The 55,922-nt window shown below is 71.5% G+C and carries 55 protein-coding genes, 1 tRNA gene and 4 pseudogenes (2 of these 60 only partly in view); 26 read left to right on the forward strand and 34 right to left on the reverse strand.

Going from position 1 to position 55,922, the window contains the following annotated elements; all coding sequences use genetic code 11:
• A protein-coding gene (locus OHA72_RS03595; RefSeq protein ID WP_327006429.1) for a hypothetical protein crosses the window boundary here: on the forward strand, window positions 1–5,742 show its 3' portion. The gene continues 1,230 nt to the left of window position 1, outside the view; only the last 5,742 of its 6,972 coding nucleotides appear in the window; the start codon falls outside the window, past its left edge; the stop codon is at window positions 5,740–5,742.
• Here the strand turns inward: OHA72_RS03595 and OHA72_RS03600 are convergent.
• Complete coding sequence (locus tag OHA72_RS03600) at window positions 5,699–5,923, reverse strand: prolyl oligopeptidase family serine peptidase (RefSeq protein WP_327006430.1); 225 nt, start codon at window positions 5,921–5,923, stop codon at window positions 5,699–5,701. The two genes, OHA72_RS03595 and OHA72_RS03600, sit on opposite strands and share 44 nt — an antisense overlap.
• On the opposite strand from OHA72_RS03600, the gene OHA72_RS03605 reads away from it, so the two are divergent.
• The gene (locus tag OHA72_RS03605) at window positions 5,922–6,248 is read left to right on the forward strand and encodes a hypothetical protein (protein ID WP_327006431.1); all 327 of its coding nucleotides are present in this window, start codon (window positions 5,922–5,924) and stop codon (window positions 6,246–6,248) included. The genes OHA72_RS03600 and OHA72_RS03605 overlap by 2 nt on opposite strands.
• On the forward strand, window positions 6,245–6,823 hold the full coding sequence (locus OHA72_RS03610; RefSeq protein WP_327006432.1) for an HD domain-containing protein: 579 nt from the start codon (window positions 6,245–6,247) through the stop codon (window positions 6,821–6,823). The genes OHA72_RS03605 and OHA72_RS03610 overlap by 4 nt, the downstream gene beginning before the upstream one ends.
• Before the next feature lie 205 nt (window positions 6,824–7,028).
• Here the strand turns inward: OHA72_RS03610 and OHA72_RS03615 are convergent, their stop codons facing one another.
• Entirely contained in the window at window positions 7,029–7,700 is a 672-nt protein-coding gene (locus tag OHA72_RS03615; protein ID WP_327006433.1) for a group II intron maturase-specific domain-containing protein, read from the reverse strand.
• Window positions 7,701–7,950: 250 nt separating this feature from the next.
• Between OHA72_RS03615 and OHA72_RS03620 the strand changes: the two genes are divergently transcribed.
• Both OHA72_RS03620 and OHA72_RS64520 read left to right on the forward strand, forming a co-directional pair.
• Window positions 7,951–8,238, forward strand: coding sequence for a DUF6308 family protein (locus tag OHA72_RS03620; RefSeq protein WP_327006434.1), 288 nt, complete (start codon window positions 7,951–7,953; stop codon window positions 8,236–8,238).
• A 327-nt stretch (window positions 8,239–8,565) separates the two neighbouring features.
• Window positions 8,566–9,093: pseudogene (locus OHA72_RS64520) on the forward strand (recombinase family protein); the annotation flags it as partial.
• A gap of 565 nt (window positions 9,094–9,658) precedes the next feature.
• Here the strand turns inward: OHA72_RS64520 and OHA72_RS03630 are convergent.
• The 6 genes from OHA72_RS03630 to OHA72_RS03655 form a co-directional block, all read right to left on the reverse strand.
• Window positions 9,659–9,735 (reverse strand) — tRNA-Ala (locus OHA72_RS03630).
• Between the two features lie 64 nt (window positions 9,736–9,799).
• A complete protein-coding gene (gene sepX, locus OHA72_RS03635; RefSeq protein ID WP_327006436.1) occupies window positions 9,800–10,477 on the reverse strand; it encodes a divisome protein SepX/GlpR in 678 nt (225 codons plus the stop codon).
• A gap of 155 nt (window positions 10,478–10,632) precedes the next feature.
• Window positions 10,633–11,247, reverse strand: coding sequence for a GNAT family N-acetyltransferase (locus OHA72_RS03640; protein WP_327006437.1), 615 nt, complete (start codon window positions 11,245–11,247; stop codon window positions 10,633–10,635).
• The gene (locus OHA72_RS03645) at window positions 11,244–12,539 is read right to left on the reverse strand and encodes a molybdopterin molybdotransferase MoeA (RefSeq protein ID WP_363527577.1); all 1,296 of its coding nucleotides are present in this window, start codon (window positions 12,537–12,539) and stop codon (window positions 11,244–11,246) included. The genes OHA72_RS03640 and OHA72_RS03645 overlap by 4 nt, the downstream gene beginning before the upstream one ends.
• On the reverse strand, window positions 12,536–13,471 hold the full coding sequence (locus OHA72_RS03650; protein ID WP_327006438.1) for a UTP--glucose-1-phosphate uridylyltransferase: 936 nt from the start codon (window positions 13,469–13,471) through the stop codon (window positions 12,536–12,538). The genes OHA72_RS03645 and OHA72_RS03650 overlap by 4 nt, the downstream gene beginning before the upstream one ends.
• Window positions 13,472–13,480: 9 nt before the next feature.
• Window positions 13,481–15,574, reverse strand: coding sequence for a GGDEF domain-containing protein (locus OHA72_RS03655; RefSeq protein WP_327006439.1), 2,094 nt, complete (start codon window positions 15,572–15,574; stop codon window positions 13,481–13,483).
• A 122-nt stretch (window positions 15,575–15,696) separates the two neighbouring features.
• Between OHA72_RS03655 and OHA72_RS03660 the strand changes: the two genes are divergently transcribed.
• Entirely contained in the window at window positions 15,697–16,281 is a 585-nt protein-coding gene (locus tag OHA72_RS03660) for a 5-formyltetrahydrofolate cyclo-ligase (RefSeq protein WP_327011446.1), read from the forward strand.
• A gap of 158 nt (window positions 16,282–16,439) precedes the next feature.
• Here the strand turns inward: OHA72_RS03660 and OHA72_RS03665 are convergent, their stop codons facing one another.
• Both OHA72_RS03665 and OHA72_RS03670 read right to left on the reverse strand, forming a co-directional pair.
• On the reverse strand, window positions 16,440–16,700 hold the full coding sequence (locus OHA72_RS03665; RefSeq protein WP_327011985.1) for a hypothetical protein: 261 nt from the start codon (window positions 16,698–16,700) through the stop codon (window positions 16,440–16,442).
• 478 nt (window positions 16,701–17,178) lie between these two features.
• Window positions 17,179–17,361, reverse strand: a complete 183-nt coding sequence (locus OHA72_RS03670; RefSeq protein ID WP_327011986.1) for a hypothetical protein — start codon at window positions 17,359–17,361, stop codon at window positions 17,179–17,181.
• A gap of 85 nt (window positions 17,362–17,446) precedes the next feature.
• On the opposite strand from OHA72_RS03670, the gene OHA72_RS03675 reads away from it, so the two are divergent.
• Together OHA72_RS03675 and OHA72_RS03680 are read left to right on the forward strand one after the other, a co-directional pair.
• On the forward strand, window positions 17,447–17,611 hold the full coding sequence (locus tag OHA72_RS03675; protein ID WP_327006440.1) for a hypothetical protein: 165 nt from the start codon (window positions 17,447–17,449) through the stop codon (window positions 17,609–17,611).
• Between the two features lie 80 nt (window positions 17,612–17,691).
• A complete protein-coding gene (locus tag OHA72_RS03680; RefSeq protein ID WP_327006441.1) occupies window positions 17,692–17,991 on the forward strand; it encodes a translation initiation factor 2 in 300 nt (99 codons plus the stop codon).
• A gap of 75 nt (window positions 17,992–18,066) precedes the next feature.
• Here OHA72_RS03680 and OHA72_RS03685 read toward each other — a convergent pair whose 3' ends face one another.
• Window positions 18,067–18,540 carry a DUF2231 domain-containing protein gene (locus OHA72_RS03685; protein ID WP_327006442.1) on the reverse strand — a complete coding sequence of 158 codons (474 nt, stop codon included), beginning with the start codon at window positions 18,538–18,540 and terminating at the stop codon, window positions 18,067–18,069.
• A gap of 124 nt (window positions 18,541–18,664) precedes the next feature.
• Here OHA72_RS03685 and OHA72_RS03690 point away from each other — a divergent pair, with 124 nt between their 5' ends.
• The 3 genes from OHA72_RS03690 to OHA72_RS03700 all read left to right on the forward strand — a co-directional run bounded on the left by OHA72_RS03690 (window position 18,665) and on the right by OHA72_RS03700 (window position 22,406).
• The gene (locus OHA72_RS03690) at window positions 18,665–19,156 is read left to right on the forward strand and encodes a Fur family transcriptional regulator (protein ID WP_327006443.1); all 492 of its coding nucleotides are present in this window, start codon (window positions 18,665–18,667) and stop codon (window positions 19,154–19,156) included.
• Window positions 19,157–19,161: 5 nt separating this feature from the next.
• Window positions 19,162–19,986 carry an oxygenase MpaB family protein gene (locus OHA72_RS03695; protein ID WP_327011447.1) on the forward strand — a complete coding sequence of 275 codons (825 nt, stop codon included), beginning with the start codon at window positions 19,162–19,164 and terminating at the stop codon, window positions 19,984–19,986.
• 155 nt (window positions 19,987–20,141) lie between these two features.
• On the forward strand, window positions 20,142–22,406 hold the full coding sequence (locus OHA72_RS03700; RefSeq protein ID WP_327006444.1) for a hypothetical protein: 2,265 nt from the start codon (window positions 20,142–20,144) through the stop codon (window positions 22,404–22,406).
• Here OHA72_RS03700 and OHA72_RS03705 read toward each other — a convergent pair.
• Window positions 22,340–23,242 carry an oxidoreductase gene (locus OHA72_RS03705; RefSeq protein ID WP_327006445.1) on the reverse strand — a complete coding sequence of 301 codons (903 nt, stop codon included), beginning with the start codon at window positions 23,240–23,242 and terminating at the stop codon, window positions 22,340–22,342. The two genes, OHA72_RS03700 and OHA72_RS03705, sit on opposite strands and share 67 nt — an antisense overlap.
• 84 nt (window positions 23,243–23,326) lie before the next feature.
• Here OHA72_RS03705 and OHA72_RS03710 point away from each other — a divergent pair, with 84 nt between their 5' ends.
• Window positions 23,327–23,902: a TetR family transcriptional regulator gene (locus OHA72_RS03710; protein WP_327006446.1), complete on the forward strand. Its 576-nt coding sequence runs from the start codon at window positions 23,327–23,329 to the stop codon at window positions 23,900–23,902.
• A 1,012-nt stretch (window positions 23,903–24,914) separates the two neighbouring features.
• Here OHA72_RS03710 and OHA72_RS03715 read toward each other — a convergent pair.
• On the reverse strand, window positions 24,915–25,757 hold the full coding sequence (locus OHA72_RS03715) for a RecB family exonuclease (protein ID WP_327006447.1): 843 nt from the start codon (window positions 25,755–25,757) through the stop codon (window positions 24,915–24,917).
• Window positions 25,758–25,790: 33 nt separating this feature from the next.
• Entirely contained in the window at window positions 25,791–26,408 is a 618-nt protein-coding gene (locus OHA72_RS03720; RefSeq protein ID WP_327006448.1) for a MarC family protein, read from the reverse strand.
• A 115-nt stretch (window positions 26,409–26,523) separates the two neighbouring features.
• On the opposite strand from OHA72_RS03720, the gene OHA72_RS03725 reads away from it, so the two are divergent.
• A complete protein-coding gene (locus OHA72_RS03725; RefSeq protein WP_327006449.1) occupies window positions 26,524–27,765 on the forward strand; it encodes a glycoside hydrolase family 18 protein in 1,242 nt (413 codons plus the stop codon).
• Between the two features lie 47 nt (window positions 27,766–27,812).
• On the opposite strand, the gene OHA72_RS03730 is transcribed toward OHA72_RS03725, so the two are convergent.
• The 10 genes from OHA72_RS03730 to OHA72_RS03775 all read right to left on the reverse strand — a co-directional run bounded on the left by OHA72_RS03730 (window position 27,813) and on the right by OHA72_RS03775 (window position 35,432).
• Entirely contained in the window at window positions 27,813–28,574 is a 762-nt protein-coding gene (locus OHA72_RS03730) for a TetR/AcrR family transcriptional regulator (protein ID WP_327006450.1), read from the reverse strand.
• Window positions 28,571–29,419, reverse strand: coding sequence for a PHP domain-containing protein (locus tag OHA72_RS03735; protein ID WP_327006451.1), 849 nt, complete (start codon window positions 29,417–29,419; stop codon window positions 28,571–28,573). The genes OHA72_RS03730 and OHA72_RS03735 overlap by 4 nt, the downstream gene beginning before the upstream one ends.
• On the reverse strand, window positions 29,420–30,640 hold the full coding sequence (locus OHA72_RS03740) for a hypothetical protein (protein WP_327006452.1): 1,221 nt from the start codon (window positions 30,638–30,640) through the stop codon (window positions 29,420–29,422). It abuts the gene before it with no gap.
• Window positions 30,641–30,642: 2 nt separating this feature from the next.
• Window positions 30,643–31,344 (reverse strand): SigE family RNA polymerase sigma factor, encoded by a 702-nt coding sequence (locus OHA72_RS03745; RefSeq protein ID WP_327006453.1) that lies wholly within the window; start codon window positions 31,342–31,344, stop codon window positions 30,643–30,645.
• Between the two features lie 105 nt (window positions 31,345–31,449).
• The gene (locus tag OHA72_RS03750) at window positions 31,450–32,280 is read right to left on the reverse strand and encodes a PH domain-containing protein (RefSeq protein ID WP_327006454.1); all 831 of its coding nucleotides are present in this window, start codon (window positions 32,278–32,280) and stop codon (window positions 31,450–31,452) included.
• Window positions 32,281–32,285: 5 nt separating this feature from the next.
• Window positions 32,286–32,477: a hypothetical protein gene (locus OHA72_RS03755; protein WP_327011987.1), complete on the reverse strand. Its 192-nt coding sequence runs from the start codon at window positions 32,475–32,477 to the stop codon at window positions 32,286–32,288.
• A gap of 104 nt (window positions 32,478–32,581) precedes the next feature.
• Window positions 32,582–33,262 (reverse strand): DUF6758 family protein, encoded by a 681-nt coding sequence (locus OHA72_RS03760; RefSeq protein WP_327006455.1) that lies wholly within the window; start codon window positions 33,260–33,262, stop codon window positions 32,582–32,584.
• Between the two features lie 19 nt (window positions 33,263–33,281).
• Window positions 33,282–33,899: a TrmH family RNA methyltransferase gene (locus OHA72_RS03765; RefSeq protein ID WP_327006456.1), complete on the reverse strand. Its 618-nt coding sequence runs from the start codon at window positions 33,897–33,899 to the stop codon at window positions 33,282–33,284.
• Between the two features lie 166 nt (window positions 33,900–34,065).
• Window positions 34,066–35,028, reverse strand: coding sequence for an HTTM domain-containing protein (locus OHA72_RS03770; RefSeq protein WP_327006457.1), 963 nt, complete (start codon window positions 35,026–35,028; stop codon window positions 34,066–34,068).
• On the reverse strand, window positions 35,025–35,432 hold the full coding sequence (locus tag OHA72_RS03775; protein ID WP_327006458.1) for a hypothetical protein: 408 nt from the start codon (window positions 35,430–35,432) through the stop codon (window positions 35,025–35,027). Before OHA72_RS03775 ends, OHA72_RS03770 begins: the two co-directional genes overlap by 4 nt.
• Window positions 35,433–35,751: 319 nt before the next feature.
• On the opposite strand from OHA72_RS03775, the gene OHA72_RS03780 reads away from it, so the two are divergent.
• The gene (locus OHA72_RS03780) at window positions 35,752–36,246 is read left to right on the forward strand and encodes a MaoC family dehydratase (RefSeq protein WP_327006459.1); all 495 of its coding nucleotides are present in this window, start codon (window positions 35,752–35,754) and stop codon (window positions 36,244–36,246) included.
• A 24-nt stretch (window positions 36,247–36,270) separates the two neighbouring features.
• A complete protein-coding gene (locus OHA72_RS03785) occupies window positions 36,271–37,029 on the forward strand; it encodes a DUF695 domain-containing protein (RefSeq protein WP_327006460.1) in 759 nt (252 codons plus the stop codon).
• A gap of 89 nt (window positions 37,030–37,118) precedes the next feature.
• Here the strand turns inward: OHA72_RS03785 and OHA72_RS03790 are convergent, their stop codons facing one another.
• Together OHA72_RS03790 and OHA72_RS03795 are read right to left on the reverse strand one after the other, a co-directional pair.
• Entirely contained in the window at window positions 37,119–37,601 is a 483-nt protein-coding gene (locus tag OHA72_RS03790; protein ID WP_327006461.1) for a hypothetical protein, read from the reverse strand.
• A gap of 246 nt (window positions 37,602–37,847) precedes the next feature.
• Complete coding sequence (locus tag OHA72_RS03795; RefSeq protein WP_327006462.1) at window positions 37,848–38,252, reverse strand: thiol-disulfide oxidoreductase DCC family protein; 405 nt, start codon at window positions 38,250–38,252, stop codon at window positions 37,848–37,850.
• A gap of 123 nt (window positions 38,253–38,375) precedes the next feature.
• On the opposite strand from OHA72_RS03795, the pseudogene trxA reads away from it, so the two are divergent.
• From trxA to OHA72_RS03825, 6 genes and pseudogenes are all read left to right on the forward strand, one after another.
• A pseudogene (trxA, locus tag OHA72_RS03800) lies at window positions 38,376–38,729 on the forward strand (thioredoxin); the annotation flags it as partial.
• Between the two features lie 321 nt (window positions 38,730–39,050).
• A pseudogene (locus OHA72_RS03805) lies at window positions 39,051–40,931 on the forward strand (intein-containing Rv2578c family radical SAM protein); the annotation flags it as partial.
• 492 nt (window positions 40,932–41,423) lie between these two features.
• Complete coding sequence (locus tag OHA72_RS03810) at window positions 41,424–42,134, forward strand: hypothetical protein (RefSeq protein ID WP_327006463.1); 711 nt, start codon at window positions 41,424–41,426, stop codon at window positions 42,132–42,134.
• A gap of 31 nt (window positions 42,135–42,165) precedes the next feature.
• Window positions 42,166–42,681 (forward strand): potassium channel family protein, encoded by a 516-nt coding sequence (locus OHA72_RS03815; RefSeq protein ID WP_327006464.1) that lies wholly within the window; start codon window positions 42,166–42,168, stop codon window positions 42,679–42,681.
• Window positions 42,682–42,690: 9 nt separating this feature from the next.
• Complete coding sequence (locus OHA72_RS03820; protein WP_327006465.1) at window positions 42,691–43,425, forward strand: hypothetical protein; 735 nt, start codon at window positions 42,691–42,693, stop codon at window positions 43,423–43,425.
• A 421-nt stretch (window positions 43,426–43,846) separates the two neighbouring features.
• Entirely contained in the window at window positions 43,847–44,260 is a 414-nt protein-coding gene (locus OHA72_RS03825) for a CoA-binding protein (RefSeq protein ID WP_327006466.1), read from the forward strand.
• Here OHA72_RS03825 and OHA72_RS03830 read toward each other — a convergent pair.
• Window positions 44,238–45,443 carry an acyl-CoA dehydrogenase family protein gene (locus OHA72_RS03830; RefSeq protein ID WP_327006467.1) on the reverse strand — a complete coding sequence of 402 codons (1,206 nt, stop codon included), beginning with the start codon at window positions 45,441–45,443 and terminating at the stop codon, window positions 44,238–44,240. The two genes, OHA72_RS03825 and OHA72_RS03830, sit on opposite strands and share 23 nt — an antisense overlap.
• 131 nt (window positions 45,444–45,574) lie before the next feature.
• Between OHA72_RS03830 and OHA72_RS03835 the strand changes: the two genes are divergently transcribed.
• Entirely contained in the window at window positions 45,575–45,778 is a 204-nt protein-coding gene (locus tag OHA72_RS03835) for a DUF4190 domain-containing protein (RefSeq protein ID WP_327006468.1), read from the forward strand.
• Window positions 45,779–46,058: 280 nt separating this feature from the next.
• On the opposite strand, the gene OHA72_RS03840 is transcribed toward OHA72_RS03835, so the two are convergent.
• Both OHA72_RS03840 and OHA72_RS03845 read right to left on the reverse strand, forming a co-directional pair.
• Window positions 46,059–46,973: an SDR family NAD(P)-dependent oxidoreductase gene (locus tag OHA72_RS03840; protein ID WP_327006469.1), complete on the reverse strand. Its 915-nt coding sequence runs from the start codon at window positions 46,971–46,973 to the stop codon at window positions 46,059–46,061.
• A gap of 52 nt (window positions 46,974–47,025) precedes the next feature.
• Window positions 47,026–47,991 (reverse strand): HpcH/HpaI aldolase/citrate lyase family protein, encoded by a 966-nt coding sequence (locus OHA72_RS03845; RefSeq protein ID WP_442788508.1) that lies wholly within the window; start codon window positions 47,989–47,991, stop codon window positions 47,026–47,028.
• Window positions 47,992–48,045: 54 nt separating this feature from the next.
• Between OHA72_RS03845 and OHA72_RS03850 the strand changes: the two genes are divergently transcribed.
• Window positions 48,046–48,864 (forward strand): SDR family NAD(P)-dependent oxidoreductase, encoded by an 819-nt coding sequence (locus OHA72_RS03850; protein WP_327011449.1) that lies wholly within the window; start codon window positions 48,046–48,048, stop codon window positions 48,862–48,864.
• Between the two features lie 425 nt (window positions 48,865–49,289).
• Here the strand turns inward: OHA72_RS03850 and OHA72_RS03855 are convergent, their stop codons facing one another.
• From OHA72_RS03855 to OHA72_RS03865, 3 genes are all read right to left on the reverse strand, one after another.
• Window positions 49,290–49,781: a hypothetical protein gene (locus OHA72_RS03855; RefSeq protein ID WP_327006471.1), complete on the reverse strand. Its 492-nt coding sequence runs from the start codon at window positions 49,779–49,781 to the stop codon at window positions 49,290–49,292.
• A gap of 405 nt (window positions 49,782–50,186) precedes the next feature.
• A complete protein-coding gene (amrA, locus tag OHA72_RS03860) occupies window positions 50,187–50,759 on the reverse strand; it encodes an AmmeMemoRadiSam system protein A (RefSeq protein ID WP_327006472.1) in 573 nt (190 codons plus the stop codon).
• Window positions 50,756–51,478, reverse strand: coding sequence for an HAD family hydrolase (locus OHA72_RS03865; protein ID WP_327006473.1), 723 nt, complete (start codon window positions 51,476–51,478; stop codon window positions 50,756–50,758). Before OHA72_RS03865 ends, amrA begins: the two co-directional genes overlap by 4 nt.
• Window positions 51,479–51,595: 117 nt before the next feature.
• On the opposite strand from OHA72_RS03865, the pseudogene OHA72_RS03870 reads away from it, so the two are divergent.
• Window positions 51,596–52,501: pseudogene (locus OHA72_RS03870) on the forward strand (DMT family transporter); the annotation flags it as partial.
• Here OHA72_RS03870 and OHA72_RS03875 read toward each other — a convergent pair.
• On the reverse strand, window positions 52,501–53,358 hold the full coding sequence (locus OHA72_RS03875) for a PhzF family phenazine biosynthesis protein (RefSeq protein WP_327006474.1): 858 nt from the start codon (window positions 53,356–53,358) through the stop codon (window positions 52,501–52,503). The pseudogene OHA72_RS03870 and the gene OHA72_RS03875 overlap by 1 nt on opposite strands.
• Before the next feature lie 81 nt (window positions 53,359–53,439).
• Between OHA72_RS03875 and OHA72_RS03880 the strand changes: the two genes are divergently transcribed.
• A complete protein-coding gene (locus tag OHA72_RS03880) occupies window positions 53,440–54,762 on the forward strand; it encodes a magnesium transporter MgtE N-terminal domain-containing protein (RefSeq protein WP_327006475.1) in 1,323 nt (440 codons plus the stop codon).
• Window positions 54,755–55,345 (forward strand): DUF1003 domain-containing protein, encoded by a 591-nt coding sequence (locus tag OHA72_RS03885; RefSeq protein WP_327006476.1) that lies wholly within the window; start codon window positions 54,755–54,757, stop codon window positions 55,343–55,345. The genes OHA72_RS03880 and OHA72_RS03885 overlap by 8 nt, the downstream gene beginning before the upstream one ends.
• Before the next feature lie 7 nt (window positions 55,346–55,352).
• Here OHA72_RS03885 and OHA72_RS03890 read toward each other — a convergent pair whose 3' ends face one another.
• A protein-coding gene (locus OHA72_RS03890) for an O-methyltransferase (RefSeq protein WP_327011450.1) crosses the window boundary here: on the reverse strand, window positions 55,353–55,922 show its 3' portion. It continues 21 nt past the right edge of the window; only the last 570 of its 591 coding nucleotides appear in the window; the start codon falls outside the window, past its right edge; the stop codon is at window positions 55,353–55,355.

The raw sequence follows: 55,922 nt of genomic DNA on the forward strand, positions 1-55,922 counted from the left end.
GACGCGGGGCCGGCACCGACCCTGCCGGAGCTGGCCGGGTTCGCCGGTTTTGACCACGTCCAGGTGCTCGCGGCACTGCCCGGCGCGCTCGTGGACCTGACCGAGGCGATCACCGTCAGCCGGGTGCGGCTGCTCGTGGACCCGGTGGCCCAGAGCCTGGTCCGGGTCGACTGCACGCTGACGCAGAGCCGGGACTGGCCGGTGGTCGACGGGGCGGTCACGGTGACCGGCGGCCGTGTCGACGTCCAGATCGACCGGCGCCCGGACGGCGGCTGGACGACCTCCGGCGTGCTACGCGGCAGCGTCCGACTCGGCGACGGCGACGGCGCGCTGACGTTCGAGGCCGTCATGTCGGTGCCCGTGCGCGACGGTGAGCTGTGGACGCTGGCCCTGGACGAGACCACCCCGCTGCGGCTGCCGTCCATGGCCCAGGCGCTGGCGCTGCTCGGCGGCGGCGACGTGGACCTCCCGGACGGGCTGGCCTCGATGCAGGGCCTGGTCATCACGCGCTTCGCGATCGGCGTGGATCCCACGCAGTACACCATCGGGCATCTCAGTCTTGCCTTCGAGCAGGCCGGCACCAGCTGGGTGGTCATCGAGGACGGGCTGGAGGTCAGCGACCTCTCCGCCGCGTTCGTCGTCGATCCCACGACCACCCCGATGAGTGTCGTGGGCTCCATCACGGGGACGGCGACGCTGAGCGGCCGGCCCGTCGACGTCTCGGCGATCCGTAACGACGTCGACGACGACTGGCAGCTCCTCGTCGCGTTCGCCAAGCCCGTCCACGTCGGGGGTTTCGGCGACCTGGACGCCTGGCTGGCCGGCGACCGGGCGCGGGACGCGCTGCCGCCGACGCTGCCGGCGGCCGGCGGTTTCACCCTCAGCCGGCTGTACCTGACCTTCCGCAACGGCGGTCTCGCCCTGTTCGGCTTCACGATCCACGCGCCCGGCCAGTGGGCGATCGTCCCCGGCCGGCTGGCGCTGGAGGATGCGGAGGTGACCCTGCAGCTGCCGTACCCGGTGGTGGCGGACGGCGTGCTGGGCGTCGCCTCCGGAGTGCTGGCGATCGGCGCGGCCCGCCTGCGGCTCGCCGCCCGCAAGCCGGACGCGGGCCATCCGTGGGTGTTCACCGCCGACCTGGACGAGGACCGGACGTTCGACCTGGCCGACGTGTCCCCGGCCGCGCTGCCGCCGGACGCCCGTCAACTGGGCGTGCCCGCGGCCATCACGCTGCACCGGCTCAACGTCCGCGGCGTCCCCGACACTGGCGCGCTGCACTTCGATGCCCGCGCCGCCACGGACTGGTCGCTGTCGTTCGGCGCCACGCGCTTCGCGCTGACCGCCATCGGCGCCACGGTGGACATCCCCGATCGGGATTCCCCCACCACAGCGACCCTGACCGGCGACATCGACCTCGCCGGCCTGCGCGCCCGCCTGACGATGCAGCTGGGCGCCTCCCAGACCGTGCTGACCGGCACTCTGACCGCACAGGAGGCCGCGGCGGTGTCCATCGGCCGGCTGACCCAGGAGGTCGGCGGGCGCGCCGGCTGGACGGCCGCGGCCCCGCCGGCCATCGCGTCGCTGGGCTTCTCCGGCGCGGCCGCCTACCTGAACCTGTCCACCGCCCGGCTCATGCTCTACGGACGGTTCGGCGAGGGCACCGCGCTGGCCGCGGACGCGTTCCTGTACCTCGCACGGGGCCCGAAGCGGATGGCGTACGCGGTCGCGCTGTCGCTGGGACCCGCCTTCCGGTTCGACACGCTGCTGCCCGCCGCCTGGGGCGTCGACGACCACCTGCGCGTGACCCGCGCCCGGGCCGTGATCTGCGACCTCGCCGATACGACCCTGGGCGAGCTCGCCCGGGAGGCCGGCGAGCTGCTGGCCGACGCCGACCCGGCCTTCCCCGCACCGCTGGCCGGCCTCGACGCCGAGTCGATGACGCTCGGCACCGGCTTCTCGCTCGTCGCGAGCGTCGACCTCACCCGGGCGACGCTGTTCTCCCGGCTGGCGCAGATCGGCACCGCCGGCGCCCCGGCGACGCTGACCGTCGCCGCGCTCGTCGACCGCGCCGAACCGGACCGGACGGTCTTCACCGCCGACCTGCCCGACATCACGATCGCCGGGACCGTCCGCCTCACCCACGACGACGCGCATCCGGGTATCCACCTGAGCTACCGGCCCGCGCGGGCCGACCGGTTCGCCCTGCACGGCCGCGTCGAGTTGCTGGCGCTCTTCGGCCGCACCTACCGCTTCGACGTGGAGCTCACCGTCGATGACGCCGGGCTGACGACGTCCGTCCAGCAGCGCGGCACCCAGGATCTCGACGAGCCGTTCGGGCTGCCGGGCCTTCGCCTCACCGGTGTGGGGCTCGACGTCGCCTACCGGTGGGCGCCGCCGGCGACCTCGTCGATCGGCCTGCGGGGCCGCGTGCTGCTCGGGCCGGCCCCGCACTCCGGCGAGGCCGACAACCGGCTCGACTGCGCCGCCGAGCTGGCCCTGCACGACGGCGCCCCCGTCCTGCTCGACATCGCCCTGGCCCGGGACTGGTCGCTGGGTGCGTTTCTCGCCCAGTGCCTCACCGGGTCCGCGGCGGCGTGGCCGGGCGACTTCGTCGAGATCCGGCTGCGGGCCGGGACCCGGCTCTACTACTACGACGAGGCCCCCGACCCGGGCCGCCGCTACGCGCCGGGGCACCACGACGGCTTCCACCTCGACGCGCGGCTGACCCTGACGCTCTTCACCGAGATCGACCTGCACGCCGTGGTGTCCGTGCTGCGCGATCCGGCGACCCGGCGGTTCAACCGGATCAGCGGCTCGGCCGTCCTGGACCATCCCCTCGACGCCGGTTTCCTGTCCCTGGCCGGCTCGGCGAAGCCGGCCGGCAGCGCCACCTACACCGGCGGCCCGGCGCTCAGCGTCGAGACCGGCCCGGCGGCCGCGATCCGGCTGGCCACCGGGGTCAACTTCCTCGGCGAGGCGTTCGGCGTCGTGGACGTCGCCGTCACCAGTGGCGCGCACGGCAGCCGGAGCTTCCACGGCCGGTTGCGGGCCGCCAAGAGCCTCGCCCCGTTCGGGGTGCTGGACTGCGGGTTCCGGTACACCGTGCGGCCCGGCCCGGCCGGGGGGACGTTCGCGATCGAGCAGTGGCCGGCGTTCGACTGGGCCGGGCCCCTCATCGACTTCATCACCGCGATCAAGGACATGGCCACCAGCACGACGTGCGGCGTGCTGACCAAGCTGGTGGCGAACACGCCCTTCACCACCACGCTCACCCTCAACCCGGTGGTCGGCCTGGTCGATGACCACCTGCGGTTCACGCTGCAGGGCCGGTACGCGCTGACCCTGACCAAGTCCGGGGTCGAGTTCCTCGGCGCGGACTTCCCCACCTTCGACGTCGACATCCCCGTCGCCACCCGCTGGGACGACCTGCCCTCGACGCTGGCGGCGGGCATCGGCCGGGCCTCGTCACAGTTCGCCGCCGCGATGATGCGCAACCCGGTGAAGATCGCGATCTTCCTCGCCGTGGTCGTCGGCCCGGACGCCCTGGAGGTCGTGAAGGTCCTGCTGTGCAACGAGCTGGTCGACGCCATCGCGGTGACCTGCGTCGAGGTGGCGCTCACCGTGCTGACCACGCTGCTGGCCGGCAGCGGGGTCCTCGCCGCCGCGGCGATCGCGATCCTGCTCGCCGCGGTGACCGCCGCCGCGGGCGGGAGCAAGCCGGACGAGGGCGACGGCCCGCCGCCCGGCACGCCCATGCTGCACGCGACCGCGTTCACCGACGGCGCGGTCACGGCGGTGTGGTCGGCCGCCGACCGCAGCGCCAGCTACACCCTCGGCGTCTTCGGGGCCGGGCGGCTGCTCCACAGCGCCGAGGTGGGACTACTGCTGTCCGGGCGCGTCCCCGTCGACGCCGACGCGCTCGCGGCCGGGCACTACGAGGTCAGGGTCCAGGCCACCCGGAACAAGCTGCACGGCGGCTGGTCGGCGCCGCTGACCCTGACCAAACCGGCCGCGCCGGCGGTGAGCCTGGCCTACGACCACCCCTGGCTGACCGCCGCCGCGACGGCCGTCGCCGACGTCGACACCTACACGTTCCGGTTTACCGATCCGCACGGCGCCCGGATCGGCGCCGACGAGCAGGTCCGCTCGGCGTACCCGAACACCTGCGCCACCCGGGCCCCGGTGCCCGCACCGGTCGACGGCGCCTACACCGCGACGGTCCGCGTCACGCACGCCGGGCAGTTCCCCGGCGCGTGGAGCGCCCCCGCGACCCACGTCATGAGCAACCCGCCGGCGCCCCGGATCACCTCGGTCACGCAGGAGGACGGGGCGTTCGACATCGGCTGGCTCGGCGACGGCAGGTTCGACGTGCGGATCGGCGCCCCGGACGGCGCCCTCGCGACCGCGGCCACGGCGGGCCACCGAATCACCCTGACGCCGGGCGGGAGGATCCCCAGCGGCACCACCTGTGACGTCCAGGTCCGGTCCCTGACCGCGCACGGCGTCAGCGCCTGGGCCACCACGCCGTTCCGGTACGTCCACGTGCCCGCGCCATCGGCCGCCGGCCTGGCCGAGCACGCGGGCTCGCTCGCCGCGACGTGGTCACCCGTCCACGTGCCGGGCGAGCCCGGGCCCACCTACACCGTCGAGCTGCTGGAAAGCACGACGCCGGACCCGGTCGGCCGCACCGACGGCAGCACCGCCGCCGCCACCACGATCGGCCGGGCCGACGGCCGGGCGCCGATCCAGCGGACCGAGTACGCCGTCATGGTCCAGGCGCGGATCGGCGGCAACCGCAGCGCCTGGACGGGATCCCCGGGACTGCTCGTGATCACCCTGGGGACGGTGTCCAACCCGCACGTCATGATCGACGGCAACGCGATCACGGTGGGCTGGTCGGGCGCCGCGCACGTCCAGTGGGACGGCGAGCGCCTCAACCTCGTCTGGGCCAACGGCGTCCTCCCGCCCGGCACCCTGCAGCCGCTGCGGTATGAGCTGGTGCTCGACTGCGACGGTCACGAGGTCGCCCGGATCGAGAAGGCCTCCACCACCTTCCTGACCATCGAGCGCGCCGACGGCCGGGGACCGCTGCCCGGCGAACGCTACTCGGCCCGGGTCCGGCTGGTGGCGCCCCGCCACTTCGGCGCGTGGGTGGAGGCGCCCGCGTTCACGGTCCCGGACCAGGTCCACGGCGTGGCCGCCAAGCCGGACCCGCTCACCGTGACGTGGGCGCCGTCCACGGCCGACGGCGTCGCCTACCAGGTCCGGACCGACATCGTCACCGCTGGCTCGGCCCCGCGCCCGGCCGGCTGGCAGCCCGTGACGACCACGGCGCAGCACAGCCCCGCCAACATCGACACGACCGGCTGGCCGAGCGGCCTGTTCACCGTCCAGGTCCGGGCGGTCGCCCACCACGGCACGGTGACCGGGCCGTGGTCGGTGCCGGTGGCCGTGCTGCTGATCCAGCGGCCGGCGATGGTCTCGGCGACCGTCGAGGCCGGCGTCTTCAGCGCGAGTTGGATCGCCAGTGCCGGCGCCCAGGGCTACCTGCTGGAGCTCCTGGACGGCGACCGCGTCGTCGCGTCGGCCGCCGGCACGGGGCGGCCCCCGGCGACCCGGAACACCATCGAACACCCCGACGACGGGGCGGCCTACCGGATGCGGGTGGCGGCCCGGGTGGGCATGCACGCCTCGCTCTTCAGCGATCCGGTGCCCGTCGAACGCCGGCGTCCCGGGTGGTGACGCGCCAGAGGTACTCCAGGGTGAGCGCCCACAGGACGGCGGCCTGCTCGTTGTCCGCGGCGGCGCCGTGGCCGCCCTCGGTGTTCTCGTAGTAGGAGACGTCGTGGCCCTGCTCGCGCAGCAGGGCCACCATCTTGCGGGCGTGCCCGGGGTGGACGCGGTCGTCGCGGGTCGAAGTCATGAACAGCACCGGCGGGTACGCCCGGCCGGCCTCGACGTTGTGGTACGGCGAATTGTCATGGCGTGGCGGACGGCTCCTGCGTCACCTGGTCGAGCGACTGGAGGCGGACCATCCGTTCGTCGACCTGAACGTACACAGCCTGTGGGCGCTGCTGACCGCTCGACAGCGCTTGGCGCACGACGAGCCTCACCTCGGCACCGACCTGCTGCGGCGTGCAGTCGATGTGCTCGACGCCGACGCGGTATCCCCGCAATCTCGCCGCGAGCTAACGTCCATCCTCTACGGACTCCGAATGAGTGGGGTCCGGGAGCCAGGGACGGGATGATGACCGAAACCGACGCAGCTGGCGCGATGCGCTTCATCGTCGAGGTCGGCATGCTCAAACGCGCCAAGCGCACCGGCTGGTGGATCGCCGGGATCAGCGAACCCGAGTCCATCGCCGATCACTCATTCCGGACAGCGATCACCGGGACCGTGCTCGCGGCGATGGAAGGCGTCGACGCCGCCCGCGTTGCCCTCATGTGCGTCCTGCACGACACGCAGGAGACGAGGGTCGGAGACATCTCGCGCATCGGCAAGCGGTACGTTAAGACCGCTGACAACCCGAGCGTCACCGCCGACCAGGTCGCGGCCTGCCCGTCACCGGTCGCGGACACGATCACCTCCGCGGTGGCGGAGTACGAGGCCGGCACCACCGCCGAGGCGATCGTGGCACGCGACGCCGACAAGCTGGAATGCCTGGTGCAGGCCGTCGAGTACCAACGCCAGGGCGTCACCACTGTCCAGTCATGGATCGACAACTGCCGGGCCGCCCTGAAGACGGACTCCGCCCACCGCCTCGCCGACGCCGCGATCGCCGGCGACCCCGTGGCCTGGCTGACCGCCGGGCAGAACGACTGAGACCGCCAAAAGCATGCCGTCAGGACAGCTTACTCAGTGTGACGATCACCGTCGGGTGGCAGTACCCGACCGGCGGCAGGTCCGTAAACCAAGAGCTTCGGCCGAAGATGAAGGAGAATTAGCCAGGTAGCCCCGACGCATTGCTGCGCCGGGGCCCCTTCAGGACCGTGCATGCGCGTTCCCACGCACACGGCCCAAGCAAGCCCTAACGGCTGTGCAGGTGTTCAGAGGTTCCGTTCCTCCTGGTGGCGCCGGTGTTGCTGCGGCGTTGGCAGGCGGAGTGCACGAGACGGATACGAGCGTCGTCGGGCTTGTCCGGGTTCGGTGTGGCGGCCAGGTTGTGTCTGGAGATTGCCTTTCGGATCCCGGTGAGCCACTGCTCCCACTCGCGGGGGCAGTTGGGTTCACGATCGGCGTAGAGCAAGGTGTCCCCGCACAGCGGGCAGCGACCACCCTGGGTCCGGATTGGACGCAGGGTGGTGCGGTCCAGCGGGGGTGGGGCCTTGCGGCGCCGATCGGCCCAGTATTGGGCCAGGGCGGGGTCATCCGGGGATGCCCGGCCTGGGACCAACTGGTGCCGGACGATCTTCGTCCAGGCGAATCGCGGTAGGTGGGCGCCGCTGGCGCGGTCGCCGAATACCCACCGGTCAGCTCTGGCGGGGTTGAAGCGGCCGAAGTACCGGCGGGTGATCCAGGTCTTCGGCTTGTTCGCGTGGCTGTATTTCGCCCACTTGTAGGTGAGTCTCCACATGTGACTGTCCAAAGTGGCGAAGATCCTCTTGGACACCACACCCCGGTAGTAGGCTGCCCATCCCCGGACGATCGGGACGATCGTTGCCAGAACCGCGGGAGCGTTCGAGCCACGCAGGATGCGCATCTCGGTGGACAGTCTGCTACGAATCCGTTTGACGGCGGTCTTGCTGGGTTTGATCAGCAGTTTCTTTTGGTAACGGCGGACATTGAATCCCAGGAAGTCGAACCCGCTGTCCAGCTACGTCTTCGACATCAGTCGAACCTCCACGACCAGCTCACTCACAACGTGCGACCTCGTGTCGCAACCTGCATATCAAGCAGATCCGTGCATCCATGACGACGGTCCGCGCACCCGGGGCCGGTAGCATGCGGCGATGACAGAAAAGCTGATCGACATTGCTGACCGTGAAGGCGTGGACCATCTCGAGGCGTATTTCGCTCCGAGTGCGTACACCGGACAGTGGTTCGAGACTTTCGCAGGTGGCGGCGACCGGGCCGAGACGCGGGATCGGATAACTGCGGAGGACCTGTACGCGGTGCAGGCACTCAAAGTGCAGGTTCCGTTCGCCGTGGGCAGAGAAATACTCGAGGGACAACGCCGCGTCGCCCGGGAAGGTCGACACACGGCTGGCGTACGGCAAGGCAGATCAATCGCCAGATGACGCAGTGGACACATTCGTGTGGTTGGCCACCTTGCCGGATGATGGGCCGACAGGCCAGCTCTTCCACAATCGGAAGACGATCCCCTGGTAAGCCCAGCAGACTGCGCCTTCTCCATCATGCCGCCTGGGTGAGACGTGCGCTTCGGCTACCGGCGCCTCCGAGCGGTACGGTCGGTCACGAGGCCATGCCGGGTGACGCGTTCACCACCACGGTCCACGCGCAGTTCTCCGCTCTCATTATCGATCCAATAGGTCTGACCGGAGCCGACGAAGGTCGGCTTTTGCAGGTAGAGCCACTCCATCATCATCGACCGCGTGAAGAGCGGCATGACCGCCAAGGCCAGCAAAGGCAAATGGGCCGGCGGCAGCCGACCCTACGGATACCGCATCCACCCCGACACCTCGCACCTCGTCCCAGACCCCGACGAAGCACCGATCCTGCGGGACATCTTCCGGCTCTACACCCACGACCGCCTCGGCACCCGCGCCATCGCCACCGAACTCAACAGCCGGGGCATCACCAACCGCACCGGACGCGCCTGGTCCGGTCAGACGATCAACCGGCTCCTGGACAACCCCGCATACACCGGCGACATCGCGTTCAACGACACCTACGTCCCCGACGCCCACGAAGCCATCGTCGACCGCGATACCTTCCATCGCGCCCAGCAGATCGCCGCAGGCCGCAACGACACCCACCACCGGCGGGGCGTGTCCAACAGCGACTACTACCTCACCGGCCTGATCACCTGCCCGGAGTGCGGCAACCGGTACGTCGGCACCTCCGCCACCGGACGCACCAGGCGCTACCGCTACTACACCTGCTTCACCAAAGCCCGTTACGGCAAGACCGCCAACTGCACCGCACCCAGGCTCCCCGCCGACGAAGTCGACGACCTCGTCCTCAACGCGCTGTACGACTTCTACGCCACCGCCGAGCCGGTCCTCACCGCCATGATCGACCGCGCTTGCGCCCAACAGGCCGCCACCGACACCAACCAACAGGCCGAACACACCACCGTGGCCCACCAGATCGCCACCACCGAGGCCGCCATCGCCCGGTATCACACCGCCTTCGAACAGGGCACGATGGACGACGCCACGGCCGGGCCACGCATCCGCGACCTGCGAAAACGCCTCGCCCACCTCCAGACACGGCTCGCTCAGCTCGAAGCCGAACTCAACGCGAATCCCGCCTCGCCGCCGCCCGCCACCATCACCGGCATCCGCGACTGCCTCGCAACGATCATGACCAGCGGCACCACCCTCGAACGCAAAGCCGCCATCGAAACCCTCGTCGCCGAAGTCCAACTCACCCACCAGGGAGTCATCCCCGTATTCAAGATTCCAACCCCAGACACGACGATGCCCCCGCCCGAAACGGACGAGGGCACTGACGAAATTCGCACAATGGTGCGACTGGTGGAGTTGAGGGGACTCGAACCCCTGACCCCCTCGATGCGAACGAGGTGCGCTACCAGACTGCGCCACAACCCCATCGGCCCGCCGGAGTGGGCCGGGGCCAAGAGTAGCAAATGGTGGAGAGGGGGCGCGAATCAGATCACTGACCTGACGCCCGCGTGTCGTAGGGGCGGCCGCGCAGGGAGCCGAGGGCGCCGAGGCGGGCGGCTTCGCGGCGGGCGCGGTCGCGTTCGGCGAGCTGTGCGGCGACGGCTTCGCGGCGCAGGGCGGCGCGGCGGAGCTGCTCGCGGCGGACCTGGGCCTGGCGGCGGGCGATCCACGCGGCGTAGTGGGCTTCGCGGCGCCGGCGGCGTTGCTCGGTGAGGGCGCGGTTGCGCAGGTGGGCGGTGTAGGCGACGAGGAGGGCGCCGGTGACGGCGAAGCCGACCCAGAAGCCGGTGCTGACGAGGGCGACGCCGCCGAGCTCGACGAGGTTGAGCAGGACGAGGGCGAGCAGGACGCGGCGGCGGCGGTACATGGCGCGGGGCGCGCGCGGCGGGCGGCGGCGCCGGGCGGTCGGCGGGACGACCCGCAGCGGGGGTGCGGACACGGGGCGGTGCACGACGGTGCGGGGTGGGTTGACGGGGCGGCGGCCGGGGATCGTCCGGCGGCGGCGGTCGCGACGCATCCCGGCACGGGTGAGCACCCGTGCGGTTGACAACGCCCGCTCCGCCACCAGCCGCTCTGTGGCGTCGTACCGGCGCACCAACGCGGGCGCCAGGGCTAGGAGCCCAGCAGCGGCAAGGACGGCGAGGAGCACCGAGGTCGGCACCCTCACGCCTCCTGTTCACACCTCGCGCACCGGTCCCCCCGGGCGCGCGAGTCATCCAAGTCTGTGGAAGTTACAACGTGGTAACTCCGTCTCAGAACAGTACGGGTTGCGCAGCGTCACACCACGTCAACACGCAGGAGGAAGCGTGACAGCCGGCGAAACTAGGCCGCGAGGACCTTGTGCCAGCGGGCGAGGAGGCCACCTTCGGCGGACACGTCCTCGGTGGTCATCGCGTAGCCGAGGTGGTCGCGCCAGTCGCCGTCGATGTGCAGGTAGCGGTGGTGGTAGGCCTCCTGGCGGAAGCCGAGCTTCTCCACGACGCGCCGGCTGGCGAGGTTGTCGGGGCGGATGTTGACCTCGATGCGGTGCAGGCCGCCGACGCTGAAGGCATGGTCGACGACCAGCGCGAGCGCGGTCGGGGTGATGCCCTTGCCGGCGTGGCGGGCGTCGACCCAGTATCCGGCGTACCCGGAGCAGAACGCGCGGCGCACGATGTTGCCGAGGGTGAGCTGGCCGACGAGCCGGTCGTCGTAGCAGACCGCGAACGGCATCGCGCTGCCCTGACGGGCGGCGCGGCGCAGGTCGGCGTGCACGGCGCGGAAGGCGGCGGGCGAGTTCAGGTCGTGCCAGGTCCCGTAGGGCGTGGGCTCCCACTTGGACAGCCACTGCTCGTTGGCGCGGCGGACCTCGGCCCAGGCGCGCGCGTCGGCGCGCCGGTAGGGCCGCAGGGTGACAGGGCCGTCGGCCAGGACCGCCGGCCATCCGGGCTGGCTCATCGCCGTCTATCCAACATGATGACGTCCACTGTAGAGCCCGCGGCTGCGCTGATCACCTTCTCGCCGAGGACCATGAGCCCGTTGGCGTCGGCGAGGCCCGACAGCGTGTAGGGACCACCGGCGAGCGGCATCACGGTGTAGCCGCCGCCACGACGTTCGGTGATGTACGCGGGGCGGAACTCCCGCATGCCCGAGGGTGAGCTGACGGTCTCCAGCAGGTGCGCGCGGACGCTGGGCCGGAAGACGGGGTCGGCGCCGGCGAGGAGCTGGATGACGGGCCGGGCGAGGACCTCGAAGCCGATGAGGGCGGCGCCGGGGTCGCCGGGGAGGCAGACGATGGGCACGCCGTTGGCGCCGCCGGAGCCGCCGATGGTGCCGTAGCCGAGCGAGGAGCACGGGTAGACGGACAGGTCGGAGAAGACGACGGAGCGGGACAGGATGCGCCGGACCATGTCGCCCGGGCCGGTGCCGGTCCCGCCGGTGGTGATGATCAGGTCGGCGCGCAGCATCTGGTCGTCGAGCAGGCCGCGCAGGCCTTCGGGGTCGTCGTCGCAGATGCCGACGCGGTACGCGTGTGCGCCGGCCTCCGCGGCGGCCGCGGTGAGCGCGTGGGAGTTGGCGTCGACGACCTGGCCGGGCTGGCTGGCACGGCCGACGTCGACGAGTTCGTCGCCGGTGGCGATGACCACGACGCGCGGGCTGGGGCGCACGACGACGTGCCCGATGCCGCTCGCCGCGAGGACGGACACCAGCGGCGGCGTCACGTACGCACCGGCGCGCGCGAGGACGGCACCGGCCGGCAGCTCGTCGCCTGCGCGGCGGACCCCGTGGCCGCGTTTGGTCGGGTGGTACACCTCGACGGCGGCCATGCCCTGGTCGGTCATGCCGGGCGGCACGACCACATCGGCGGAGACCGGCATGAGGGCGCCGGCCGCGACGGAGAAGCAGGTGCCGGGGGTGAGCCGGACGGGCCGCCAGCTGGAGGCGACGAGGTCGCCGACGACGCTCAGCCGGACCGGGCGGCCCGGCTGAGCGTCGCTGATGTCGTCGAAGCGGGCGGCGTACCCGTCGATCGCGGAGTGGTCGAACGCGGGCACCGGGCCCGGTCCGACCACGTCCTCGGCGAGCACGTTGCCGTGCGCGGCGGTGATCTCAAGGTCCAGCGGGGGCAACGGGCGCAGGCCCCGGAGCACGCCGGCGAGATAGTCGGCGAGTGGGACGCGCGCGTTCGACCCGACGCCCGCATCGCGTGCGGCGTCGTGGTGGGAGCCCGTCGCTGGAACCGCTGTCACCCGCGCAGATCCTTCTCCACGAACTGGGTCAGCCACTGGCTGAACGCCGGGCCGAGGTCGCCGCGCTTGCACGCGAGCTGGACCACGGCCTGCAGGTATCCCAGGGGCATGCCCGTGTCGTACCGGGTGCCGCGATAGACGATCCCGTGCACGGGGGTTCCCTCGGCCAGCAGGAGGGCCATCGCGTCGGTCAGCTGGATCTCGCCGCCGGCACCGGGGCCGATGCGGCGGATCGCGTCGAAGAGGGTGGGTGGCAGCACGTACCGGCCGATGACAGCGAGGTTGCTCGGCGCCTCCTCGGGCTTGGGCTTCTCGACCAGGCCGGTCACCTTGAGCACCTCGCCGGCCTCGGTGGCCAGGTCGGAGGGCTCGACGGAGGCGATGCCGTAACGGTTCGTCTCCTCGGGCTCGACCTCGATGAACGCCAGGACGATGCCGCCGGTCTGTGCCTGCAGGTCGAGCATCGCGGGCAGCAGCGGCTCGGTCTCCTCGACGAACTCGTCGCCGAGCAGGCACGCGAAGGCTTCGTTGCCCACGTGGGACTCGCCGTAGGAGATGGCGTGGCCGAGGCCGAGCGGCTCGCCCTGCCGGCAGGTGTAGATCTCGGCGAGCTCGCTGGGGCGCTTGACGGCGGCGAGCCGCTCGTCGTCGCCCTTCTCCGCGAGGCGCGCCTCAAGGTCGGGGCGGCGGTCGAAGTGGTCGACCATCGAGGTCTTGCCCCTGCCGGTGACCAGCAGGATGTCTCTGATGCCGGCCGCGGCGGCCTCTTCCACGATGTACTGCAGGACGGGCCGGTCGACGACCGGCAGCAGCTCTTTCGGCACGGCTTTGGTCGCCGGGAGGAAGCGGGTGGCCAGGCCCGCCGCCGGGATCACGGCTTTGACAGCCCGCTGGCGCGGCAGCGCGGGCTGGTGAGGAGTCGTGTCAGGCATGTCGCAAGGCTAGCCGCCGCGGCTCTGTCGTGGCGGTTGTGCCGACTTTGGCGCGCCGGGCGTCACCTCCGCACTAGCCTTCACGGACGCTTCCACCCCCACGTCGGGCGCGATCTTGTACGTGTCACGCCCGCCGGCCTTGGCGGCGTACAGGGCGTCGTCAGCGGCTTCCAGCACGGCGGCGCCGGTCGCGCCGTGGATCGGGAAGACCGCGATGCCGATCGAGACGGTCACCGGGATGTGCCGTGGCGCCTGGCCCGGTGTGGAGGAGATCACCAGCACCGGGGTACGCCGGACCGCCGTCCCGAGCCGCTCGGCCAGAACCGCGGCGCCGGTGGCGTCGGTCTCCGGCAGCAGGATCACGAACTCCTCGCCCCCCTGCCGGAACGCGAAGTCGACCTCACGGATCTCGGCGCGCAGCCGTCGGGCGAACTCCGCCAGTACCGCATCCCCCGCGGCGTGACCGTAGGTGTCGTTGACCTCCTTGAACCGGTCGAGGTCCAGGGCGAGCGCGGCCAGGCTGCGACCGAACCGGTTGGCCCGCTCGACCTCGCGCCGCAGCGAATCGCGCAGGTACCGGTAGTTGGACAGGCCGGTCAGCGGGTCGGTGAGCGACAGCCGCTGCGCCTCCTCGTGGACCCGGACGTTGTCGACGGCGACCGCGGCCTGCCCGGCGAACGTGCGCAGCGTGATCAGGTCGGAGTCGTCGAACTCGTCGAACCCGTGCCGGTCGTACAGGGCGAGGACCCCCCGCGCGGCCGGTGGCAGGTCCGACTGCGGCTCCAGCCCCGTGGTGGGCCCGACGCCCGGCGCGGCGATCGGGACGGCGACGTACGTGATGCAGCGCGGCTCGACCGGCGAGAGCATCGGCCCGTCCCGGTCGATGCGCCCGCGCCGCGGCTCGCCGGACGCGGCGACGGCGCCGAGCAGCCCGTCGCCCAGCTGGAGGCGCAGCTCGCCGACGTCGAAGCCGGCGAGACCCTCGGCGACCTGGCCGCGCAGCTCGCCGCTGGCGGGGTCGACCATGAGGACCACGCCGGACTGGGCGCCGGTCGCGGCGGCCGCCGTCTGCAGGATGACCTGGAGGATCCGGTCGAGGTCGTGGGTGCCGGCGAGGGTGTCGCCGAGCACGCCGAGCTGCCCGCGGAGCTGGTCGCGGCTGGCGGTGAGGGCCTGGACGTACCCCTGCATCTCGCGGGTCATGCGGTTGAAGGTCTGCCCGAGCCGGCCGACCTCGTCCTGGCTGCGCACGGGCACCCGGGCGCTGAGGTCGCCATCGGCGACGCGCTCGACCGCGAGGGCCAGTTCGGTCAGCGGGTGGGTGGTGGAGCGGGCCAGCCACCACGCGACGCTGATCGCGACGACCCCGGCGCAGGCGACGACGGCGATGAGCACGGCGTAGAGCCCCTGCGTGTCGGGCTGCGGCACGGACAGCGCCAGGGCCAGAGGCTGTCCGGGCTCCGGGATCAGGTGCCGGACCAGATGGCCGTCGGCGGTGGTGCCGGTCTCGCCGGAGCCGAGGCGCTCGGCGGTGCCGGCGATGCTGGCGCCCTCCTCCGTCACCGGCCGGGCCGCTGCCGCCGGGCTGGCTGCCAGCGAGTCGACGCGGACACCGCTGGACTCGGCGAGCAGGTCGAGCAGGGTGGTGTCGACGGGCTCGACCGCGTAGGCCCGGCCGATGCGCCGCGAGCTCGGGTCGAGCACATCGACGGACGCGAAGATCACGGCCGGCGCGGCACGGGGGTCCGGCGCCGCGCAGTCGGCCCACGGCTTCGGCGGCAGCGTGCCGGCGGTCGTGATGACCGTGCCGTTGGCGCTGGTCACCTCCACCGCGCGGGCCAGTCCGCGCGCGACGGCCCGCTGGGCGGCGTCGGGCTGGTCGCCGTCGGCGGTGACCAGGGCGGTCGTCTCAGCGGCGAGCCGCAGGCGCTGGCAGGTGACGGCGAGCGCCGCGTGGACGTTCTGGACGCCGGCGTCGAGGCGCTCCAGGGCACGCTGGTCGCTGACGGCGGCGACGGCGATGCCGACGAAGACCGCGCCGAGCAGCACGGGGCCGAGCACGACCGCCAGGAAGGCCGCGGTGAGCCGCGCCCGCAGCGTCACGTCCGTCCTCCCGTAGCTGTGTTTCTGCGATGCTGTCACAGATGAGGAGGAATTGAGCCGTGCCGTCTGCGGTGTCCCCGAAATCCGAGCTGCGATCGCACATCCGGTCCGCCCGCAGGTCCATGCCCCCTGCACAACGGACCTTGTCGGACAATTCGCTTATTTCGGCATTTTCCGCGATTGTACGGGCGGCGAGCGCTCGCACGGTTGCCGCCTACGTGCCGCTGCCGGCCGAGCCCGGCGGTGCCGCCCTCGTGGGCGCCCTCGCCGCCGCGGTGCCGCGGCTGCTCCTGCCCGTGCTGCTGCCGTCGCGCGACCTGGACTGGTCCGTGTATGACGGGACCCTGGCGCCCGGCCCGCTCGGCCTGTCCGAGCCGACCGGCCCCCGGCTCGGCGTCGACGCGGTCCGCTCGATCGACCTGATGCTGGTCCCGGCGCTCGCCGTCGCGCTGGACGGCACCCGGCTCGGCCAGGGCGGCGGGTCGTACGACCGGGTCCTGCCCAGGGTCACCGCACCCACGATCACCCTCCTGCACCCTGGCGAACTGCTGGCCTCCCTCCCGGCCGAGCCGCACGACCAGCGGGTCTGCGGGGTGGTCGTCGGCTCCACCACCGGGTATGAGACCGCCCACCTCCACTGGACGAAAGGATGTGCGATACCGCACTATTGGCACTCGATAGGGTTGAGTGCCAATGATGGAGGCTGAACGGTGCCTACCTACCAGTACGCCTGCACGGCTTGCGGCCACCAGCTCGAGGCGGTGCAGTCGTTCACGGACGACGCGCTGACCGAGTGCCCGCAGTGCCAGGGTCGCCTGCGCAAGCAGTTCTCGGCCGTGGGCGTGGTTTTCAAGGGCTCGGGCTTCTACCGCACCGACTCCCGCTCCACGACGAAGTCCAACGGCTCGTCGACCTCGGCCGCCGCGTCGACCTCGTCCTCCTCGGACTCGAAGTCGTCGGACTCGGGCTCGAAGTCGTCGGACTCCGGTTCGTCGTCCGGCTCGTCCAGTTCGTCCGGCTCGTCCTCTTCGGACTCGAAGCCGGCTGCGACGTCCGGCGCCTCGACCAAGTCGGCGTCCTCGGCGGCCTGACCCAGGTCACGCCGCGCTGCGCTTGGTTGATCCACGTCACGCTGCACTGCTCTTGATTGATCGACGTCACGCTGCACTGCTCTTGGTTGATCCACGCACGCTTCGACAGCGCCCGCCCGGCAACCCGGTCGGGCGCTGTCGCCGTTCACTCTGATTCCCGCCGCGAAGGCGGTTACCTACAGTGGCCGTGCGGCAACGAATCAGGAGATCATTGTTTCGCGAGTGCTACGGTGCTTGGGAAGCAGTCAGCCGTCACCGGCCGGGCCGTGCACAGAAAGCCGGGACGGCCTGGCGTCAGCGATTGTGGACAGCCCTGGTCCCGCCGACCCGGCTCCCGAACGGGCGCGCGAGCACGGGAACCTGGCGGGCGCGCGAGCACGGGAACCTGCCCGCTGCCGCGAGCCGGACGACAGACCTGGCCCGCACTGCGAGGCGACAGGCCGAGACCCCGCTGGGCGACGAATCTGACCCGTGCACGCGAACCGCCGGACTGGTCCCAGCGGAAACGGCGGACTAGTCCCAGTGCGGGGGCCGGTCGGCGAGCAGGCGGTCATCGTTGCTCGCGCTGCGCTCACCCCAGCCCGCGTCGGTGTCGTCGGTCGTGGTGTCCGGCAACACGACCAGCTCGTCGGCGAAGTCCTCGAAGCTCACTTCGCGCTGCTCATCGGCGGATGCCCACCCGCTCGTCCCTGCCACGCCGCCGAGCGTACTCCGGCGAGTTTGCGGGAAGTTGGCCGAATGACGACAGTCGCCCTTCCGTCGACAGGTCACACTCGGCGGCATGACGCAACCCACCTCTGAGACCCCCCAGCACGGCACCGACGCCCAGCACGGCACCGACCTGGAGCAGCCGCCGGCGGACGAGCAGCCGACGATGCGGCTGGCGCCGGCCGATCCTGATGCCACCCGGCCCATGTCGCTCGCCGATCTGCTCAACAGCGACTGACCACTGACCACTGACCGCTGGTCGCAGCGGTTCCCCACCGGGCGGGCGATGAAGGTCCGCCCGGTGGGTACGCTCGTGGCGTGAGTGACGACGCCTTCTGGCGGCGCCCCCAAGAGGGAGCCGCGCCGCCACCGCCGGCGCCGAGCTCTCCGGCGCCGGCGCCGTACACCGGCGCTCCGCGCAATGCCCCGCCGCCGCGTGGCTGGCGGCCGCCGACCGTCGAACGGCCGGCGGCGCCGCGGAAGTTGCCCGCGCAGGACGGCGAGCGGATCGACCGTGAGGAACAGGCGGCGACGATCCTGACCAAGGGCATGGGCATCTTCGCCGGTGCGGTCATCCTCGTGCTGCTGCTGATCTTCTGCGGCCGCCTGCTGTTCTAGAAGCCGTCAGAGACGGCGTGTTCCAGAAGCCGTCAGAGACTGCATGCTCCAGCGGCCGTCCGAGACGGTCGGCTGCTAGAAGCCGTCCCAGACCATGTGCGCGCCGCTGTCGCCGGTCTTGAACACGTAGTAGAACGCGGCCAGGCCGAGCAGCACGGTCAGACCGGCCAGTGCCCAGTGGGCCGCGACCGGGCCGACGGACTCGCCGGCGAGGGGGCGCACCAGGTACGCCATGACCAGCGCGACCAGGGCGAGCCCCAGCACGATCAGGAACAGGTCGCTGCCGAAGCCCTCGTGCTCTTCGATCTTCGCCTGCAGCTCAGCCGACTGGAAGTTGTCGCTCGTCTCGAACGCCTCGCCGGACTCCTTCGCGGCGAACACGGCGCCGGGTGTGGCCACGGCCAGCACGATCATCGTCCAGCGGACGTGCCGGCGGGCGCCGGGCCAGACCGCGTACAGGATGCCCGCGATCGCGAGCAACGGCACGAGCACGACGGCTGCGTGGATGAAGAGCGGGTGAGCCGGTAGACCGAGCACACGTTCGAACACGGGGCCTCCTCTTCGTCGGTGCGATCCTCCCCCACCGGACGTGTACACAACCCGAGGACCAGCAGTTCAATCAAGAGTCCAGAAACATTTGAACGGTTCCAGGCTGCGTGGTGTTATTGAAGGCGTGTCGGGTGAGGATCTGCTGCGCGCTCGGGGTCTGCGTGTGACGCGGCCCCGGCTGGCCGTGCTGGAGGTCCTCGAGGCGTCGCGGGGGCAGGCGCAGGGCCATCTCGACGTCGATCAGATCGCCGCCCAGGTCCGTGCACGGCTCGACACCGTCTCCACGCAGGCGGTCTATGACGTGCTCAGCGCCCTTTCGCGGGCCGGGCTGGCCAGGCGGATCGAGCCGGCGGGCAGTCCCGCGCGGTACGAGTCGCGGGTCGGCGACAACCATCATCACATCGTCTGCCGTGGCTGCGGCGAGATCGCCGACGTGGATTGCACCGTCGGTGAGGCGCCGTGCCTGACGCCGTCGCAGGCGCACGGGTTCGTCCTGGATGAGGCCGAGGTCACGTTCTGGGGGCTGTGCCCCACCTGCCAGCAGCGCCGCGCCGAGGACATGGCGGCGGCCGGGGACCCGGGACTGCAGACGCCGGTCGGAGAAGTGGCGCGTTGAGCGACATCGGGCTGTTCGGCCCGGACTCGGTCACCTGGCGGGTGCACCGAGAGCCGATCGTCACCGTCGGTGGCCTGCGCAGCCTGTACCTGCAGGCCCTGCTCCCCCGCGCCGTCGCCGGGGTCGAGCAGAACAGCCGGTACCGCAAGGACCCGTGGGGGCGTTTCCAGCACACCGCGACCTACGTGGCGACGGTCATCTACGGCACGACCGAGCAGGCCGAGCGCGCCGGCCGGCGGGTCCGGGGGATCCACGCCCGGATGACGGCGACCGACCCGCGCACCGGCGAGCGCTTCCGCGTCGACGACCCCGACCTGCTGCGATGGGTGCACGTCACCGAGGTCGAGTCGTTCATGGAGGCCGCGCTGCGTGGCGGGCTTCGGCTGACCGGGGACGAGATCGACGGCTACTACGCGGAACAGACCCGGGCGGCGGCGCTCGTCGGCCTGGACCCCGCGACGGTGCCGGACTCGGCCGCCGCGGTCGCCGCCTACTACGAGCGGATGCGGCCCGAACTGGAGCTGACCGTCGACTCCGCCGCGACGGGGCTGTTCCTGACGGTGCCGCCGCTGCCGTACGGACTGGGCCTCACCCCCGTCCGGGGCGCCGCGCTCGGGGTCGCGGCCCTGGCGATCGGCCTGCTGCCGGCCTGGGCGCGCCGGCTCTACGGGCTGCCCGGTCTGCCCGCCACCGACCTGATCGCCTCGGCGAACGCCCTGGTCCTCGGCCGGATGCTGAGCGCCATCCCGATCGAGTGGATCTCCCCGCTGCGCCGCAACGCACTGCGCCGCATCGCCGAGTCCGAGGCCGCCGCCGGCACCACAACCTGACCACCCGGCCCAAGACAAGCCGGCCAGCACCAGACCACCGGCCCAAGACAAAGCCGGCCAGCACCAGACCACCGGCCCAAGACACAGCCACGCACAGGCAGGCACCCCGCACAACGGCGCGACCTTCACGGGCGCCGGCGCGTTGAGCCGGTGGCATGAGAGCGAAACTTCCATGGATCGTGCTCGCCGCGACGAGCCTCGCCATCCCCGCCGCACTCGGCACCGCCCCGCTTGACGTTGTCCGTTATGCCGCTTACATCCTCTACGCCGTCGTGGTACCCGGCACGCTCCTCTACCGCACGATCCGGCCGGTACCCCGGTCGCTGCTGGAGGACCTCACCTACGGCACCGTGGTCGGGCTGCTCGCGGAGACGGCCGCGCTGGTCGTCGCGAGCCTGCTCGACGTCCGCGGGCTGCTCTGGATCTGGCCCCTGCTGGTCATCGCCCCGCTGGCCAGGCGGCACCTGCGCGGGCCGGACTACCCGCTGCGCCCGTCCGCCGCCTGGTCGTGGGCGGTCGCCGGGGTGGCGGTGGGGTTTCTGGCGTACCTGACCGCCGCCTTCCTGGCCGTGAACCCGCCCGTCCCGACCGGCGGGGCGCACGACTACATGATCGACCAGCTGAACCTGCTCGCCGTCAGCGCCGATCTCAAGCACCACTTCCCCTTGGCGGTGCCCGAGCAGGGCGACCGGACCCTGGGGTACCACTGGTTCGCCTACGGCCACCTCGCCGCGAGCAGCCTGATCAGCGGCGTCGACCTGCCGGTGCTGTGGTTCCGGCTCGACCTGCCGGTGCTCGCCGTCCTCGCCGTGTGCCTGCTCGCCGTGACCGGCTGGCGGGTCGCCCGGCGCCCCTGGGCCGGCCCGGTCGCGGCGGCGTTGATGTTCACCGTCGGCGAGCTCGTCCCGCAGCGGCAGGCGCCGGCGTTCTTCGGCTCGATCACCGCGTACTACAGCTGGTCGAGCCGCTCCCTGCTGTTCGGCGCGGCGCTGAGCATGCCCCTGATCGCGGCCGTCGCGACCGTCCTCAGCAAAGGCCCCGACAAAAGCCTCAACAGAGCCCCCGGCAAAAGCCTCAACAGCGGCCTCAGCAAAGGCCCCAGCAAAGGCATCGACAGCGGCCTCGGCAAGAGCACCGACAACGGCGCCGGACGGGACTGGCTGCTCGTGCTCCTGTTCGCGACCGGCACGACCGGCGCGAAGTCGACGATCGTGCCGCTTGTCGGCGCCGGCGTGGCCGTGCTGTGCGCCGTACACCTGCTGCAACGACATCCACAGTGGACGCCGTGGCTGCTCGGATCGCTGCTGGCCGCCGTCGAGGTGGGCGCGGTCGCCGTGCTCTACGGCTTCGAGGGGCAGGGCCTGCGCTGGGGGCCGTTCGCGATCATGCTCGACTTCGTCGGCAGCCAGCGGCACGGCACCACGCTGCGTGACGTCCCGCTCATCCTGTGCGGTCTCGGCGCGTACGCGATCGCCATGGGTGCCCGCCTCGCCGGTGTCGTGGGTCTCGGGCGGCGCTGGGGCGACACGGAGATCTTCCTCGCCGGCACGACCGCGGCGGGCGTCGCCGGCACGCTGTGTGTCTGGCACGTCTCGTGGAGCGAGCACTTCTTCATCGTCGCCGCGTGGCCCTGCGCCGCGATCCTGTCCGCGGCCGGCCTGGTCAGGCTGCCCTGGTCACCGGTCGCGCTGCGCCGCGCACTGACGGTGGCGGCCGCACTGGCCGCTGCATCCGTCGTGTTGCGTCTGCCGCTGTGGTACAGGTGGAGCGTCCCCCTGCCCGTCTATGCCTTCGGCGCCCTCGTCCTCGCCGCGGCACTGCTGGTGGGGTGGCGGCACGGGCGGTTCGCGGCGCTGGTCGTGGTGCTTGCCGCCGGTGCCGCGCGGCTGCCGTTCGACGCCGCGACCAGTGCGAACCTCGGCGTCGCCTACCACGTCCGGGTGACCCCCGACCAGGCCGCCGGCGCCCGCTGGCTGCGCGCGCACAGCACCCCATCGCAGTTCGTGGCAACCAACGTCCACCGGGTCGGCGGCGGGTTGCAGGGCGGGCAGAGCCTGGCGTACTGGATCTCGGCGTACAGCGAACGCCGGGTCCTGCTCGGCAGCTGGGGCTACTCGCCGGAGTCGACCGAATCACAGTCCCGCGCGCACCGCCTCGGCCCGGCGCTCGCCTACTGGGATCCTGCCCGGCTCGCACTGAACGACGCGGCCGTGCTCGACCCGACCCCCGCGCGCCTCGGGTGGCTGTGGGACCAGCGGGTCCGCTGGATCCTGCTCGACCGCGCCCAGGGCACGCCGACCGCGGCGCTGCCAGCGCTGACCGACCTTGCGTGGCAGCGCGGCGACATCGCCGTCTACCGGCTGCGCGCCACCTCGAACTGCACGCCGGTGAGCTGCTCCGACAGCGTCCAGAGCCGCTGAGCGTCGGCGGGGTCCTTGGCCGCCTCGACCGGCTGGACCACCGTCGGCCAGCCCCGGCTCTCGCCCATGCCGTCCGGCCCGATGAACTGCCCGCCCTCGGCGCGCGGGTCGACCGCCGCGTACAGCTGGTTGAGCGCGCCCCGCGCGGCGGGCTGCGCCATGACCGCGTTGCCGACGCGCATGAACGCCTTCATCACCCCGGTCGGCCCGGACGTCTGCAGGTTGGTCGCCGAGTACCCGGGGTGGGCGAGCACGCTGCGCACCGGCGATCCCGCCGCCCGCAGCCGCCGGTCGAGCTCCAGCGCGAACAGCACGTTCGCGAACTTCGACTGGCTGTAGTACTTCCCCGGCGAGTAACCCTTCGCCCCGTCCAGGTCGTCGTAGTGGATCCGGCCGGACCGGTGCAGCGTGGAGCTGACCGTGACGACCCGATCGCCGACCAGGTCGAGCAGCAGCCCGGTCAGCGCGAAGTGCCCGAGGTGGTTCGCGGCGAACTGCAGCTCGTGCCCCTGCGCGCTCAACGTCCGCGGCGGCATCATCACCCCGGCGTTGTTGACCAGCACGTCGATCGCCACCCGCTCCCGGCGCAGGTCACCGGCGAGCCGCCGCACCGTGTCGAGGTCCGCCAGGTCGACGGTCCTGAGCTCGGCGCGCTCCCGCCCCGGCAGCGTCCCGAGCGCGGCCCGCCCCTTCGCCTCGTTGCGCACCGCCATGATCACCCGCGCGCCCTTGGCCAGCAGCGCCCGCGACATCTCATACCCGAGCCCACTGTTGGCCCCGGTCACGAGAAACGTCCTGCCGCCCTGCTCACCGATCTCCGCCTCAGTCCACCGCATGCGATCGATTGTGCTCGTGCTGGCACTGAGTGTCAATGACGCTCCCATGTGCCAACTTCTGGTTACGCCGCATAGAATGCCTGCGTGAGCCTCGCCGAACGCAAGCGCCAACTCGTCCGCGACGAGCTGACCGAGGCCGCACTGAAGCTGCTCGCATTCCAGGGCTTCGAAGAGACCACCATCGACCAGATGGCCGCCGCCGCCGGCGTGTCCCGCCGCACGTTCTTCCGGTACTTCCAGTCCAAGGAAGACGTCATCATCGAGTTCCTCAGCGACCTCGGCCGGAAACTGAGCCACGGGCTGTCGATCCGCCCCGCGACAGAACCCCCGGCCGTCGCCCTGCAGAACACGTTGCGCGTCTTCACCGACACGTTCTGGGAGCACCCCGAGAAGTCGCAGCGACTCGCAAAGGCCACGGTGAGCACGCCGGCACTGCTCGCCCGGTACCTGGAACGCCAGGTCACCTGGCGCACCACCCTCACCGCCGAGCTCGCCACCCGCATGGCCACCGACCCGGCCACCGACCTGCGCCCCGCGGTCCTGGTCGCCGTCGCCTTCGCAGCGTTCGACACGGCGCTGATGCGGTGGGTGGAGCAGGGCTCCACCACGGACCTCAACGCCCTGCTGTCCGAGTGCTTCGCCACCGCCTTCCCCACCTGACCATCGACTTCGGTGGCAACGCAGGACCGCCACCTGGACGCGGGCGCCGCGACCCGGCCATGGTGCTGGATACCTCCGCGGGCGAGGCGCCCATTGCCGGTCGCTCCCCGACTCCCAGGTCATGATCGAAGGACGGGAATGGCCGCCCGGACAACCAGGGCCATCCTTCGATCATGGTCTACGTTGAGCACCGACCCGAGCGGCACGACGAATCAGGCGATTTGCGCGGCTTTTGGAACCAGCGGCGGCGTGGAACCACCGAATGATGCGCTCGACGGCGCTGGATCAGGTGACCGCGGACCGGGCTTGGCGTCACCCCAGGCACGGCACGGACCGCAACCACGCCACCCGTTCGCGCCGTCGCAGGCCGCGGAACCATAAAGGCCGTGCTGGCTCTTCCACTACGGACACGACGACCACGCACGCGAAGAGCAAGCACAAAGCAACCAGCGCACCGGCAAGCCGAAAGACCCGGAAAAGGACGGGAATGGCCGCCCGGACAACCAGGGCCGTCCTTCGATCATGGCCCACGTTGAGCACGACCCAGGCGTGGCGCAACCCCGGCCAGCACGGTCACACCTCACGCCGCTGGATCACGCGAGAACGGAGCCGCGAGCATTCCACGGAACGGCGTTCAACCCCGGACCATGATCGAAGGACCGGAATGGCCGCCCGGACAACCACGACCGTCCTTCGATCATGACCCACGTTGAGCACCGACCCGAGCGGCACGACGAATCAGGCGGTTTGCGGGGCTTTCGGAACCAGCGGCGGCGTGGAACCACCGAATGATGCGCTCGACGGCGCTGGATCAGGTGACCGCGGACCGGGCTTGGCGTCACCCCAGGCACGGCACGGACCGCAACCACGCCACCCGTTCGCGCCGCCGCAGGCCGCGCGGAACCACCAAGGCCGTGCTGGCTCTTCCATTACGGGCACGACGACCACGCACGCGAAGAGCAAGCACAAAGCAACCAATGCACCGGCAAGCCGAAAGCCCCGGAAGCAGAGGTCAGGCCACGGGCCGGTCCACCGCGGTCCACGGATCCTTCGCAGCGGCCTCCACCCCCGCCGGGCACGACCGCCGGTAGTCGCACCACGAGCACTGCGGCCCGGGCGCGACCGGGAACGCCTCGTCCGCGGGAGTGCCGGCGGCCAGTGCCGCGTCCGCGGCGGTGATGTCGGCCGCGGTGGCCTCGGCGCGGCGCAGGTGGCGGGCCAGGGAGTCGTCGGTGTGGTCGTGGGCGGCGACGGTGCCCGTCGGCAGGTGGTGCAGCTCGACGCGGTGGCACGGCTTGCGGAACACCCGGGAGGCGGCGATCGCGTAGAGGGCGAGCGCGCGGGAGCCGCGGGCGTCGTCGGGGGTGAGGCCGGAGCGGCCGGTCTTGTAGTCGACGATGACGAGCTCGCCGTCGCGCTGGTCGATGCGGTCGACGCGGCCGGACAGGGCGAGGGTGTCGGTGCGGGCGGCCACGGTGCGCTCGACGCCGACGGGCTCGTCGTGCGGGTCGAGACCGTCGACATAGGACTCGAGCCAGCCGAGGGCGCGGCGGAAGACGTCGCGCTCCTGGGCGTCGTCGCGGTAGCCCTCGCTGACCCAGGTCGCCTTCAGCAGGGTCGGCAGGGCGGCCCGGTCGCGGCGGTCGGGGTCCAGCGCATACCAGCTGCGCAGGGCGGTGTGGACGGACGCGCCGAGCGAGTTGTGCGCCCACGGCGGGCCCTTGGGCGGCGAGGGGCGGTCGACATAGGTGAACCGGTAGCGGCGGGGGCAGTCCTCATAGCTGCCGAGCTTGCTGGGGGTGCAGGTGAACAGGCGCCGGGGCGGGGCGAAGAGGCCGAGCTGCTCGTTGTCCACACTCCGATCCTGCCACCGGGGTACGACAAAACCTCAATGGGGTGAATGCAGGTACTCGGTGACGAAGGCGCCGATCGCGTCGGCGAGCAGCTGGACGGCGATCGCGGCGACGAGGAGGCCGGCGATGCGGGTGACGACCTCGATGCCGCTCGGGCGCAGGATGCGCACCAGGATGCCGGAGAAGCGCAGGACCAGGTAGACGATCGCCATCACGGCGATGATGCCGACGGCGATCGCCAGGTAGCCCGGCCACGACGACGTGCGCTGGACGAAGAGCATCGTGGCCACGATCGCGCCGGGGCCGGCCAGCAGCGGGGTGCCGAGGGGCACCAGCGCAACGTTGGAGGTGACCTCCTGCCGGGGGTCGTCAGTCTTGCCGGTGAGCAGCTCCAGGGCGACCAGCAGGAGCAGCAGGCCGCCGGCGCCCTGCAGGGCGGGCAGGTCGATGTGCAGGTAGGCGAGGATCTGCCGGCCGACGAGTGCGAACGCCACGATGACGCCGAACGCGAGCGCCACCGCCTGCAGCGCTGCGCGGTGGCGGTGCTTGGCGGCCATCGATCCGGTCAGGGCGAGGAAGATCGGCACCGCCCCGGGCGGGTCGAGGATGACCAGCAGGGTCACGAAGACTTCGCCGAAGAGCTTGAGATCCACTCCCGGATTGTCGTGGTGCGCCCGCATCGACCGGAAACCAGGGTCTTGACGGCATCGAATGGCACCCCTACGTTGCCCTTAAACAGCAAACTTTCCTTACAGTCATGGAGGGTTCATGGGCAGACGCTCCGTCCTGGCCGGGTTGGCGGTGTCGCTGACGCTCGCGTCGCTGGCGATCGTGCCGGGCACCGCGTCGGCGCACAGCGCGCCGCATCAGGACCAGTACAAGCGCGTCGGGTACTTCATCCAATGGGGCATCTACGGCCGGCAGTACTACGTCAAGAACCTCGAGACGAGCGGGCAGGCCAAGAGCCTGACACACATCAACTACGCGTTCGGCAACGTCGACGCGACCGGCAAGTGCGTCTCCGCCGACCCGTGGGCCGACTACCAGCGCCCGGTCTCCGCCGAGGAGAGCGTCGACGGTGTCGCCGACGCCCCGGGTCAGACGCTCAACGGCAACTTCAACCAGCTCCGCAAGCTCAAGCTCAAGCACCCCGGGCTGAAGGTGCTGCTGTCGCTCGGCGGCTGGACGCTGTCGGCGAACTTCTCCGACGCCGTGCTCACCGACGCGAAGCGCAAGGCGCTGGTGCAGTCCTGCATCGACACGTTCTACTCGACCGGCGTCTTCGACGGCTTCGACTTCGACTGGGAGTGGCCGGGTTCCGAGGGCAACCCCGGCAACGTGATCCGCCCCGAGGACAAGCAGAACTTCACGCTCATGGTCGCGGAGTTCCGCAAGCAGCTCGGCAAGAAGGCCACCCTGACTGCGTTCCTGCCGGCCAACCCGGCGAAGATCGACGCCGGTTTCGAGGTCAACAAGATCTTCAAGTACCTCGACTTCGGCACCGTTCAGGGCTACGACTTCCACGGTACGTGGGAGCCCACCACCAACCAGCAGTCCGCGCTGTTCGTGCCGCGCGGCGCGCCGACCACCCCGGACTTCAGCGGCGCCACCACGCTGAAGGCCTGGACCGACCGGGGCGCACCGAAGAAGGCCCTCGTCCTGGGCATCCCGTACTACGGGCAGGGCTGGACCGGCGTGACGAACGCCAACCGTGGTCTCTTCCAGGCCGCGACCGGCCCGGCGCCCGGCACCTGGGCCGCCGGCAACGAGGACTACAAGGTCCTCGCCACGCTGCCGCAGCAGGGGTACCAGGTCCACCGCGACCTGCTGTCCGGCCACGCGTGGCTGTTCAACGGCACCACGTTCTGGACCTACGACGACCAGATCACGGTCGCGCAGAAGTCGCTGTACCTCCGGCTCTCCGGCTACGGCGGCGCGATGGTCTGGTCACTCGACGGTGACGACACCAACGGCACGCTCACCAAGACGATCGCCACCGTCCTGCGGTAAGGCGCTCAAGCATGACCCCAAGGTGAAGCTGCGCACCTGGGCCGCCCTCACTGACGCGGGCGGCCCAGGTGCGCGTCGATGCCGTCCAGGACCCGCTCCAGGCCGAACTCGTAGGCTCGGACCGGATCACCCGCGCCGTACTCCTCCCCGGCCGCCTGGCCCACCCGCGCCGCCGTCGGGAAGCGCGCCGGGTCGAGGACCTCGCCGAGCAGCGGCGCGTACGCACCCCACCACTGCTCCTCGCTCATCCCCGTGCTCTGCTCGGCCTGGTCGGCCTGCACCACCGCGCGCACGGCGCCGGCGACGTAGTTGAGCACCAGGCTCAGCAGCAGGTCGGCGTCCACGTCGGGCACCACGCAGGACTCGAAGGCGCGCAGCTCGAAGTCGTACTTCGCGATCACGTTCGGGCCGAGCACCGGCCGGCTCGTGGCGATCTGCAGCAGCCACGGATGCCGCCGGTACAGCTGCCAGTTGGTCGCGGCGACCTCACCGAGCCGCTCCCGCCAGCCCGGGCCGGCGAAGGCCGGTCGGACCGCCTCCGCGCTGACGGTGTCGACCATGACGTCGAGCAGCTCCGCCTTGCTGGGGACATAGGTGTACAGCGACATCGCCGTCACGCCGAGCTGCTCCGCGACCCGCCGCATCGACACGGCGGCCAGGCCCTCGGCGTCGGCGAGGGCGATCGCGACCGCGGTGACATCGGCGACGGTGAACTTGGCCTTCGGTCCGCGCCTGGCCGGCGCGGCGGTGCCCCACAGCAGCTCGATGCTGCGCCTGGGGTCGCCGGCGCCGCTGTACTCGGTGGTCACGCGATCACTTCGGAACCCGTGGCGGCCTCGACGATCTGCTCGAACACGGCGGGTGCCGTGGTCCTGGCGCCGAGGCGGACCGTCTTGTTGGTGCCGTGGTAGTCGCTGGAGCCGGTGACGACCAGCCCGAGCCGATCGGCGATGGCCCGCACGTGCGCCTGCTCCGCCGGGGTGTGGTCGGTGTGGTCGGCCTCGACGCCGAACAGCCCCTCGAAGGCCATCTCCTCGATCACCTCGTCGGGGACGACGGGGCCGCGGGCGCTGGCCCGCGGGTGGGCGAAGACCGGCACGCCGCCGGCCTCGATGATCAGCCGGAGCGCCACGAAGACGTCGAGGTCCTCCTTGCCCACCCGGTACCGGTGGCCGAGCCACTCCGGCAGGAACGCCTCCGACACCGTGTCGACGAGCCCGCGGCGCATCAACGCCTGCGCCAGGTGCGGGCGGCCGACGGTGCCGCCGCCCGCGTGCTCGAGGACCTCGGCCCAGGTCACGTCGATGCCGTCGGCCCGCATCAGGTGCACCATGCGCTCGGCGCGGGTCTCCCGGGAGGCACGGATGCGGGCCAGCTGCCCGCTCAGTGCGACGTCGGTCGGGTCGAAGAGGTACGCCAGCAGGTGCAGGGAGATCGGCCAGGGGCCGCCGTGCCACCGGCAGGACAGCTCGGCGCCAGGCACGAGGGCGAGCCCGGCCGGGCGGGCGGCGATCGCGGCGGACCACCCGGACGTCGTGTCGTGGTCGGTCAGCGCCATGACGTCGAGCCCGGCGGCGGCCGCCTCAGCGACCAGCTCGGCCGGGCTCGACGTGCCGTCACTGGCCGTCGAGTGACAGTGAAGATCGATCCGCACTCAACCAGAGTAGAGCGGTTCGATCAGCACCACGCCTTCACTTTCGACGAGCGGCTCCGACGTGCCCTCCGTCGCCGTGGGGATGATCGCGCGGAACTTGCCGCCGCTGTCCACGACGAACGTCGTCGCGTTCATCCACACCGTCTTCGTGCTGACCTTCAGGCTCCAGGTCTTGGACCAGACCTTGGCCACGGCATCGGTGAAGATCTTCGTCAGGTCGAGCACCGCGACCTGCTTGAGACCCTCGACGGGGTACGCGAGCCAGTGCCCGTCCGGGGAGACCCGGCCGCCGGTCTTCGCCGCCACCGGCAGCCCGCACCGGCGCTGCTCGACCTTGAACGGCTGGCCGAGGGTGAGCATCGCCAGGCACATCGGCGCGTCGCCGTCGGCGGGCTTGACCTCGGCGTAGACGCTGCGCGTGTCGGGGTGCGTGCCGAAGATCCGCACGACCGTCGCGTCCCACGACTCCTTGTAGGTGCGGCCCGTGTACCAGACGTCGAAGCCGGCGCCCTCCTCCCGGCCGATGACCAGGTCCGAGCCGACGAACGTGACCGGCACCGCGGTCTGCGGCACGTCGATGGTCGCCTGTTCGGTGAGCCCCTCGTCGGCGGAGGCCGCCTTCGTGGCGTTGGTGGTGGTGGCCGGCTTGGTGGTGCGGGCGGCAATGGTCATCTTGCCCTCCTGCGCCCAGGCGACCTTCTTGCCGTCCTTGGCCACGGCGATGTTCGACGCCTTGTCGACCAGGACCTTCTGGTTGTCGTGCTCGTCCTGCAGCACCAGTTGCTTGTCGCCGTCGGGCTCGGTGTTGACGACCAGGTAACCGTCCTTCGCCTTGTACGCGGCGGCGACGGTGCCGTCGTCGGGCAGCTTGAGGCGCACGGTCTGCGACTGCTGGCCCTGCCCGTCGATCGCGTCGACCTCCCGTGCCGCGGCCGGCGGCGCGGTCTGCGTGTTGGACGTCGCCTTGGGCTCGGAGGTCTGCGTGCCGAGGTCGGGCTGCGCGACGGTGCCGGCGGGCCCGCCGGGGGTGATGCCACGGAAGGTGGCGACGGCCGCGACCGCCATGACGATGAACACGGCGAACCCGGCCGCGGTGACGCGCCGGCGTCGCCGGACCCGCCCCGCGTTGCGGATGGCGACGTCGGCGATGCCGTCCAGCGACGTCGGCGGCTCGGTGCCCGCCTTGGCCGCGAACGCCTCGCGGAGCGCATCTTCGATCATGGTCACGTCACCAGTCCCACTTCCACCGACCCGGAGGCTTCCACCAGGACGGCCTCCCGTTCGGGCGTCTCGCACTCGTCTTCGCGTGCGGGCTGCTCCTTCGGTACCACTTCCACTGCCTGTGCGGCCTTCGCCGGCGCCGGTGCCGGTGTGGCGGGCCGCAGCCGGACGGTCGGCGGCCGGGCCGGGCGGGCCGCGGGCTCGATGCCCTCGGCGCTGAGCCGCAGCCGCAGCGTCGCGAGCGCCCTGGACGCCTGGCTCTTCACCGTGCCGACGGACACGCCGAGCAGGCGCGCCGTCTCCGCCTCCGACTGGTCCTCGTAGAAGCGCAGGACCAGCACGGCACGCTGCCGGTTGGGCAGCTCCCGGACGTGGCGCCACAGGGCGTCACGCTCGAGGCTCTCCTCGACCCGGTCGGCGGCCGCCGACTCCGGCAGCACCTCCGTGGGCCGTTCACCGTGCCACCGGCGCCGCCACCAGCTGGTGGCGGTGTTGACCAGGACCCGGCGGGCGTACGGCTCGACCGCCTCGATGTGACCCAGCCGCTTCCACGCGAGGTAGGTCTTCGTCAATGCGATCTGGAGCAGGTCCTCGGCGGTCGCCCAGTCCCCGGCGAGCAGGTACGCGGTGCGCAGCAGCGCACTGGACCTGGTCTCGACGAAATCACGGAAGTCTTCCTCACGGAACCCCGCGTCATCCGGCACCGCCGCTCCCTCCCCCGCTCCGCCCACCAGGCAAGACGCGACGGAGGGGCGGCACGGTTGCACCCCGGACGGAAAATTTTGCGCGTTACCTCAGGTCACGAAAAGCTATGTTCCGTCGTCCTCGACGCCGGCGGCGCGGCCCAGGCGGGCCTCGACGGCCTCGGGCTCGTACATCTCCTCGACGATGCGCAGGTAGAGCTCGTTGGGGTTCGGCAGGTTGCGGATGTTACGCAGCGCCTGGTCCTGACCCGCGGACTCCAGCTCGAAGTGCCCGTAGCCGAACATGCGGCCGGTCAGCGACTGCACGTATTTCATGTCGGTGACCCGCAGCAGCGGCATCATGGCGACGTTGCGGGTGAAGATCCCGGAGACCACCATCACCCGTTTGTTGGTGAGGATGAAGCGGTCATACCACCAGTCGGCGACGCGCCAGGCGCAGTAGAGGATCACGACGGCCCAGATGATCAGGACCGCGGTGCGCAGTTGGGTCTGGTTGTGCTTGGTCAGCCAGCCCGCGATGTAGCCCATCGCGACCGTGGCGGCCACCGCGATCCCGCCCTCCTTGGCGAGCTGGATCCAGTGCCGCTTCCACTCGCCGCGGAACTTCTCGGTCGGGAAGAGATAACGGGCGGCGTGCCGACTGGCCTCCTCGTCGAGGGGCGCCATGCGGCTGCCGGGCGGCACCGAGGGGCCGGAGTCCCCGCCGCGCAGGCCGGAGAACTCGTCCTCGGTGAAGGTCGGCGGGCCCTCGTCGACGTAGTAGTCGTCTCGGCCGTAGCCGCCGAACTGGGCCGACTGTGCACCGTTGTCGTAGGGGTCGGCGAAGTCATCGGGGTCGGGATTGGTGGGACGGGCCCGCGGGATCGGCTCGGTGTCACGATCTTCCCAGCGGCGGGCGCCCGGTTCTTCGGCGGGAGGCTCAGGCCCGGTGGACATCGCAGTCAGGCAACCAGACTGGAGAAGAAGTCCCCGAAACCGGTGGCAATGTCCATGATGCCGCCGCCGATGGACTTGAAGACCTCAGCCGCGGACTGCGGCCGATATGCCACAAAGAAAATGAGGAAAGCAATGCTTCCCCAGGTGAGGACCTTTTTGACCATTGCCGTCAATCCCCTCCCCGCGGCGTAGTGCACGGCACCGCGGCGAACTCAGCGTATCAGTTGCACGGCGCACGGTGAATGTGCGCCGCGCCGACAGCGACCCCATCGACCCGAAGGTTGATCCTAGTCGTGTCCTTCTACGCCTTGCCGTGAAGATACGGCGACGGCGCGCCGTAAATGAGATGAGTTGGCACATCTTCGGCGAGGTCGTGCAGGTCGAGCCCCTCCTCCAGGAGGTAGCCCGCGGCGGCCGGCCACGTCACGACGTACAGCCACACGCCCATGGCCTCGCCGACATACGCGCAGCGGTCCTCCGGCGACTTGGCCATCCACAGCGGCGTCGGCCAGCCGGCGGCACGGACCTTGGCGTGCGCGACGGTCTTGGCGATGTCGCCGTCGAAGAACGGGCCGGGGTCGGTGCCGGGGATGCCGGCGAACCGGGTGCCGAGGCCGATCCCCGGCTCCTCGGCGATGATCACGCAGTCCGCCGGGCCGTGCTCGACCGGGCCGGGGCCGCTGCACGCGACCGCGGTGGCGCGCACGCCGGAGCGCTCGTCGCCGACCCAGCCGACACCGGTCACGGTCCAGCCGGTCGGCAGCGGCCACGGGCACCACATCGGCATCGGCCGCCGGTCGCCGACGCGGTGCGCCGCGGCGGCAAGCCTCGCCTTCGCCGACTCGACGATCTCCGGTCCGATGTGCTGCGCAATATGCAGCGGCAGCACACCGCCGTCCTCATCGCACCTCCACTCGGAGTGCATGAGGTCCGGTGGCCGCACCGGGCCGCCACAACGGGGACAGCTGACTGCGACGCCCATGTACCCACGGTAATGGGTCCTATGGGCTGTTGTCGCCGTACGCCCGGATCCAGGCGTGCATCGCGATCCCGCTCGCGACACCGGCGTTGATCGACCGGGTCGAGCCGAACTGGGCGATGGAGTACACGGCGGCACATGCCTTGCGGGCAGGTTCCGACAGGCCGGGGCCCTCCTGGCCGAACAGCAGCACGCACCGGCGCGGCAGGTCGGCCCGCTCCAGCGGCAGCGCGCCGGGCAGGTTGTCGATGCCGATCACCGGCAGGTCGTGCGCGAGCGTCCAGTCGAGGAACTCCTCGACGGTCGAATGATGCCTGACGTGTTGATAGCGGTCAGTGACCATGGCGCCGCGCCGGTTCCAGCGGCGGCGGCCGACGATGTGCACCTCGGCGGCGAGGAACGCGTTGGCGTTGCGGACCACGGTGCCGATGTTGAGGTCGTGCTGCCAGTTCTCGATCGCGACGTGGAAACCGTGCCGGCGGGTGTCGAGGTCGGCGACGATCGCCTCGAGACTCCAGTAGCGGTAACGGTCCACGACGTTGCGCCGGTCGCCGGCGGCGAGCAGCTCGGGGTCGTAGTGCGCACCCGCCGGCCAGTCGCCGACCCATGGCCCCACGCCGACTTCATCCTCGTTGTGCATCTACCGTGAATCCCCGGGCCGACACTCATTCACCCTGTGGCGCTCACCCGATACGCTACGTTCCTTGCAATCGCAGACCCAGAGGGGATTGGCGAAAATGGTCAAGAAGGTCCTCACCTGGGGAGGCATTGCCTTCCTCATCTTCTTCGTCGCGTATCGGCCGCAGTCAGCGGCCGAGGTGGTCAAGTCCATCGGCGGCGCGCTCATGGACATCGCCGGCGGGTTCGGCGACTTCTTCGCGAGCCTCTTCGGCGGCTGAGCCACCCCGCTCTCCGGCCTCTGCGGGGGCCGGACCACCGCGCTTGAGCAACCGGCGCGCCCACACCACGGGCGTGACCCGCTCCAGCGGCAGGAAGCTGGCCATGGCGACCTGGTGCGGGATGAAGGAGATCGTGATCAGGCAGAAGGTCACGACGTGGAAGGCGTAGAACCCCGCGACCATCGCGTAGCGCAGCTTCGGCTTCACCACGAACACCAGCGGGCTGAACAGCTCGAAGCCGACGATGCCGATCTGGCTGGCCGTGGTGAAGCCGGGGATGCCCAGCAGCCAGTGCGCCAACTGGGTGCCGCGGCGGATGAAGGACCGGGTCAGCGTCGCCCCGGTCAGCCAGGCGAGGCCGCCGAAGCGCAGTTTGGCGATCGAGGCCAGGAAGTACGTGCAGACGACGCCGACCTGGGTGAGCCGCAGCGCCCAGCCGCCGGCCTCGGTGGTCTCCTTGTCGCCGTGCCGGGCCCGGCCCGCGGTCGGCAGCACGGCGAGGGCGACGAGCAGGCCGAACCGGTCGTGGTCGATCTTGCCGTAGCTCATCGCGATGATCATCCACTCGAAGTACAGGACGAACACGCTCCAGCCGAGCAGCCGGTGCGCCCGGCCGGTCGCGGCGGCCAGGGACAGCGGGATCAGCGCCCAGTAGATCGAGCCGACGACCAGCGGGGTCGGCGTCGGCAGCGGCAGGATCCTGCCGATGACCAGGGGTTGGTACAGGTTGCCGGGCAGGTCGCCGTGGCTCTTCACCCACGCGCTGAAGAACACCACGTCCAGCGCGACGAACAGGTAGACCAGGGTGCGGAACGCGGCGACGCGGGCCTTCGGCACCGGCTCGAACAGCCAGTTGCGCAGCAGGGTCACGGCTTCCACCTCGCCAGGACGACCTCGGTGATCACACCGGTCGGCTGTGCGTTGCGCAGATGGTGCTGGACCTCGACGATGTCGACCTCCACCAGTGGCGGTTTGCCGGGATTGCGGACGGCGTAGGCGTCCTGAACCGAGCGCAGCAGGCTCGGGTCGGCCTTGAAGCGGTCGATCTGCGCCTCGATCTCGGCCCGGCGAACCCCGGCGTTGCGCTCGTCGAGCTCGATCCGCGCGCCGGTGGCGTCGATGCCGTCGGTGCGCAGCACCATGATCGGCTCGTTGGGGTTGTCCGCGATCGAGAACATCTGAAACGGGGCGAACGGGAAGTGGTTGTCGTTGCCCACGATGGTGCCGGCGAACGTCAGCACGACGACCACCAGCGTCACCGCCACCCGCGTCACGCGCCCCCGCGTGCTCAACCGTTCCATCGCCGCCGGACTTTACCGTCCGCCGTCCCACTACCGGACGCGCCACTACGCTGTGTAGTGAGACCGTCGACACACTCCGTAGCCGTCACGCTCAATTTTCGTCTCATTTCCATAACTGTGATGTGCGTCTCTATACGGAGCGTTGCTTTCGGCATCAAGATACTCGTCACAGAGCGTGGGCGGCGGGTGCCAGGGAGGGCCCCGCCGCTCACTGCGTTTTTGTCACACCCAGCTGAATTTCGCGGCCGTACCCGGCATGCTTGCAGACCCCACAACGACGAGGGAGTTGCAGATGCAGTTCGGCCGGTATTTCGAGGAGTTCGAGGTCGGCGCCGTCTACCGGCACTGGCCGGGCAAGACGGTCACCGAATCCGACGACCACCTGTTCTGCCTGCTGACGATGAACCATCATCCGCTGCACCTCGACGTCCACTACGCCGAGACGTCGACACAATTCCAGCGCAACGTGGTCGTCGGCAACTACGTCTATTCGATCCTGCTCGGCATGTCGGTGCCCGACGTGTCCGGCAAGGCGATCGCCAACCTCGAGGTCGAGTCGCTGCGGCATACCGCGCCGACCTTTCACGGCGACACCATCTACGGCGAGACCACGGTGCTGGACAAGCGCGAGTCGGAGTCCAAGGATGACCGCGGTGTCGTCACCGTCCAGACCAAGGGCTACAAGCAGGACGGCACCCTGATCTGCGTGTTCCGGCGCAAGGTCATGGTGCCGAAGAAGTCGCACGCCGGCCCGGAGATGCCGAGCTTTCCGGTGCCCCGCGAATAACCGCGCGTTTGAGGGAGGACGGCCGTGGGTTTGCTGCGCAGGCTGCTGGGGCGTGAGCCGGCATGGGTCGAACGCTGGGCCGTGTACCCCGGCGAGATCGGCCACGCGCTGGCGATGTACAACATCGACCTCGGCGCGGTCGAGGCCGCACCGGTGGCGAAGCTGCCGCAGCGCGTCGACGTCGACTTCACCTACACGGGCGACGGCACCAGCGGCATGCCCGCCGACGCCGAACTGAGCGCCATCCACGCCCTCGACGAGGCGGTGCGGCAGGCGCTGCGCGCCTCCGGGGGCGCGATGGTCGGCCGGGTGGTCACGGCCAACACCGGCCGCATCACCGGCTACCTGCCCGACGGCGCGACCGCGCCCCCGCTGCCGGACCTCCCGGCACTGTCCCCGGTCGCCGCGCTCAACCCTGACCCCGGCTGGACCCGGGTCCGTGACGAGCTCACCCCCGACGCGTGGCAGCGCAACATCATGGACGACAACCAGGTCGTGCAGGAGCTCGAAGGCCACGGCGACCGGCTCAGCCAGCCGCGGGCGGTGGAGTTCCTCGCGTACTTCCCCGACGCCGAGCACGCCGAGTCGGCCGCCGAGGACCTGCGGACCCTCGGGTTCGCGGTGACCGTCGAGCGGGGCGACGAGGCCGACTTCGTGCTGCAGGCGATCCGGCGGGACGCGGTCGAGCCCCCGGCGCTGCACGAGGTCACGTGGGAGGTCAGGGGCGTCGTGGAGCGCCACGACGGCATGTACGACGGCTGGGGCTGCATGGTCCAGGCCTGAATCGGCCCGGGGCGCCACGGCGGTTTGGAGGCCAGCCGGATGAGAAGGATTGACCAGCCCACCCGACCGGCGACCACCGGCGCGACCCGCTACTGGCGGTGCAGGGCCAGCGCCAATTCCCTGCCGATCTCGTTGACGAACTCCCGCTCGGCGAGCAGGACCTCCACCCCGCCGAGCCGGATCACGCCGGGCCGCCACGCGGTCCGGCCGACGCTGGCCGCGACGTCCATCAGCCACTCGCCGTAGGCGAGCGCGACGTCCGCGCCCATCCGTCCGGCCAGCATCCGCACGGCCGCGCCGCACTCGGCGAGCACGCCGTCGCGGTCCAGCGGTGCGGTGTCGTCGGCCTGCTCGGCGAAGATCGCCGCGACGACGCCACGGACGAGCAGCGCCCTGGAGCGCTGACCGGCCGCGATGGCCTCGACCCCGGCGACGGCGTCGACATTGTCGTCCCCGGCGCTGGCGACGACGAGGACGAGGCGAGGAAGCCGGACGAGCCGGTCCCACTCGTGCCTGTGCAGCGGCAGGTCGACCCCGGCGCTGGGCTGGCTCGGTGTGGGCTGGCTCGACATGGCGTACCTCCCACCGCGAGCGTATGCCGAAAAGTCCGACCCAGCCGCAAATCTGCCGGTTTGCCCTCGGCGGGCAGCGCGAGTTTCATCGGCGACGCGGCGGTTTCGGCCGGTACGGGCTCCGGTCTGCGCGGGTTTCAGCGGGCGGTGCGGGGTTCAGCGGGCGGTGCGGGTTTCATCGGCGACGCGGCGGTTTCGGCCGGTACGGGCTCCGGTCTGCGCGGGGTTCAGCGGGCGGTGCGGGGTTCAGCGGCCGGCGCGGGCGGGGTGGTCGGGGGGCAGGGCGCAGGCGGCGGTGCCGCCGGGCATCCGGTGCCGGTTGCGGGCGACCCAGCGGTACACCGGCAGGCCAGGGCGGTGACCGGGCGCAGCCCGAGCACGGCGCCGGCGCCGCCACAGCAGCCGGCCGGCGAGCCCGGGCGCGGTCTTGAGCAGGTCGGCGATCGCGACGGGGCCCGCGGTCGGGGCACGCCCGGCGCTCACCCACTGCACCGCGGCGCCCGCCTGCTCCTCGGTGAGCCCGAGCGCGTCGAGGTCGCTGAACTGCCACGCCACGACGTCCGCAGCCGGCCTGATGCGGTTTTCGATGAACCGGGCGCATGATGAGCAGAAGGCGCAGTCACCGTCGAAGACGAACGTCGGCCGATGCATGCCTCCATCATGGATCACCCGCGCGTCGGCGCCATCGTGAGCCCGGACACCGGTTGGGAATGCCGGTAAGGGGTACGTGGTTACAACGGTGCGTACCCGACCGCCCGAAAGGATCGGACAGACATGGCAACCGTAGAACTGACCGCCGAGAACTTCGCCGAGAAGGTCGGCGGCGACGGAATCACTCTCGTCGACTTCTGGGCCGAGTGGTGCGGGCCGTGTCGGGCCTTCGCACCGACGTACGAGAAGGTCTCGGAGAACAACCCGGACCTGATCTTCGGCAAGGTGGACACCGAGGCCCAGCAGGAGCTGGCGATGGAGTTCCAGATCCGTTCCATCCCCACGCTGATGATCGTGCGGGACGGCGTCGCGGTGTTCTCCCAGCCGGGCATGATGCGTGAGCAGCAGCTCGAGTCGCTGATCAAGCAGGTCCGCGAGCTGGACATGGACGAGGTGCGGGCGCAGATCGCCGAGCACACGGCCGGCAAGCACGGCGACGCGGCGGCCGACGAGCCCGAGACCGAGACCGCCAAGGCCGAGACCGCGAAGACGGACACCACCAAGGCCGAGTCCACCAAGACCGAGACCGCCAAGACCGAGACCGCCAAGACCGAGACCGCGAAGGCCGAGGCCGCGACCGCGGACGCCGAGCCGGCGGGGGTCACGGAGCGCGAGAACGCGGTCAGCGAAACCGTCGAGGCGTAGCTTGCGGTTCGTTCGTACGCGTGTTCGAATGAACCCGTGCGATGGGACAACCTGAAGGCGACTGGCGGTCCCGATACCGGTGACGCCGGGCCAGTGCGAGCCCTGCCGCTCGCACTGCCCGGGGCCGTCGTCCGGACCTTCGACACCCCGGAGTTCCGGGGTGTCACCTTCTATGAGGTGCAGGCCAAATCCCTGGTCAACCGGGTGCCGGCGCGCTCACGTGTGCCGTTCGAGTGGACGATCAACCCGTATCGCGGCTGTTCGCACGCCTGCGTCTACTGCCTGGCCGGCGACACCGCGATCCTCATGGCCGACGGCACGACCCGCCCCCTGGCCGACCTGCGCGCCGGTGACGCGATCATCGGCACCGTGCGCGACGGCCGGCTCCGGCGGTATGTCGCCACGACGGTGCTCGCGCACTGGTCGACCGTCAAACCGGCACACCGCGTCACCCTCCACGACGGCACCACGCTGGTCGCCTCCGGTGATCACCGGTTCCTGTCCGACCGCGGCTGGAAGCACGTCACGGGCGCCCGGCACGGCCGCGCCCGCCGGCCGCACCTGACCACCGCCAACCGGCTCGCCGGCTTCGGCGCCCTGCCCGAGCGGCCCACGGAGTCCACGGGATACCGCCGGGGGTATCTCTGCGGGTTTGTGCACGGCGACGGTCACGTCGGCCCCGTCGCGCCCGCCGCGCTGCGCCGGGCCAGGGCATATGCCACGGCCTGCGGCGGGCTGCACGCGATGGCCGACGAGGACCGCGAGTATGCGGGCGCCAGCGTCCGCGACGCGAGCGCCGTTCTCGACTGGCCCGCCGTGCCCACCCGCGCCTGGCGGCAGGGGTTCGTCGCCGGCCTGTTCGACGCCGCCGGCCAGCTCACCCCCGGCGAGCCCGGGCTGCCCGCCTTCGACCTCGTCGACAAGGTCGTCGTCGACTGGCTGGTCGAGTGCCTGACGGTGCTCGGCTTCGCCACCGTCACCGACGCGACCCTGACCAGGGTGCTCGGCGGGGTGCGGGAGCGGCTGCGGTTCGGGCTGATGTTCGCACCGGTCACGCCGACCGGCACCGTCGCCGGCGAGCTCGTCCGCGGCGACGACGGGCTGCGGGTGACCGCGATCGAGCCGCTCGGCGTCGACGTGCCCATGTTCGACATCACCACCGGCACGGGCGACTTCATCGCCGGCGGAGTGGTCAGCCACAACTGCTTCGCCCGCAACACCCACACCTATCTGGACCTGGACGCCGGCCACGACTTCGACTCGCAGATCGTGGTCAAGGTCAACGCCGAGGAGGTGCTGCGCCGGGAGCTCTCCGCGCCGTCCTGGCCGGGCAAGCACCTGGCCATGGGCAGCAACGTCGACTGCTACCAGCGGGCCGAGGGGCGATACCGGCTGATGCCCGGCATCCTGGCCGCGCTGCGCGACCACGCCAACCCGTTCTCGATCCTCACCAAAGGCACCCTCATCGCCCGCGACCTCGACCTGCTGTCCCAGGCGGCGGCGGTGACGAGCGTCAGCGTGTCGATGTCGATCGGCTTCCTCGACGAGCCGCTGTGGCGCTCGGTGGAGCCGGGCACGCCCAGCCCACGCCGCCGGCTCGACGTGGTCCGGCGCTTCGCCGACGCGGGGTTCGCGGTCGGCGTGCTCATGGCCCCGATCCTGCCCGGCCTCACCGACACCCCGGAGTCGATCGACGCGACCGTGGCCGCCCTCGCCGCGGCGGGCGCGGCCAGCGTCGTGCCGCTCCCACTGCACCTGCGCCCGGGCGCGCGGGAGTGGTATCAGGCGTGGCTCACCCGCGAGCACCCGCACCTGCTGCCGCGCTACCGGCAGCTGTATGGCGACGGCGCATACACCGGCCAGGCCTACCAGCGTGAGGTCGCCGCACGGGTCCGGCTCGCCTGCCGCCGCCACGGCCTGCCCACCGGCGGCACCGGCACCACCCGCCAGCCGTCCGCCGGCCCCACACCGCCCCCGCAGGCCGCTGAGCCGGCGCCGTCCGCGGCCCTGACCGCCTTGATGCTGCCGCTCACCCTCGCGTCGCCGGCGCCGTCGTCGCCTGCGGCGGGGGTGTATGCGGCGGGGGTGAATACGGTGGAGGTGAATACGGGGGCGAAAGCTGGGGCGTCCGACCCCGCGGGGACGGGGACGAGAACAGGGACGGCCATGCAGGCAAGGGCGGGCACAACCGCGGGCACGACGTGGGCGGCGGGACCGGTGCGAGCCTCACAGGCACCGACGGCCACCGGCGCCGGCCCGGCCACACAACCCCCCGGCCACGCAGCGACCGCGGCAGGGGCGCGGGTGGCGGAAGCGGGGCGAGCCGCTCAGGCTCCGGGAGCCGGCGGGGCCACAGCGGCCGCGCCAGGGGTGGCGGGGGCGTCGGCCGCGGAAACCGTCGAGCAGTTGTCGCTGCTGTGATCGGCGGTCAGGAAACCGTCAGCTAGCGTGCATAAGCTCGGTCGTATGCGTGCTCGTGCCGGTGACTTCCTGGTGCTCCTGGCGCCGACCGCCGTGGTCGGCGTGCTGGTGCCGGTCGTGACCAGAGACGACCCGAGTGCCTACGTGCCGATGCTGCTCGTGCTGCTGATCATCGCCACGATCGGCATCGCGTTCGGGCTGATTCTGCTGGCACACACGACGCGGGGGCCGTCGACGTTCGCGATCGTGGTGTGGCGGGAGCAGGCGGCGTTCCGGGTGCAGCCCAGCTTCCGGCGGCAGTGCGTGTTCTACGGGGTGCTCGGCGCGTCGCTGGTGCTGATGGCGTTCAACGGGTTCCGGGTCGGCCACCTGTCGGTCCTGCGCGCGATGTCCTACGGGATCATCGTCCTGACCTCGCTGTTCCTGCTGGTCCTGTCGATCAGGATGCTGCGCAGCGGGCCCCTCGTCCTCACCGCCGAAGGGGTGGCGATCGACGGCGGGCGCTCGTTCGTACCGTGGGACGCCCTCGACATCACATCGGAGCCCGGTGTCTGGTCGGTCAGCAGCCCTGAGCTGGTGCAGGGGCGGCGGGTGCGGGAGTTCCGGCCAGGTGAGGACGTGCCGCTGGAGGTCTCGCTGTACTTCCTGACGCGGGTCATCGACCTCTACGCCCGGCAGCCGGAGCGGCGGGCGGCGATCGGCACCGCGGAGGAGCTCGAGCGGCTCCGCGGCACGCTCACCCGGCAGGTCACCTGACCACACCCCGCTGACGGGGCACGGTGGACCTGTGCAGACACCGGTGCGGCGCGCGGCGGTCACCTTCGTGGCCGCCGGCTGCGTCTACTACCTGATCCCGCTGCGCCTGGTGCGCGCCGCGGAGGACTGGGTCCAGGTGGCCGCCGCCGCGGTCGCGCTGGCTGTGCTGGTCGTGTCGTTCAGCCGGCAGCTGGGCCGGTACCTGCGCGCCGACGAGCGCACGGACGTGCGGGTGGAGACGCTGCTCAATCTGCTGATCGTGGCCGTGCTGGCGTTCTCCATGGGGTACCTGCTGCTGGCCGACCATGACGGGCAGTTCGTCGGGCTGGACACGAGGACGGACGCGTTGTACTTCACGCTGTCCACCCTCGCGACCGTCGGCTTCGGCGACATACACGCCGTCGGGCAGGCGGCCAGGATCGCGGTCAGCGGCCAGATCCTGTTCAACCTCGTGTACGTCGGCGCGGCGGTCACGGTACTGGGCAGCGCGATGCAGCGCAGGCTCCGGCCCGAACGGGTGACGCAACCGGCGGAGCGGAGTCCGTAACGTATGGCCATGATCGCGCCGCGACGCAACCCGCTGAACTGGCTGTGGGTCGCCGTCCCGCCCGCCGTGACGCTGCTGGCCGGCGGCCTGCTGCTGGCGTTCGGCGGGCCGTCGGGCAGTGCGGTGCTGATGCCGTTCGTGCTGGCCAACGTGGTCGTGCACGGCAGCAACTTCGCGGTCAACGAGCTGCGCCGCCGTGACGAGGCGCCGGCGCGTCCCGGCTGGCAGTTCCACCGGCCGTTCCGTGAGGGGTGCGCGCGGGTCGGGCGGCAGCTGGCCGTCTCGTCGATGATCCTCATCATGGCGCTGCTGGCCGATGCCGGGCCGGTGGTGGCCGGGTTTGCGCTCGTCTTCGCGGCCGCCGGGTTCACCAGCGGCGCGCGCGGGCTGATGCGGCTGGTCCGGGCGACGCCCACCGTCCGCCTCACCATCACGGGCGTGGGGGTCGGGGCACGGTCGTACATCTGGGACACCATCGAACGCGTCGAGCTCAACGGTGACCGGTGGCACCCGCACGTCGACCTGATCGTGGCCGGGCGGTCCCGGCCGGTGACGGTGCGACCGGAGGACGTCGACGGCAACCTGCTGTTCCTGCTGGACCTGATCGGCTACTACGTGGCGCACCCGGGGCGGCGTCCTTCGATCGGCTCGCCGGCGGAGGCGGTCCGGGTGCACGGGTCGCTGCTCGGGGCGCGGCTGTCGGCCGGGCTGGCGGGCGGCCCGACACCGATCCCCGCGGTGTAGCGGGCAACCGTCTCCGGCACGCATCCGGCGGCGGCGCGCGTCCGGCGGCGCGGCGCGGCGTCCGGCGCGGCGCGCATCCAGCGGCGCGGCGCGACGTGCGTCCGGCGCGGCGCGCATCCAGCGGCGCGGCGCGACGTGCGTCCGGCGCGGCGCGCATCCAGCGGCGCGGCGCGACGTGCGTCCGGCGCGGCGCGCATCCAGCGGCGCGGCGCGACGTGCGTCCGGCGCGGCGCGCATCCAGCGGCGCGGCGCGACGTGCGTCCGGCGGCGTGGCGCGTGTCCGGCGGCGTGCGTCCGGCGTGGCGCGCATCCAGCGGTGCGGCGCGGCGTGCGTCCGGCGGCGTGGCGCGCGTCCGGCATGTGGTGCGCGCTACCGTCTCCGGCACCCGTCCGGCCGTCTGTGGCGCGCTACCGTCGAGGCATGCGCAGCGCTGAGCAGATCCTGCGGGAATCCACGACCATCGCCGTCGTCGGGGCGTCGAGGGACCCGCGCAAGACCGCTCACGCGGTGCCCCTGGCGATCCAGCGGCGAGGGTGGACGATCATCCCGGTCAACCCGTACGCCGATGAGATCTTCGGCGTCCGTGCGTACCGCAGCCTCGCCGACATCCCCGGACCGGTGGACTTCGTCAACGTGTTCCGGCCGTCTGCGGACGCGACGCAGGTGGTGAAGGACGCGATCGCGATCGGCGCGCCGGCGGTGTGGCTGCAGCAGGACATCGTCTCGCCCGAGGGTCGCGCCCTGGCCGAGGCCGCCGGCATCGACTACGTCGAGGACACCTGCATCGCCGTGGTCCGGGCGGTGCACGCGATCAGCGGACCCCGTACTCCTTGAGCAGCCCCCGGCTGATGATCGTCTTCTGGATCTCGCTGGTGCCCTCGCCGATGAGCAGGAACGGCGCCTCGCGCATGAGGCGTTCGATCTCGTACTCCTTGGAGTAGCCGTAACCGCCGTGGATGCGGAAGGACTCCTGGACGACCTCGGCGCAGTACTCGCTCGCCAGGAGCTTCGCCATGCCGGCCTCGACGTCGTTGCGCTGGCCCGCGTCCTTAAGCCTGGCCGCGTTGACCATGAGTGCGTGCGCGGCCTCGATCTTCGTGGCCATCTCCGCGAGCTTGAACGCGATCGCCTGGTGCTTGACCAGCTGCGCGCCGAACGTCTGGCGCTGCTGCGCGTACGCGATCGCCAGCTCGAACGCACGGATCGAGATCCCGCACGCCCGCGCCGCGACGTTGACCCGGCCGACCTCGATGCCGTCCATCATCTGGTAGAAGCCGCGACCTGCCTTGTCCGCGCCCCCGAGCACGGCGGTCTGCGGCACCCGGACGTCCTCGAGGATCATCTCGGTCGTCTCGACGCCCTTGTACCCCATCTTCTCGATCTTGCCGGGGATGGTGAGCCCGGGCAGCGCCTCGTTCTCGCCGAAGCCGGGCGTCTTCTCCAGCAGGAACGTGGTCATGTTGCCGTAGACGGACTCGGCGCCGAGGTCGGTCTTGACCAGCGTCGCGACGACGGAGGAGTACGCGCCGTTCGTCAGCCACATCTTCTGGCCGTTGATGACGTAGTCGTCGCCGTCGGGCACCGCCTTGGTCCGGATCGCGGCGACGTCGGACCCGCAGCCGGGCTCCGACATGGAGAACGCGCCGCGGACGTCGCCGGCGGCCATCCTCGGCAGGAGGTCCGCCTTCTGCTGCGCCGATCCGTGCTGCGCGACGAGGTACGCGACGATGAAGTGCGTGTTGACGATGCCGGACACCGACATCCAGCCCCGCGACAGCTGCTCCACGACGAGGGCGTAGGTCAGCAGCGACTCGCCGAGACCGCCGTGCTCCTCCGGGATCGTCAGGCCGAACAGGCCCATCTCGCGCATGCCGTCCACGATGTCCGCCGGGTAGACGTCGCCGTGCTCCAGGTGCTGCGCGTGCGGGATGATCTCCTTGTCGACGAACTCCCGCACGGTCTCCAGGATCGACTGCTGCACATCGGTCAGACCGGGCGTCTGGGCGAGGCGGGCCATCGGTGGACCTCCATTGGTCAGCGGCGTCTTGGATCAGCGCAAGTTACCGGCGGGTATGCAGGCAGTATCCCGGCCCGCCCTGCTCCGGGCCAACGTGAGCGGCCCACACAGTGCTGTGAAATGGTTCTCAGGTGCGCTACAACAAGATGGCCGTCATTGCCCTGGTCTGCGCGGTGCTGGTGCCACCGTTCGGCATCCTGATGGGGCACATCGCGTGGGCCCAGACGAGGCGTACGGGTGAGCGCGGCCACAGGCTGGCGCTGGCCGCTCTGGTGATCGGCTACGTCGAGCTGCTCGTGCTGTGCGGCGTGCCGATCGTGGTGCTGGGCTTCTGACCGCTTGCGGTTGCCCCTGGACGGTCAGATCGTCCGAGGGCAACCGGCCCCCGCCCAGCCCTCGTCCCAGTCCCGCCCGACCCGGTCGCGGCCGGAGGTCGCGCGCTTGTTCGCGGCCGGAGGTCGCGGCTGCGCAACTATCGGCGGACCTGGCAGGGCCAGGGCCAGCGAAGCTGGGCCCCGGCCCGGTGCCTGGCGGGAGCGGCGGCCCGGACCACGGCGGACCCGAGTCCGGACCTTGCTCCTGGCTCTTGCTCTTGGTTCTTGGCTCTTGGTTCGTTCAGCGGTACTGCGCCTCACGGACGCTGTTGCCGCCGTCGATGACGAGCATCTGGCCGGTGATGTACGAGGCGCCGGGCGAGCACAGGAACGCGATCGTGGCGGCCACCTCCTCGGGGGTGCCGGGCCGGCCCATGGGGGTGCCGAAGCCCTGCTTGAGCTCGACGAGCGTGGACGCGCCGGTGTGGATGATGCCGGGGGCGACCGCGTTGACGGTGATGCCGTCGGCGACGAGCTCCATCGCCAGGGCGCGGGTGAGGCCGACGACGCCGGCCTTGGCGGCCGCGTAGCCGGCCTCGGCGGGCAGGGCGTTGACGGGTCCGGCGGTGGCGGCGAGGTTGACGATGCGACCCCAGCCGTGCTCGGCCATGCCGCCGACGAAGGCGCGGCTGACCAGGAACGCGGTGGTGAGGTTGCGGTCGATCTCGGCGCGCCACTCCTCGTAGGTGAGCTGCGCGACCGGGCGCAGGACCTCGGGGCTGGCCTTGCTGGCCAGGCCGGCGTTGTTGACGAGGATGTCGACGGTGCCGACGGAGTCGATGATCGCGTCGGCGAGCGCACCGACCTCGGCCTCGACGGTGAGGTCGGCGACGAAACCGGTGACGCCGAGCTCGGTTGCCCGGTCGTGGATGCGCCGGGTGGTGGAGACGATGGCGACCGCCGCGCCCATCGCCTTCAGCCGGCGGGCGGTGGCGTAGCCGATGCCGTCCGGGCTGCCGGCGCCGGTGACCAGCGCGACGCGGCCGTCGAGCCGGTCGATCGCCGTGCTGCCCTCGTCCTCCGCGACCGGCTCTTCGGCGAGCTCAGGCCCGGTGGACGGGACGGCCCGCAGGGTGCGGCGGGCCGAAGAGGGGCGGCTCGCGTCACGCCGGTTGCCTTTTCCGGCGGGACCGGTGGATCGTAGGTCGGGTGCCATAGGGCAAATCCTGCCTGCCCGAGCCGCCCCCGGGCAATGCGACACGGATTTCTCAGGCCGGCGGGGTGAACGATGTCGTGCGGGACATGCCCGCGGCGCGGCCCTTCGCGGAGATGACCAGGGCCATCTTGCGTGACGCCTCGTCGATCATCTCGTCGCCCAGCATGACCGCACCGAGCTTGCCACCGGCCTCGGAGGTGTAGTGCTCGTACGCGTCGAGGATGAGCTCGGCGTGGTCGTAGTCGTCCTGGGCCGGCGAGTAGACCTCGTTGGCGGCGTCGATCTGGCCGGGGTGCAGGACCCACTTGCCGTCGAAGCCGAGCGCCGCGCTGCGGGTGGCGACCTCACGGAACGCGTCGACGTCACGGATCTGCAGGAACGGCCCGTCGATGGCCTGCAGGTCGTGCATCCGGGCGGCCATGAGGATGCGCATGAGGATGTAGTGGTACGGGTCGCCCGGGTACCCGGGGATGAGCCCGCCGACGATCAGCGACTTCATGTTGATCGAGGCCATGAAGTCGGCGGGGCCGAAGATGATCGTCTCGATCCGCGGCGAGGCGGTCGCGATCGCGTCGACGTTGACCAGGCCGGCCGCGTTCTCGATCTGCGCCTCGATGCCGATCCTGCCGACCTCGAGGCCCATCGTCTTCTCGATCTGGGTGAGCGTCAGGTCCAGCCACTCGACCTGCCCCGCGGACTGGACCTTCGGCAGCATGATGCAGTCGAGGTTCTCCCCCGCGCCCTCGACGACCTCGACGACGTCGCGGTACGTCCACGGCGTGGTCAGGTCGTTGACCCGCACGACCCTGGCCTTGCCGCCCCAGTCACCGTCGTTGAGCGCGGCCACGATGTTCTTGCGCGCGTCAGGCTTCGCCAGCGGGGCGACGGCGTCCTCCAGGTCGAGGAAGACCTGGTCGGCGGGGAGCCCTTGAGCCTTGTCGAGCATCTTGACGCTCGAGCCGGGGACGGCGAGGCAGGACCGGCGAGGACGCATGACGGTGCGCTCCTTAGTGAGCATTAAGGGGGACCTACGCCACGGTAACCTCGTCGCGTGATTGCGCAGAACGCCCCTGTGGGAGATCTCACCGGCCGCACCGTGGTGGTCACCGGCGCGAGTTCCGGGATCGGCCTGGCCGCGTCCGTCGACATGGCGCGCCGCGGGGCACACGTGGTCCTCGTCGGCCGCGACCCGGGCCGCCTGACCGCGGCGGTGACACAGGTGGAGGCCGCCGGCGGGCGTACACCTCCTGCGTACCGGGCCGACTTCGCCCGCCTCGACGACGTGCACGTGCTGGTGGATCACCTGCGGCAGCGGTACCAGCGCATCGACGTCCTCGCCAACAACGCCGGCGGCGTGGTGGCCGGCCAGTCCCGGACCACGGACGGCTTCGAGCCCACGATCCAGTCCAACCACCTGGCCGGGTTCCTGCTGAGCAACCTGCTGCGGGAGCAACTGCGCAACGGCCGGATCATCAACACCGCCTCGGCCGCGCACGCGATGGGCACGATCGACCCGTCGGACCTGCGCGGGGAGCACAAGGCGGGGATGTGGAAGCGGTACGGTGCGGCGAAGCAGGCGAACATCCTCTTCGCGGCGGAGGCGGCCCGCCGTTGGCCCGACATCATGTCGGCGAGCTACCACCCGGGCTTCGTGCGCAGCCGGTTCGGCGCGGGCATCGGGGTCAACCTGATGACGAAGGTGACCCCGTTCGCGAAGACCCCCGAGCAGGGCGCGGACACGCTGGTCTGGCTGGTCGCGACGCCCCGGCCGCAGCTGGTGTCCGGCGGCTACTACGAGAAGCGGAAACTGATCCGCCCGAACGCGCAGACCGAGGACGCCCAGCTGGCCGCCCGGCTGTGGGACGCGAGCATGGCGGCGGTCGGCTTCTGAACTACGGTATGTGAGCGCGTGGTTGCTGGGTTTGGTCGCAATTTTTTCGGATGCGGTACGGTGCAGTTGAGCAGCGCGGCGCCGCCGGGGTCGTAGTCGTTGGTTCCAGGCCGGGCTCGCGTTGCCGCTGTTTGTTGCGCTTGCGGGCCTTGTTGGCCGGCGGTCTGGTGCGGCTCGTTTGCGCGGCGCGGGGGGTGTGGCGTCGGCGTCTGGGCGGTGCGGGGGGTGTGGCCGGCCGGCGTTGACGGCGAGTTGCCGCAGGGTTCGTGGCGGGCGTCGACAGCGGGGGTGCGGCGCTGGCCTTTTTGGCCGGCGGTCTGGTGCGGCCCGCTTGCGCGGCGAAGGGTTGTGGCGCCGGCGAGTCGTTGCTGGGACTGTGGCGCCGACGTCGGTGGCGGAGTCGTTGCGGGGTTTGTGGCCGGCTGTCAACGGCGGGCGTTGCGGACCTTGTGCAGGCGGAACGGTCGCTTCGGCAGCCTGGTCGCCGGTGACGGCTTCGGCGGCGCGGCCTGCGAGTCGTCGGGCAGCGGCACCAGCGGCGCGTCGTCTGCCGGGGTGAGGCGGCTGACCACGCACTCGGTCGCCCAGCGGGTCGCGAGTTCGGTGCCGCCGTTGAGACGTTTCCCGGCGAGCTGCGGCACGAGCTCCGCCCACGCCTCGCCGGCCGGGTCGAGGGTCTCGACCGTCGCGGTCCAGGTGACGATCCGGCCACCGTGGTCGCCGCGCAGCGTGACGTCGGCGGTGTCCGAGTCGGCGAGCCCGGGCGCTGCCTGCTCGCCGGGGCCGCTCACGACCAGCAGCGACCCGCCGAGCCACGCGCACCAGACCAGGTAGGACGGGCCGGCGCCGGGGACGGCGAGCCAGGCGACGGCGGCCTTCTTGGCGGCCTCTTCGACCAGCGGTTCCACGTACGCCATCCAATCACAACGGGAGCGCGGCGAACGGGCTTGCGGCGCGGCAAAGCAAGGGCGCGGCGAAGCGACGGCGCTGCGAACGGGCCGGCGGCATGGCAAAGCAAAGGCGCGGCAAAGCAAAGGCGCGGCAAAGGGCACGGCGAAGGCTCGGCGGACGGCCGCGGGTCACGGGTCGCCGGTCACGGGGCGCCGCGGGTCGCAACGAACGGTCGCGGGGCGACGGAGCCGTCACAGCAGAGAGCGCTGCAAGCGGGCCCGCCACAGCAGCGAACGCGGCAAGCCGGCCCGCCACAGCAGCGAACGCGGCAAGCCGGCCCGCCACAGCAGCGAACGCGGCAAGCCGGCCCGCCACAGCAGCGAACGCGGCAAGTCGGCCCGCCACAGCAGCGAACGCGGCAAGCTAGCCCGTCACAGCGGAGAACGCGGCGAGCGGTCCTGGAACTCGGTCGAGCCGTACGCCAGCGCCCGCAGCCCGGTCGGCCACTCGCTCCACCCGCCCTTGCGCAGCAGGGCGTCGACGAACTGGTCCGCGGAGGGGAGTTTCGCCCACACCGACGGCAGGAACGTGGCGCGGCGGGTGCCGTCGGTCAGGATCAGGCCGTGTACGTGCGGCACCAGCGCCTCCAGCAGCACCCGGCGGCTGCCGGCGGGCAGGTCCGCGGGCCGGTCGAGGACGGAGACCTTCACGTCCAGCTCGGGCCAGTCGGCGGCGGTGACGGGTGGGACGCGGGGGTCGCGCATCGCCCGGACGGCGTTGTGGACGACGTCGTGGTGCAGCGGCCGGCTCGGCTCCAGGGTGCCGACGCAGCCGCGGAGGGTGCCGGCACGCTCCAGGGTGACGAACGAGGCGCCATCGGCGTGCACCGCGCCGGACGGCGGGAGTTGGGCGGTGAGGCGTTCGCCGGACAGGCGCGCGCGGACGGCGCGCGCCGCGAGTCCGGCGAGCAGCCGTCCATCCATCGGCGACAATGGCGCCGTCACCAGTTCAGCATAGGCGCACCGACCGCCGCGGTCAGTGGCATGCGACCGGCGACCAGGTCGGGGATTTCGTCGAGGCTGGTGATGCGCGCGCCGTCCCAGTCGAGGTCGGCGTGGAACGTGAGGTGTCCGCCGAGGTCGGGCGCGTCGAGTTGTACGGCGGTCAGGCCGAAGCGGCGGGCACCGGTCAGTTCGTGGCCGCCGCCGTCGCCGACGTACAGGCACGCCTCGGGGTGGACGCCGAGGCGGTCGCAGGCGGCGCGGTACATCGCCGGGTGTGGTTTGGCCTGTCCGACCTGGGAGGAGTAGACGCCCACGTCGAAGAGGCGGCCGATCGGCGTGCCGGGCAGCACCGACGGCAGTTCGAACCAGCAGTCGCTGACGACGGCGGTGCGCACGCCGCGGTCGCGCAGCAGGCGCAGGACGGGTTCGGCCTCGGGGCGTGGGGGTGCGTCCTGCTGGAGCGAGACGACCCGCAGGTCGGCGGCTTCGCGCAGGCGGGCGGGGGTGGGCTCCACGCCGAGTTCGACGCAGAGCGCCCGCAGGCCGGCTAAGACACTGCCGTAGGCACCTTTGGCTCGGGCGTCGAAGGTACGGTCCAGCAGCGCCAGCCACGCGTCGGGGTCGACGCCGAGGACCTCCGCGGTCCGCCGGTGCCCGTCGCCGCGTACGACGGCGGTCGTGCAGGTGTTGAAGTAGTCGAAAAGGACAGCACTGAACACCGTTCGGCCCTCCGGGTATCGTCCGAAAGTATGAAGCAGACCGGTCTGGTCTACTGCCAATAACGGTGGCCCGGTGTCGGATCCCAGACAATTTTCACAGAATGACAACATCGCCGTATGCGCCACATCGGACTGCCCGCGATCTTCGCCCTTGCCGTCGCGATCGTCGCGGTCTCGTCCTCGGCGCCGCTGATCGCGTACGCGGCCGCGCCGGCGCTGGCGATCGCCTTCTGGCGCAACGTGCTGGGGGTCGCCGCGATCGCCCCGGTCGCGATCGCCGTGCGCCGCGACGAGTTCCGCTCGAAGGTCCTCGGCGCCAGCGTCCTGTCCGGCGTCTGCCTCGCGGTGCACTTCGCCACGTGGGTGCCGAGCGTGAAGCTGACCAGCGTCGCGATGTCCGTCGCGCTGGTCAGCACCACGCCGATCTGGACGTCGCTGATCAGCGCCATCCGCGGCATCCGGGTCCCCGGCAGCACCTGGGCGGGTGTCGGGCTGGCCGTGCTCGGCGTCGCCCTCGCCACCGGCGCCGACCCGGACCTGTCCGGCCGGGCCCTCGCCGGCGACGCCCTCGCGCTCGTCGGGGGGATCGCGGCCGCCGGGTACACGCTGCTCGGCGCGCACGCCCGCGGGTCGATCGCGACCAGCACGTACGCGACGATCTGCTACTCGATCTGCGCGATCGTGCTCGGGCTGGCCTGCCTGCTCGGCGGGCAGGACCTGACCGGCTACCCGGCGCAGACGTGGCTGGCGCTCGCGGCGATGACGGTGGGACCGCAGCTGCTCGGCCATACCCTCATCAACTACGCCCTGCGCCGCGTGCCGCCGACCACCGTCGCGGTGCTGCTCCTGCTCGAGGTGCCCGGGGCGCTGCTGCTGGCCTGGCTGATGCTGGACCAGCTGCCGGCGTCGCAGACGCTGCCCGGGATCGCGCTGCTGCTTGCCGGCGTCACGATCGTCGTGCTCGGCGGTCGCCGGGCGCGACCAGCGGACGCTGAGCCGCCCACGACGAGCGGCGGCGGGGATCAGCCCACGAACGGCGGCACGATCATCTCCCCGGACGCGATCGCCACGACGTGGCCGGAGACCGTCGCCGACACCGCCTCGCCGCCCGCGGCCGTGATCGAGCAGCTCAGCAGGGACGGGCGGTGCATTTCGGAGCCCTGACGGATCTGGTACCGGCTGAGCCCGTCACCGGGCAGGAGCCCCGACGCGACCAGCCAGACCCCGAGTCCCATCGCCGCCGAACCGGTCGCGGGGTCCTCGGCGACGCCGGCGTCGGGCACCAGCACCCGGACGTGCGCCTCGTGCCGCTCCGCGTCCCAGTGCAGGACGCTGACGTTGTCGACCAGGCCGTCCGGCCGCAGCCGCCCGACGGCGTCGTCGGTCACGGACAGGAACGTGAACGGCAGCCCGCACCCCGCCTTCCGCGGCGCCGGCCCGACGTAGTCCGCCTCGGTGAGGCCGACCGCGGCGAGCAGCGGCGCCGGGTCCAGCGCCGACTCGACGGTCGGCTGGCCGCCGGTGACGACGGCGCTGCCGTGTACCTCGTCGATGCTGATCGGGATGAGTCCGGCGCCGCACTCCTGCACCACGTCGGCGTCCTTGACCAGGCCGTCGCGGCGCAGCGTGACGGCGCAGCCGACGCTGGGATGACCGGCGAACGGCAGCTCGGTGCCCGGCGTGAAGATCCGCACCCGGTAGGTCGCCTCGGGCATCGTCGGCGGCAGCACGAAGATCGTCTCGGAGAGGTTGAACTCGCGGGCGATCGCCTGCATCTGTTCGCCGGCCAGGTCGGCGGCGTCGAACACGATGGCGAGGGGGTTGCCGGTGAAGGGACGATCGGTGAAGACGTCGACCACTTTGTACCGCAACTTGCTCATGTGGACGAGCCTAGGGGAGCCGGAAGGCCCGGGGGCGGTCCAACCGCGAGTCGGTGGTCTTCTTCAGTAGTCTTGAGTCTCGTGAGCACCGCGCCCAGGGTCTATGTCGCGCGCCTCGCCGGCCTGAGCGTGTTCGACCCGAACGGCGACCAGGTAGGCCGGGTGCGGGACGCGGTCGCCCGGGCCCGCACCGATGACCTGCCGCCCAGGGTCGTGGGTCTGGTCGCCGAGATGCCGATGCGGCGGCGGATCTTCCTGCCGATCGGCCGGATCACCGCGATGGAGCCCGACGCGGTGGTGCTCAACACCGGCACCCTCAACCTGCGCCGTTTCGAGAAGCGCCAGGGTGAGCTGCTGGTCCTGGAGGACTTCATCGACCGGCACGTCAGCGTCCCGGCGACCGGCCGCACCGGCACCGTCGTCGACGTCGCGATGGAGGCCGACCGGACCGGCACGTGGGCGTTGAGCCGGGTGGCGGTCCGCGAGTTCAGCGGCCGGCTCACCCGCCGCGGCCACCTCAACCAGCTCGAATGGGGTGAGGTCGCCGGGCTCGCCGGCACCGCCCACGCGCAGGGCACCGCCGGCATCCTCGCGGTGCTGGACAACATGCGCCCGGCCGACCTCGCCAACGTGCTGCAGGACCTGTCGGAGAGCCGCCGCGTCGAGGTCGCGACCGCCCTGGACGACGAGCGCCTCGCCGACGTGCTGGAGGAGCTCCCCGAGCACGACCAGCTGGAGATCATGGCCGCGTTGGAGCCTGAACGGGCCGCTGACGTGCTGGAGGAGATGGACCCGGACGACGCCGCCGACCTGCTCGCCGAGATGCCCAAGGGTGAGCAGGAGGTGCTGCTGGACCTCATGCAGCCCGACGAGGCCTCGCCGGTGCGGGCGCTGCTGGACTACCTGCCCGGCACCGCCGGTTCGGTGATGACGTCCGAGCCGATCGTCATGGCGCCGCACGAGACGGTCGCCGAGGCGCTCGCCCGCATCCGGGAGCCGCAGCTGTCGCCGGCCGTCGCCGCCGGGGTCTTCGTGACCAGGCCGCCGATGGCGACGCCGACCGGGCGGTACCTGGGTGTCGTGCACTTCCAGCGGCTGCTGCGCGAGCCCCCGTCGGCGCTGCTCGGTGGCGTCGTCGACAACGACATCAAGCCGCTCGCGCCGCAGACCACCCTCGGTGAGATCACGCGGCGGATGGCGACGTACAACCTGGTGGTCATGCCGGTCGTCGACGACAACGACCGGCTCGTCGGCGCCGTGACCGTCGACGACGTGCTGGATCACCTGCTGCCCGAGGACTGGCGGGACCGCGAGCACGCCGAACCCGCGTTCCTCAACGCCGCCGGTACCGCGGGCCGCGCGCCGGACGGCACCACCGGCGGCGGGACGGCCGGCAATGGCTGACCGGCGCAAGCTCGACCAGCCGCGGGAGCCCGGGCGCTTGAAGCTGCCCCGGTTCGACCCGGAGGCGTTCGGTCAGTGGTCGGAGGGGATCGCCCGGTTCATGGGGACCGCGAAGTTCCTCGTGTACATGACGGTCTTCATCCTCGCCTGGGTCCTGTGGAACACGCTGGCGCCGAGGACGTGGCAGTTCGACCCGTACACCTTCACGTTCCTCACGCTGATCCTGTCGTTGCAGGCGTCCTACGCGGCGCCGCTGATCCTGCTCGCCCAGAACCGGCAGACGGACCGGGACCGGCTGGCCAGCGACGAGGACCGGCGGCGCGCCGCCGCGCAGAAGGCCGACACGGAGTACCTGGCGCGGGAGATCGCGTCGCTGCGCATCGCCGTCGGTGAGGTCGCGACCCGTGACTTCCTGCGCTCCGAGCTGACCCGGATGAGCGAGGAGCTGGACGAGGCCGCCGTCCGGCGGGCCAAGCTGGAGCGGAAGAAGGCGAAGAAGGCCGCCCTGGACGAGCCGGCCGAAGAGGACGACTACAACCCGGACGACGACCCGCCGCGCCGCCGGACCCGCGCCGCCCGCTGACCTCCCGCTACTGCGCCCTGGCCGCCACGAGGAGGCCTTCGCCGAGGGGGAGGATCGCCGGTACCCACGCGTCGCTGTCGCGCAGTGCCTTGACCGCCTCCCGCAGCAGGACGGTTTCCGAGTCGCGGATCGTCGGGTCACTGACGCGTCCCCCGCCGAGCGCGCCGGCCAGCACGAGGGTCCCTCCGGGCCGCAGCAGTCGCTCGGCGGCCGCGGTCACCGCCACGTACTCGCTCGGGTCGTGGTCGACGAACACCAGGTCATAGGCGCGGTCCGCGAGCCGTGGCAGCACGTCCAGGGCCCGTCCGCTGATGATCCGGGTCCGCGACGGCGGGTTGCCGGCCGCGGCGAAGACCCGCCGGGCGACCCGTTGATGCTCCGGTTCGAGGTCGATCGTGGTGAGGACGCCGTCGCGGCGCATGCCACGCAGCAGCCACCCGCCGCTCACCCCCGTGCCGGTGCCGACGTCGACGACGGCCTTGGCGTTGCTGACCGCGGCGACGACCCGCAGCGCCGCGCCCTCGCCCCGGCTCACGGCGGAGATGCCCAGCTCGGCGGCCTGCTCACGGGCTGCGGT

The organism is Dactylosporangium sp. NBC_01737, assembly GCF_035963215.1.
In the GTDB taxonomy this organism is placed as follows: Bacteria; Actinomycetota; Actinomycetes; order Mycobacteriales; family Micromonosporaceae; genus Dactylosporangium.

Excerpts from the sequence above, each read along its gene's own strand:
- OHA72_RS03605 (WP_327006431.1), top strand. The coding sequence starts at position 5,922 with ATGAACAGCACCGGCGGGTACGCCCGGCCGGCCTCGACGTTGTGGTAC.
- OHA72_RS03600 (WP_327006430.1), bottom strand. The coding sequence starts at position 5,923 with ATGACTTCGACCCGCGACGACCGCGTCCACCCCGGGCACGCCCGCAAG.
- OHA72_RS03610 (WP_327006432.1), top strand. The coding sequence starts at position 6,245 with ATGATGACCGAAACCGACGCAGCTGGCGCGATGCGCTTCATCGTCGAG.
- OHA72_RS03615 (WP_327006433.1), bottom strand. The coding sequence starts at position 7,700 with ATGCGCATCCTGCGTGGCTCGAACGCTCCCGCGGTTCTGGCAACGATC.
- OHA72_RS03620 (WP_327006434.1), top strand. The coding sequence starts at position 7,951 with ATGACAGAAAAGCTGATCGACATTGCTGACCGTGAAGGCGTGGACCAT.
- OHA72_RS03640 (WP_327006437.1), bottom strand. The coding sequence starts at position 11,247 with ATGAGCCAGCCCGGATGGCCGGCGGTCCTGGCCGACGGCCCTGTCACC.
- OHA72_RS03650 (WP_327006438.1), bottom strand. The coding sequence starts at position 13,471 with ATGCCTGACACGACTCCTCACCAGCCCGCGCTGCCGCGCCAGCGGGCT.
- OHA72_RS03660 (WP_327011446.1), top strand. The coding sequence starts at position 15,697 with ATGCCCCCTGCACAACGGACCTTGTCGGACAATTCGCTTATTTCGGCA.
- OHA72_RS03675 (WP_327006440.1), top strand. The coding sequence starts at position 17,447 with ATGACGCAACCCACCTCTGAGACCCCCCAGCACGGCACCGACGCCCAG.
- OHA72_RS03700 (WP_327006444.1), top strand. The coding sequence starts at position 20,142 with ATGAGAGCGAAACTTCCATGGATCGTGCTCGCCGCGACGAGCCTCGCC.
- OHA72_RS03705 (WP_327006445.1), bottom strand. The coding sequence starts at position 23,242 with ATGCGGTGGACTGAGGCGGAGATCGGTGAGCAGGGCGGCAGGACGTTT.
- OHA72_RS03725 (WP_327006449.1), top strand. The coding sequence starts at position 26,524 with ATGGGCAGACGCTCCGTCCTGGCCGGGTTGGCGGTGTCGCTGACGCTC.
- OHA72_RS03740 (WP_327006452.1), bottom strand. The coding sequence starts at position 30,640 with ATGATCGAAGATGCGCTCCGCGAGGCGTTCGCGGCCAAGGCGGGCACC.
- OHA72_RS03750 (WP_327006454.1), bottom strand. The coding sequence starts at position 32,280 with ATGTCCACCGGGCCTGAGCCTCCCGCCGAAGAACCGGGCGCCCGCCGC.
- OHA72_RS03760 (WP_327006455.1), bottom strand. The coding sequence starts at position 33,262 with ATGGGCGTCGCAGTCAGCTGTCCCCGTTGTGGCGGCCCGGTGCGGCCA.
- OHA72_RS03765 (WP_327006456.1), bottom strand. The coding sequence starts at position 33,899 with ATGCACAACGAGGATGAAGTCGGCGTGGGGCCATGGGTCGGCGACTGG.
- OHA72_RS03780 (WP_327006459.1), top strand. The coding sequence starts at position 35,752 with ATGCAGTTCGGCCGGTATTTCGAGGAGTTCGAGGTCGGCGCCGTCTAC.
- OHA72_RS03790 (WP_327006461.1), bottom strand. The coding sequence starts at position 37,601 with ATGTCGAGCCAGCCCACACCGAGCCAGCCCAGCGCCGGGGTCGACCTG.
- OHA72_RS03795 (WP_327006462.1), bottom strand. The coding sequence starts at position 38,252 with ATGCATCGGCCGACGTTCGTCTTCGACGGTGACTGCGCCTTCTGCTCA.
- OHA72_RS03810 (WP_327006463.1), top strand. The coding sequence starts at position 41,424 with ATGCGTGCTCGTGCCGGTGACTTCCTGGTGCTCCTGGCGCCGACCGCC.
- OHA72_RS03820 (WP_327006465.1), top strand. The coding sequence starts at position 42,691 with ATGATCGCGCCGCGACGCAACCCGCTGAACTGGCTGTGGGTCGCCGTC.
- OHA72_RS03825 (WP_327006466.1), top strand. The coding sequence starts at position 43,847 with ATGCGCAGCGCTGAGCAGATCCTGCGGGAATCCACGACCATCGCCGTC.
- OHA72_RS03830 (WP_327006467.1), bottom strand. The coding sequence starts at position 45,443 with ATGGCCCGCCTCGCCCAGACGCCCGGTCTGACCGATGTGCAGCAGTCG.
- OHA72_RS03840 (WP_327006469.1), bottom strand. The coding sequence starts at position 46,973 with ATGGCACCCGACCTACGATCCACCGGTCCCGCCGGAAAAGGCAACCGG.
- OHA72_RS03845 (WP_442788508.1), bottom strand. The coding sequence starts at position 47,991 with ATGCTCACTAAGGAGCGCACCGTCATGCGTCCTCGCCGGTCCTGCCTC.
- OHA72_RS03855 (WP_327006471.1), bottom strand. The coding sequence starts at position 49,781 with ATGGCGTACGTGGAACCGCTGGTCGAAGAGGCCGCCAAGAAGGCCGCC.
- OHA72_RS03875 (WP_327006474.1), bottom strand. The coding sequence starts at position 53,358 with ATGAGCAAGTTGCGGTACAAAGTGGTCGACGTCTTCACCGATCGTCCC.
- OHA72_RS03885 (WP_327006476.1), top strand. The coding sequence starts at position 54,755 with ATGGCTGACCGGCGCAAGCTCGACCAGCCGCGGGAGCCCGGGCGCTTG.